The 57,671-nt window shown below is 43.3% G+C and carries 46 protein-coding genes, 1 tRNA gene and 1 pseudogene (1 of these 48 running past the window's edge); 20 read left to right on the plus strand and 28 right to left on the minus strand.

Annotated elements, in window-relative coordinates:
* Positions 1-103: 103 nt before the first annotated feature.
* The 4 genes from LKO28_RS14110 to LKO28_RS14125 form a co-directional block, all read right to left on the minus strand.
* Positions 104-568, minus strand: a complete 465-nt coding sequence (locus LKO28_RS14110) for a hypothetical protein (protein WP_227695651.1) — start codon at positions 566-568, stop codon at positions 104-106.
* A gap of 3 nt (positions 569-571) precedes the next feature.
* The gene (locus LKO28_RS14115; protein WP_227695652.1) at positions 572-1,255 is read right to left on the minus strand and encodes a macro domain-containing protein; all 684 of its coding nucleotides are present in this window, start codon (positions 1,253-1,255) and stop codon (positions 572-574) included.
* Positions 1,256-1,449: 194 nt separating this feature from the next.
* Positions 1,450-2,139, minus strand: coding sequence for a GNAT family protein (locus LKO28_RS14120; protein WP_227695654.1), 690 nt, complete (start codon positions 2,137-2,139; stop codon positions 1,450-1,452).
* A gap of 163 nt (positions 2,140-2,302) precedes the next feature.
* Positions 2,303-3,595 (minus strand): ATP-binding protein, encoded by a 1,293-nt coding sequence (locus LKO28_RS14125; protein ID WP_227695655.1) that lies wholly within the window; start codon positions 3,593-3,595, stop codon positions 2,303-2,305.
* Positions 3,596-3,801: 206 nt separating this feature from the next.
* Between LKO28_RS14125 and LKO28_RS14130 the strand changes: the two are divergent.
* Positions 3,802-4,071, plus strand: a pseudogene (locus tag LKO28_RS14130) (IS66 family transposase); the annotation flags it as partial.
* A 166-nt stretch (positions 4,072-4,237) separates the two neighbouring features.
* Here LKO28_RS14130 and LKO28_RS14135 read toward each other — a convergent pair.
* Together LKO28_RS14135 and prmC are read right to left on the minus strand one after the other, a co-directional pair.
* A tRNA-Lys gene (locus LKO28_RS14135) sits at positions 4,238-4,310 on the minus strand.
* A gap of 219 nt (positions 4,311-4,529) precedes the next feature.
* A complete protein-coding gene (prmC, locus tag LKO28_RS14140) occupies positions 4,530-5,402 on the minus strand; it encodes a peptide chain release factor N(5)-glutamine methyltransferase (RefSeq protein WP_227695657.1) in 873 nt (290 codons plus the stop codon).
* 75 nt (positions 5,403-5,477) lie between these two features.
* On the opposite strand from prmC, the gene ribD reads away from it, so the two are divergent.
* Entirely contained in the window at positions 5,478-6,539 is a 1,062-nt protein-coding gene (gene ribD / locus LKO28_RS14145) for a bifunctional diaminohydroxyphosphoribosylaminopyrimidine deaminase/5-amino-6-(5-phosphoribosylamino)uracil reductase RibD (protein WP_227695658.1), read from the plus strand.
* Here the strand turns inward: ribD and LKO28_RS14150 are convergent.
* The 4 genes from LKO28_RS14150 to LKO28_RS14165 all read right to left on the minus strand — a co-directional run bounded on the left by LKO28_RS14150 (position 6,536) and on the right by LKO28_RS14165 (position 12,459).
* The gene (locus LKO28_RS14150; RefSeq protein ID WP_227695659.1) at positions 6,536-6,916 is read right to left on the minus strand and encodes a hypothetical protein; all 381 of its coding nucleotides are present in this window, start codon (positions 6,914-6,916) and stop codon (positions 6,536-6,538) included. The two genes, ribD and LKO28_RS14150, sit on opposite strands and share 4 nt — an antisense overlap.
* A 107-nt stretch (positions 6,917-7,023) precedes the next feature.
* Entirely contained in the window at positions 7,024-7,677 is a 654-nt protein-coding gene (locus tag LKO28_RS14155) for an ankyrin repeat domain-containing protein (RefSeq protein WP_227695660.1), read from the minus strand.
* Positions 7,678-8,013: 336 nt separating this feature from the next.
* Entirely contained in the window at positions 8,014-10,617 is a 2,604-nt protein-coding gene (locus LKO28_RS14160; RefSeq protein WP_227695661.1) for a DUF5686 and carboxypeptidase-like regulatory domain-containing protein, read from the minus strand.
* A 156-nt stretch (positions 10,618-10,773) separates the two neighbouring features.
* The gene (locus LKO28_RS14165; RefSeq protein WP_227695662.1) at positions 10,774-12,459 is read right to left on the minus strand and encodes an RluA family pseudouridine synthase; all 1,686 of its coding nucleotides are present in this window, start codon (positions 12,457-12,459) and stop codon (positions 10,774-10,776) included.
* Positions 12,460-12,569: 110 nt separating this feature from the next.
* Here LKO28_RS14165 and LKO28_RS14170 point away from each other — a divergent pair, with 110 nt between their 5' ends.
* Together LKO28_RS14170 and LKO28_RS14175 are read left to right on the plus strand one after the other, a co-directional pair.
* On the plus strand, positions 12,570-13,043 hold the full coding sequence (locus LKO28_RS14170; protein WP_227695664.1) for a Dps family protein: 474 nt from the start codon (positions 12,570-12,572) through the stop codon (positions 13,041-13,043).
* A gap of 111 nt (positions 13,044-13,154) precedes the next feature.
* Positions 13,155-13,574 (plus strand): DoxX family protein, encoded by a 420-nt coding sequence (locus tag LKO28_RS14175; protein ID WP_227695665.1) that lies wholly within the window; start codon positions 13,155-13,157, stop codon positions 13,572-13,574.
* A gap of 10 nt (positions 13,575-13,584) precedes the next feature.
* On the opposite strand, the gene LKO28_RS14180 is transcribed toward LKO28_RS14175, so the two are convergent.
* The 3 genes from LKO28_RS14180 to LKO28_RS14190 form a co-directional block, all read right to left on the minus strand.
* On the minus strand, positions 13,585-14,805 hold the full coding sequence (locus tag LKO28_RS14180; protein WP_227695666.1) for a DEAD/DEAH box helicase: 1,221 nt from the start codon (positions 14,803-14,805) through the stop codon (positions 13,585-13,587).
* A 354-nt stretch (positions 14,806-15,159) separates the two neighbouring features.
* A complete protein-coding gene (locus tag LKO28_RS14185) occupies positions 15,160-15,495 on the minus strand; it encodes a hypothetical protein (RefSeq protein ID WP_227695667.1) in 336 nt (111 codons plus the stop codon).
* A gap of 24 nt (positions 15,496-15,519) precedes the next feature.
* Positions 15,520-16,638, minus strand: a complete 1,119-nt coding sequence (locus LKO28_RS14190; protein WP_227695668.1) for a Gfo/Idh/MocA family protein — start codon at positions 16,636-16,638, stop codon at positions 15,520-15,522.
* A 232-nt stretch (positions 16,639-16,870) separates the two neighbouring features.
* On the opposite strand from LKO28_RS14190, the gene LKO28_RS14195 reads away from it, so the two are divergent.
* The gene (locus LKO28_RS14195; RefSeq protein WP_227695669.1) at positions 16,871-18,601 is read left to right on the plus strand and encodes a hypothetical protein; all 1,731 of its coding nucleotides are present in this window, start codon (positions 16,871-16,873) and stop codon (positions 18,599-18,601) included.
* 174 nt (positions 18,602-18,775) lie between these two features.
* Here the strand turns inward: LKO28_RS14195 and LKO28_RS14200 are convergent, their stop codons facing one another.
* The 5 genes from LKO28_RS14200 to LKO28_RS14220 all read right to left on the minus strand — a co-directional run bounded on the left by LKO28_RS14200 (position 18,776) and on the right by LKO28_RS14220 (position 21,737).
* Positions 18,776-19,345 (minus strand): VOC family protein, encoded by a 570-nt coding sequence (locus LKO28_RS14200; RefSeq protein ID WP_227695670.1) that lies wholly within the window; start codon positions 19,343-19,345, stop codon positions 18,776-18,778.
* A 66-nt stretch (positions 19,346-19,411) separates the two neighbouring features.
* Positions 19,412-20,554: a glutathionylspermidine synthase family protein gene (locus LKO28_RS14205; protein ID WP_227695671.1), complete on the minus strand. Its 1,143-nt coding sequence runs from the start codon at positions 20,552-20,554 to the stop codon at positions 19,412-19,414.
* A complete protein-coding gene (locus LKO28_RS14210) occupies positions 20,554-20,925 on the minus strand; it encodes a hypothetical protein (protein WP_227695672.1) in 372 nt (123 codons plus the stop codon). Before LKO28_RS14210 ends, LKO28_RS14205 begins: the two co-directional genes overlap by 1 nt.
* Positions 20,926-20,927: 2 nt before the next feature.
* Positions 20,928-21,221 carry a hypothetical protein gene (locus LKO28_RS14215; protein ID WP_227695673.1) on the minus strand — a complete coding sequence of 98 codons (294 nt, stop codon included), beginning with the start codon at positions 21,219-21,221 and terminating at the stop codon, positions 20,928-20,930.
* Positions 21,222-21,278: 57 nt separating this feature from the next.
* On the minus strand, positions 21,279-21,737 hold the full coding sequence (locus LKO28_RS14220; protein ID WP_227695674.1) for an Lrp/AsnC family transcriptional regulator: 459 nt from the start codon (positions 21,735-21,737) through the stop codon (positions 21,279-21,281).
* Between the two features lie 203 nt (positions 21,738-21,940).
* Here LKO28_RS14220 and LKO28_RS14225 point away from each other — a divergent pair, with 203 nt between their 5' ends.
* The 4 genes from LKO28_RS14225 (at position 21,941) to LKO28_RS14240 (ending at position 26,205) form a co-directional block, all read left to right on the plus strand.
* Complete coding sequence (locus LKO28_RS14225) at positions 21,941-22,954, plus strand: NAD-dependent epimerase/dehydratase family protein (protein WP_227695675.1); 1,014 nt, start codon at positions 21,941-21,943, stop codon at positions 22,952-22,954.
* A 53-nt stretch (positions 22,955-23,007) separates the two neighbouring features.
* Complete coding sequence (locus LKO28_RS14230) at positions 23,008-23,997, plus strand: cobalamin-independent methionine synthase II family protein (RefSeq protein ID WP_227695676.1); 990 nt, start codon at positions 23,008-23,010, stop codon at positions 23,995-23,997.
* Between the two features lie 146 nt (positions 23,998-24,143).
* A complete protein-coding gene (locus LKO28_RS14235; RefSeq protein WP_227695763.1) occupies positions 24,144-25,046 on the plus strand; it encodes a pirin family protein in 903 nt (300 codons plus the stop codon).
* Between the two features lie 7 nt (positions 25,047-25,053).
* Positions 25,054-26,205: a metallophosphoesterase gene (locus LKO28_RS14240; protein ID WP_227695678.1), complete on the plus strand. Its 1,152-nt coding sequence runs from the start codon at positions 25,054-25,056 to the stop codon at positions 26,203-26,205.
* A gap of 130 nt (positions 26,206-26,335) precedes the next feature.
* Here the strand turns inward: LKO28_RS14240 and LKO28_RS14245 are convergent, their stop codons facing one another.
* Positions 26,336-26,890, minus strand: a complete 555-nt coding sequence (locus LKO28_RS14245) for an NADPH-dependent FMN reductase (RefSeq protein WP_227695680.1) — start codon at positions 26,888-26,890, stop codon at positions 26,336-26,338.
* Positions 26,891-27,063: 173 nt separating this feature from the next.
* Here LKO28_RS14245 and LKO28_RS14250 point away from each other — a divergent pair, with 173 nt between their 5' ends.
* Genes LKO28_RS14250 through LKO28_RS14265 form a run of 4 tightly spaced genes read left to right on the plus strand, consistent with a single transcriptional unit; the run spans position 27,064 to position 34,003 of the window.
* On the plus strand, positions 27,064-28,233 hold the full coding sequence (locus LKO28_RS14250; RefSeq protein WP_227695681.1) for a Pycsar system effector family protein: 1,170 nt from the start codon (positions 27,064-27,066) through the stop codon (positions 28,231-28,233).
* Positions 28,234-28,246: 13 nt separating this feature from the next.
* Positions 28,247-29,089, plus strand: a complete 843-nt coding sequence (locus tag LKO28_RS14255; protein ID WP_227695682.1) for an SdiA-regulated domain-containing protein — start codon at positions 28,247-28,249, stop codon at positions 29,087-29,089.
* A 16-nt stretch (positions 29,090-29,105) separates the two neighbouring features.
* Positions 29,106-31,421, plus strand: coding sequence for a hypothetical protein (locus LKO28_RS14260; protein ID WP_227695683.1), 2,316 nt, complete (start codon positions 29,106-29,108; stop codon positions 31,419-31,421).
* Between the two features lie 23 nt (positions 31,422-31,444).
* A complete protein-coding gene (locus LKO28_RS14265) occupies positions 31,445-34,003 on the plus strand; it encodes a BamA/TamA family outer membrane protein (protein WP_227695684.1) in 2,559 nt (852 codons plus the stop codon).
* Between the two features lie 11 nt (positions 34,004-34,014).
* On the opposite strand, the gene LKO28_RS14270 is transcribed toward LKO28_RS14265, so the two are convergent.
* On the minus strand, positions 34,015-35,289 hold the full coding sequence (locus LKO28_RS14270) for a DEAD/DEAH box helicase (protein WP_227695685.1): 1,275 nt from the start codon (positions 35,287-35,289) through the stop codon (positions 34,015-34,017).
* Positions 35,290-35,381: 92 nt separating this feature from the next.
* Between LKO28_RS14270 and pepF the strand changes: the two genes are divergently transcribed.
* The gene (gene pepF / locus LKO28_RS14275) at positions 35,382-37,256 is read left to right on the plus strand and encodes an oligoendopeptidase F (protein WP_227695686.1); all 1,875 of its coding nucleotides are present in this window, start codon (positions 35,382-35,384) and stop codon (positions 37,254-37,256) included.
* A 7-nt stretch (positions 37,257-37,263) separates the two neighbouring features.
* Here the strand turns inward: pepF and LKO28_RS14280 are convergent, their stop codons facing one another.
* The gene (locus tag LKO28_RS14280; RefSeq protein WP_227695687.1) at positions 37,264-38,307 is read right to left on the minus strand and encodes a Gfo/Idh/MocA family oxidoreductase; all 1,044 of its coding nucleotides are present in this window, start codon (positions 38,305-38,307) and stop codon (positions 37,264-37,266) included.
* 195 nt (positions 38,308-38,502) lie between these two features.
* Between LKO28_RS14280 and LKO28_RS14285 the strand changes: the two genes are divergently transcribed.
* The gene (locus tag LKO28_RS14285; RefSeq protein ID WP_227695689.1) at positions 38,503-40,629 is read left to right on the plus strand and encodes a catalase; all 2,127 of its coding nucleotides are present in this window, start codon (positions 38,503-38,505) and stop codon (positions 40,627-40,629) included.
* A 148-nt stretch (positions 40,630-40,777) separates the two neighbouring features.
* Positions 40,778-41,956, plus strand: coding sequence for a sialidase family protein (locus LKO28_RS14290; RefSeq protein ID WP_227695691.1), 1,179 nt, complete (start codon positions 40,778-40,780; stop codon positions 41,954-41,956).
* Positions 41,957-42,119: 163 nt separating this feature from the next.
* On the opposite strand, the gene LKO28_RS14295 is transcribed toward LKO28_RS14290, so the two are convergent.
* The 7 genes from LKO28_RS14295 to LKO28_RS14325 all read right to left on the minus strand — a co-directional run bounded on the left by LKO28_RS14295 (position 42,120) and on the right by LKO28_RS14325 (position 51,022).
* The gene (locus LKO28_RS14295; protein ID WP_227695692.1) at positions 42,120-43,283 is read right to left on the minus strand and encodes an iron-containing alcohol dehydrogenase; all 1,164 of its coding nucleotides are present in this window, start codon (positions 43,281-43,283) and stop codon (positions 42,120-42,122) included.
* Positions 43,284-43,361: 78 nt separating this feature from the next.
* The gene (gene egtB, locus LKO28_RS14300) at positions 43,362-44,540 is read right to left on the minus strand and encodes an ergothioneine biosynthesis protein EgtB (RefSeq protein WP_227695693.1); all 1,179 of its coding nucleotides are present in this window, start codon (positions 44,538-44,540) and stop codon (positions 43,362-43,364) included.
* Positions 44,528-45,532 (minus strand): L-histidine N(alpha)-methyltransferase, encoded by a 1,005-nt coding sequence (gene egtD / locus LKO28_RS14305; RefSeq protein WP_227695694.1) that lies wholly within the window; start codon positions 45,530-45,532, stop codon positions 44,528-44,530. The genes egtB and egtD overlap by 13 nt, the downstream gene beginning before the upstream one ends.
* 31 nt (positions 45,533-45,563) lie before the next feature.
* Positions 45,564-45,962 carry a cupin domain-containing protein gene (locus tag LKO28_RS14310; protein ID WP_227695695.1) on the minus strand — a complete coding sequence of 133 codons (399 nt, stop codon included), beginning with the start codon at positions 45,960-45,962 and terminating at the stop codon, positions 45,564-45,566.
* A 139-nt stretch (positions 45,963-46,101) separates the two neighbouring features.
* Positions 46,102-47,364, minus strand: coding sequence for a DUF819 domain-containing protein (locus tag LKO28_RS14315; RefSeq protein ID WP_227695696.1), 1,263 nt, complete (start codon positions 47,362-47,364; stop codon positions 46,102-46,104).
* Positions 47,365-47,453: 89 nt separating this feature from the next.
* Positions 47,454-48,077 carry a 7-carboxy-7-deazaguanine synthase QueE gene (locus tag LKO28_RS14320; RefSeq protein WP_227695697.1) on the minus strand — a complete coding sequence of 208 codons (624 nt, stop codon included), beginning with the start codon at positions 48,075-48,077 and terminating at the stop codon, positions 47,454-47,456.
* A 68-nt stretch (positions 48,078-48,145) separates the two neighbouring features.
* Positions 48,146-51,022, minus strand: a complete 2,877-nt coding sequence (locus LKO28_RS14325) for a triple tyrosine motif-containing protein (protein ID WP_227695699.1) — start codon at positions 51,020-51,022, stop codon at positions 48,146-48,148.
* Positions 51,023-51,199: 177 nt separating this feature from the next.
* On the opposite strand from LKO28_RS14325, the gene LKO28_RS14330 reads away from it, so the two are divergent.
* The 4 genes in view from LKO28_RS14330 to LKO28_RS14345 are tightly spaced (at most 46 nt apart) and all read left to right on the plus strand, a layout consistent with a single transcriptional unit that may run on beyond the window.
* Positions 51,200-52,039, plus strand: a complete 840-nt coding sequence (locus LKO28_RS14330) for a PKD domain-containing protein (RefSeq protein ID WP_227695700.1) — start codon at positions 51,200-51,202, stop codon at positions 52,037-52,039.
* A gap of 46 nt (positions 52,040-52,085) precedes the next feature.
* On the plus strand, positions 52,086-55,148 hold the full coding sequence (locus LKO28_RS14335; protein WP_227695701.1) for a SusC/RagA family TonB-linked outer membrane protein: 3,063 nt from the start codon (positions 52,086-52,088) through the stop codon (positions 55,146-55,148).
* A 28-nt stretch (positions 55,149-55,176) separates the two neighbouring features.
* Complete coding sequence (locus LKO28_RS14340) at positions 55,177-56,865, plus strand: RagB/SusD family nutrient uptake outer membrane protein (protein ID WP_227695702.1); 1,689 nt, start codon at positions 55,177-55,179, stop codon at positions 56,863-56,865.
* A 12-nt stretch (positions 56,866-56,877) separates the two neighbouring features.
* On the plus strand, positions 56,878-57,671 hold the 5' portion of the coding sequence (locus LKO28_RS14345; protein WP_227695703.1) for a glycoside hydrolase family 2 TIM barrel-domain containing protein. It continues 511 nt past the right edge of the window; the window shows 794 of its 1,305 coding nt (coding positions 1-794); it begins with the start codon at positions 56,878-56,880; its stop codon lies off the right edge, out of view.

Below are 57,671 nucleotides of genomic sequence, written 5' to 3' on the forward strand. Positions count from 1 at the left end.
ATTCCTTAAGGATCTTACTGATCTGCTCTGGTTTGAATCGTTTTCCTTTCATAATACACTGTTAAAGTTATTAATCATTTTTCTATTCTCTAACAGTCTTTTTTTAGGGGAAGCTTACAGAAGTTAAAGTCCCATTTTCATAACGTTTGTGTTTGGTTGAATAAAAAATAGCAGCTTCAGTTTCGGTGTCGTCTATTTGAATGCCGTGATTTTTTTGAAAATAATCTCTTAAAAAGTCCCACATACCGTCCCAAGCAACATTTTGTTGGACACCCATTGTTGTCATTATAGCGTGTTGTTCTGTGTATTGTCCCGGAAAAAGCTCCATTGCTGCTTCTGTGAATGCTGATGTAATTGGAATGAAGTCTTGTGTTGAGTTCAATGCTCCTAAAAACATTTCCTCAATAGTTTTTCCTTGGCGCATTTTTTCTTTTTGGTTTTTAAGAACAAAAAGACAAGTGTTATTAATCACTTCTGCTTCTAAATCTGCAACAGTAAGGCTTCCTCTTCTTTGTTGAAGGTTTGAAATTGATTGTATTAAATGTTGTTTTGCTTGGTTTTTGTTCATAACTCAAAAAAGATTTAATTGAATGTTTAGCGTGTCTGAACGCATAGCGTAGTTAAAGCATTTTTCAAGTGTTGTTTCTCCAATACCTTTGTGACTTGCTATTTGTCCCATATTTTTAATTTCTGTTGAATTTACTATTTCAAGTAACTGACTAATTTTATTTTCCTTTAGTCCCGTTAATTTTTTCAATGTGTTTGTGTCTGTTGAAAGAAAGGCGGTTTTAAAATTTTCGTAAAGGTCGTCAGGTGCTTTTGGGTCGAACTGATATACTTCAAACGGAATATCAATCCCTTTGAGGTGCTTTTCAATTAGTTCGAGAGATTGTTCCTTAGATAAACCACCATTATGTGCACCAAGCAAAGGAAAAGCGATTGAACTTATCCCTTTCGCTTTGTATGTTTCAAGAAACTTTTTTAGTCCTTTTTCTAAATACTCTGGTTTGGTTTCATATTTCCAATGAAATTTTGTTGGAAAGTTTAAAATCCATTTTTGGTGCGTCTTATATAGATACAATTTTCCAATATCTAATTGCTTTTTGTCGCACATTTCTTTGTAACGAACGAACATATCAGGATAACGGTATTTACATTCTAAAGCAAGTCCTGCACCCATAATACCGAAACAGTTTACAGTATTTACTATGGTCTGCATTTCTGTCCTAAATATATTTCCTGTTATTACTTTCATTTGTTCAATTTACTCTTGTTTGGTGGGTGTCCCCCTAAAATGGCTGCTAACGTTTCGGGGCTTGGCGAAGTGGCGGATTTCGGAGCACAAAACTGTCAATACACCACAAAAGTTGATGCGGGGTAGGATGTTCAATTAACCACGTCACCTGCTATTGAGCCAAACGCCTGTTATCGCTTCGGTGTTCTTTTTTGTCATACTGTTGCATTTTTACTTTCCCACCAAACATCTTCAAGTCGCCAGGTGTGTTTTTTTATCTCGTCAATGAGTTCTTTTAGTTCTTCTGCATAGTCTGCATCACCGAGTTTCATTTCTATTTCGGATTGAATAACCCATAAAGAACGTCCCAAAAAATTAATTTCTTTTTTAAGTTCAGTTAGTCTTTCTTCTGTTAATTGAGTGTTTTGTCCGTAAATGTAATTTTCTGTTTTATACTTCTCTTTTGTCAAGATGTAGTCGTGATTGTCGGCTTTAATAAAACCAAGATTTAGTGCAACGTTTTGTGATGCTATAAAATTTATTTCACCTATTTGATTTTTGTCAATTGTTATTCGTTGTTCTTCTCTTTCTTGAAATAAATGAAATAAAATCGTTTCTTTCATTGCCTTGGTTAAATGTCCTTTCTGTCTTTGTTTTTTGTCAACGAACCAATGCAAGTCTCTCCACATATCTAAAACTGTCGCAACATATAAGCCGTCCAAATTTTTAATAAAGTAAAAATTATATGGTCCATCTGGTGATGAAATATTGTCCGTTGGCTTAGGTTTTTCAGTCCAAACTTTCGCAAAGTCAACGGTAGCAGAAAGTGGTCTTAATTGAATAAGTCCGCCTGTCTTATTTTTGTTGAGTTTGTCAATTAATGTTTTTAAATATTTTTCAGTCATTTCGTTCTTGTCGTCTTTTACACTTGCAGGTAACGGTTCGCGGCTTGGCGAAGTGGCGGATTTCGGAGCACAAAGTTTCAATTTATTACTAAAGTTCAATAGAACTACAAAGCTCAAAGTTTGCACGTCTGCTCGCCTGACGCAAAACCCGTGTTACCAGCAGTTATTCTTCTAATCCTTCTGGTACAGCTAAGTTTTCTACGGATTCTTTTCTATCGCAATTCTTTATGAAAAAATAGAATGTAGAGTCAATTATTTTGATAGAACTCGTACTATTATCATAATCAAAGATTGGCGGTGAAATGCCTTTTGAAACTTGACTCGCCACGAGATTCTTAAGGAAGTATCCCATATCTGATGGTCTTACATCGTCTGGTCGGTGGTGAATTGCTTTAATTTTTTCTTGTAGGGGCTTTCTCTTCAAGCCTTTAATAATATCATCAATTGTTTCTTCAAATAGCACCTTAATAAAGTAGTATGGAATATACAATGGTACTTCCTGTGAAGAACGTGCTTTTTGTTCTATAAAACTCTCTAAACATCTTGTATGCCTACTTGAATAGTCCTCAAGTTTCCTAGTAATAGCTGCATCAACATTATTCTTAGTAATTTCAACAAGGTTAGAACTTGTTTCATTAATACCTGCAGCATAGCATGATTCCTTACAGATTTCTTGAAAAACACCGACACTATCAAAACAACTATCAATGATATAGTCTACAATATTTTCAAATGTAGCATTCAATAATGGTAGTCCTTCTACAACAATTCTTTTTAAGTCTTCTCGTTCCCACGGTTCTACCGGAACTTCAATCACTCGGTCTAATAAGTCGCCATTGAACTGAGCTAATCGATTCTTTTCACGCCAGATTCCTAAAACTATAAACAAGATATTGTAATCTTCAAAAATCCTTAAATCAATAGCCAATTGTTTTTGTACATCCTCACTTAGGTAATGGAAATTCTCCAGAATTATTCTTTTGTTGAAGTTTATGCTTCTTAGTAATTCTGAAAGGTCTTGAGCTAAAGCCAAATTAAAGTCAATTACCCTAAAAGATTTTCCATTTCCTTTTCCAGTGGTAGCTGTGGCTTCTGTTTCCGCATCAGCACCGCCAAAAAAAGGGATTCTAACTTTTGCTTTAAGTCCAACCTTTGCTTCGCCTCCTACGTTTGTTGTAACCTCGTGAGATTCCAATATTTCAATATCTAATTGTCTTGCGATTGAATTGTAAATGTCTAATGTGGAAGAAGTAGGAGAACAATTGACTTTAACAAATTCTTTTTCGGTCAAATGCTTATTTGTCAATGATGTTTTCCCTTGCTTTGATGCACCATAAATGATAATATGCTTGTTTTTCTGTAGTCCTTTTGTAAATGTTTCATCAACTAATGGTCTTTCAATATATGTATCGATTAAGTCGTTTGAAACTCCGTAAACTTGGTTTGTTTGTCTCATATTGATGATTGTCTTTATAATTGCTGGTAACGGGCCGCGGCTTGCCGAAGTGCGGGCTTGAATTGAGCGAAAGTTCAATTCAGACCGAAACGTAGCCAAAGCTGTGAGCCTTTTTGTAAATTTAATAAAAAACAAAAGCAAATAGCTTTTGGCGGATAAAAAGGCGAAAGTTCAATTTTGCACTTAACCCGCCATTGCGCCAAGTCGGAAACCTACAGATCGATAATAACCTTGCAGAGAATGCCATCCGTCCAATTGCGCTGGGACGAAAAAACTATCTCTTCGCGGGAAGTCATGAGGCAGCACAAAGATCGGCAATGATCTATTCGTTATTTGCCATTTGCAAAAAGCATGATGTGAACCCGTACCAATGGCTGAAATACACCTTGGAGAATATCATGTCAATCAACCACAAAAACTTAAAAGATCTCTACCCGCAGAACTTTAAGAATAATCTTCAGGAATCAAACATGTAGTTCGTCGGGCGGATACCTTGTCCCAAGAGGTGATCCCGCTGGGAGTGGTTCAGTCCCACATGGCCCAAACTCATGCCTGAACCTTCTAGAATCGAACCCATCCCAACCCTTCGTTCGAATCCGGCGGGCACAAAAAAAGCCCAATCTTTCGATTGAGCTTTGTTTGTGATCCCGCTGGGATTCGAACCCAGGACCCATACATTAAAAGTGTATTGCTCTACCAGCTGAGCTACGGAATCTTACTTCGTTTGTTTGAAGTGTTGCAAAGGTAGAAAAAATGTTCACTTCTGCCAAATAGATCGCTGGTTATTTTTCACCTAAGTCTTTAACCAATTGTTTTTCATCGAAATATAATTGCATTTTTATGGTGATGAAACCATCAAATTTATGCATCCCCCTATGAGTTTGAGTAAATCTTGTTGGTTTCTTGCTATTAATTGTGCCTTCATGCAGGCTTTTTAGTCTCCGTGCGGGTTAAAACTTGCTTTTATCATGCGGTCCGCTTGATTTAAATCCTGTCGTAAGGTGATTGCTGTATAGCCTTTTTTTGATAAGAGGTCACAAGTCTCTGCGCCTAAGTACTGGTTAATTTCAAAATAAAGGTTTCCGCTAGGCGATAAATGCTGTTTTCCCATTTCTGCGATCACATCATAAAATAGGAGAGGAGCCTGATCTTCTACAAAAAGTGCGCTGTGTGGTTCGTAAAGCAATACGTTTTGGTGCATGTCTTTTTGTTCAGCTGGTGTAATATAGGGAGGATTGCTCACGATAATATCGTATTGTTGGTTCGGTTGCATAAAGCTATCCCACTCTAAGATATCGGCTGCTATAAAGTTTACGGAAAGATGCAGTTTTGCCGCGTTTGAACGAGCGATCGTTAGGGCTTCGTTTTGCACATCGATGGCATCCACGGTGGCATGTGGCAAATGTTTCTGGAGCGCCAGCGCGATGCAGCCCGATCCCGTTCCGATATCGAGGATGGATAAGGTTTCGCGATTTTGATGTTCTTGAATGATCCATGCGACCAATTCTTCTGTTTCTGGGCGGGGGATCAAGGTGTGCTCATTGACCGATAGCTGCAGCCCGTAAAAATCGGCTGTCTGGAGAATATGCTGTATGGGACGCCCGGTTTTTAGCTCATCCAATACTTGGATAAATTCCTGGACGCGTGTTTCGGTAATTTCTTGGGTGCTATTTAAGGTATAATGTACGCTGTTTTGGTTCGTCACAAATGCATAGGTCATTAAAAATAGCTGTTTGATTTCCGCTGGGGGATATAGTGTGGATAAAGCTTCCTGATAATGGTTTGCTAGATCTTTGTAATTTTTCATGTGACAAAAATACGGACAAACTTACAAAAGCAGATTGCTCTTTCTATATTCTTTGGTAAGTACTAAGTTTGTAACATGGTACCAGACGAGAGATACATGCAACGTTGCCTAGATTTAGCCATACTGGGAGCGGGAACGGTGAGCCCTAATCCTATGGTGGGGGCGGTCATTTTGCACGAGGGTTTTATCATTGGAGAAGGTTATACGTCTCCCTATGGTGGGTCACATGCGGAAGTAAATGCGGTGCAGGATGCCTATAGCCGGTGGGGAGAGGCGGAAGCTAAGCAACGTTTTCGTACGGCTACCATGTATGTGAGTCTTGAACCTTGTGCACACTATGGAAAAACGCCGCCTTGCGCTGATATGCTGGCCGAATTGCAGTTTGAATGTGTAGTGATTGGCTGCCTCGACCCTTTTGCAAAAGTTAACGGACAGGGCTTAGAAAGGCTTAAGCAAGCGGGGATCACGACTAGGGTAGGTGTGTTGGAGGAGCAGTGTAGGGCGATCAACAAACGATTCTTTACGCGTACCCTGCAGCAGCGACCGTACGTGATTTTAAAATGGGCGCAAACCGCGGATGGATTTTTCTCTCCGGAGGAAGCTGCACAACGGTGGATCAGTAATAGAGCTAGCAAGCAGCTCGTCCATAAATGGCGATCGGAGGAGGATGCAATTTTAGTGGGTACGGCGACGGCGATGATCGACGATCCTGCCTTGACGACCCGTTTATGGACGGGTAAAAACCCCAAACGCATTTTAATCGATAAAGATCTTCGGGTGCCTGCGGATGCGAAAATTTTTAATGAGGAGGCCGAAACGATTGTGTTTAATGCGCACGACACCGATTGGCAGAAAAATCGGAAGTTGATCGCCTTAGAGAATTTTGATCTTTATCTTCCGCAACAACTGATGTATCAACTTTACCTGATGGATGTATCGTCTGTCCTGATTGAGGGGGGAGCAAAAACCTTACAATCTTTTATCGACGCAGGTATGTGGGATGAGGCACGGGTGTTTGTTTCTCCAAATCGGCAGGGACAGGGTAAACCTGCACCGAATTTGACAGCGGCAGTAGATGCGATCCAAAAAGTTGGTGACGATTTTTTACAGACGTATTTTCGTAAGTCTGAAGCTTAATGTATTTTCGGCGTGTCTAGCAGGTCGGTGACATATCCGAGTACTTCTTGTTCGGTATGGCCGTCTTCTAGCATCGAGAAGGTGAGGTAAGCGGCATATATCTCTGCGCTAAACACAACGTGTTTATCGGAGACGATTTTATCAATGACCTCTTCGTGAACTTCGATGCCGATATGATGTAATTCATTGTGTAGATTGGTAGAGATGCTGCAGTGTTCTTCCCCCGAAGCGAAAGCGGCAATGATATGTAATATCAATTTATCCAAAATTTCGGGACTGATTGTTTTTGCTTTTTCACCATAATCGTTGATATCTATTCTTCCCTTCGCACTGTTGACAATTTTATCCCAAATCAGGTATTCCGTTTTAGTGTGCATAGCCGTTGGAGTTTATAATTTATCTTAAAGATAATAAAAAGAAAAGTACTCCGAAAAAATATGCTTCTATTTTTTTAGATTTCGATTGGGCTATCCTTCAGGAGGAACTAAATAACGCGTAATATTTCGGCGATTTCTTTATAGCCTTTTTCCAGTGCCAGATCAGATGCGCTCATGCCTGCTTCAGTTTTAACCGTGATATCGGCTCCGTTTTCTAACAGGATGATAATCATGTCGATATTGCCTTGTTGTGCGGCGATATGTAACGGTGTAATCCGCGCATGTTGGGTGACATTTACGTGTGCGCCTGCTTCAATGAGCATTTTACTGATTTGATCGTAACCGCCGGTAAGTGCCGTATGCAAGGGGTATACGGAATAGCCATTTTGAGAACATATATTGGGATCTGCTCCGTTGGCGAGAAGGGTACGAATGACTTTTTCCTGTCCAAAATGTGTCGCGATGCCCAAAGGGGTGAAACCATGTGTGGAAATCTCGTCTAGGACTTCCGGTTTTTGTTTGAGCATGGATTCGATCTGTTGGGCTAATCCGATGGCGGCAGATTCATGGATCGTGATTGTTGTGAGGTGGTTGAGTATGGTTTTAATAACCTGGTCTTTGTGGTAGTAGCAAGCGAGCAAGAGCGGGGATATATCGTGGCTGGTCTGCTCTCTCAATAATGCCGGTTGTTCCGTCAATAATATTTCCAAATCGTGGTGATTTCCGGTCTCAATATATTCTTCTAACTTATATAAGCTCATTGCATCTCTTTTGAAGTACACGAATTAAGTAAAATTTTGTGAAAAATAGATGAAATGTGAATAAGATACTGGGTGTTTAAAAAATATCGCTCATACGCTAGGGGGTGGGTTGTCGCGTGACGTGTAGTTATATGTCGACATTTTAGAATAAACGCGAAGGATCCGGGAAGGAATGTAGATATAAAATTTACTTTTGTACAAGCCCTCCCAAAGGGCATGTTTTTCATAGGTAGATGTAGGGCCGGATTTCATCATTCGGCCCTTGTTTTTTAGTACCCACCAAACTTTGTTTATTTTAGCGCGTGTGTTTTTCCATAGTGCAGTGTTGTTTGTGCATTAGAAATCAAATTTAACCCGAACGCGTATACCATGTTTGGGTACATCGGGCTGATCCAGGTAATTTAGCCTTTTGACATAGTCTACACGGATAAATTTGAAGATATTGGTTAAACCAACACTTGCTTCTACATAAGGGCTACTCCCGAATCCATAAGTAATCGGCTTACCGTCATCATTTTTTTGAAACTGGAATACTTCGTTGGTGTAAGCGGGATTATTTTCGTTACGCAGACTACCATAAATGGCTTTTACACTGAACACTTCGCGCCATTTTAATTTCTTGATCAGGGGGATCTTGTTCAATATAAACCCATTCATGTAATATTGTACGTTCGCGGACACCGATTGGTCACTCACGAATTCTAAAAAATTCATAAGGTTGTACGACTGTAGTTGATAAGCGTAAGTTTGGTTGGCTCGATGAATATTCAGAAAAGGGAAGGGGATCTGTTCGCCTAAGATATAATTTCCTTCTATGTTAACATCGGCATAGCCTAGCTGGGAGAAATAAAATCGCTTATCGGCGCCCAGGGTAAAGTTATGGTAGTCATATTCTCCGCCCAATACGTCTTTTAGCCCCGCGATGTAATTGAAATAAAAGATAGGGTATTTATTGTATATAGGTGTGCGGTATAACTTACCTTGATAAAATTCTTCGTTCGGGGCATAGCGTAAACTTACGGATAGTTCCGTGGTGTTCAGTTCATGGAACAATCTGTTATTTCCGGATTCGTCCAGCATCTGATAGGTGAGTATGCCGGCTGGTTGTTGACGCCACTTAGACAACCCCAAGAGATAAGAGAAGTTGCTTTCAAACTCCCTTTTGTATTCCAAGCGGTAGATGTCGTTGTAGAGGTAACGTTCGTTTTCACCGCGTTTAAACGACAGTAAAAAGTTGTCTTCCTGTACAAAGTCGAGATTCTGGCCCGGAATTTTGGTGTCTCGCATAACGGATGCCCGCAGGTAATGTTGCGGAAAGGTGTAGACGGACTTGTTATTGAGAGCGTAGGTTCCGCTCAGGAAATATTTCCACTTTTCGTCTTTGAATCCGTATGCGGTATAACCTTCTGCGTAAAACCGCTTACTTAAGCGATCGGTGGTACGGCCGCCTAAACGTAGCCGGAATCCTTCTACCGGATTAAAACTATAAAAGGTATTGACTGGGCCGATTTCGACGGGACCGGCTTGTTTGTAACCGGATAGGATCAATGCGCTGATGTCCATAAAGCGTTGAAAGGATGGAATCAGCTGTAAGGTGTCGATGTTACGGTATATATTTTGTTCATTGGGTTTTAACGCAATGGGACGATGGGTGGCCCAATAGGTTTCATCCATCGTGGTGTCGTTTTCTGCTATCATCTTCACGACGGGAGCACCGGCATATACACTGTCGGGTTGTGCGATGCCTGTCCGAAAGTCATCGAAGGTCACGGTCCGCGTACCCTTAATACCGGTGCCTTTGTCGGTGAGCGAAAAGTCTAATCCTAACGTGCTTGTTTTTAAATAGTAACGCTGAAGGCTGTCTTGTGCGAAGTCGAGCTTCACGTCTAGATCACGGACAAAGTTTAGGTTAATATCGTCGGCTACACTGAGGTTGGCCCGTTTTACGGCATATTTTCCGTCTAGTGTAATGTATAATCTTCCCTGGAAGAGGAGATCGGCTTTATTGCGTGGAAAAAAACTGAGTTCAACTAGGTGGGGGATTTCTGTTTTGATCGTATCGGTAATGTAAAACCGATAAAATGTAGGCGAAGCACCGGCTATGGGGCTTAAAAATTGATTGGTAACCAATTCAATATTGCTTTCATAGATATCGATGTCCTGATAAAGCTTGTTGAAGTATGCGCTTAATCCGTCGTTGTCGACGAATTTAGGGTCGAACTGTGCACGCTGTTCCGCTAAGATAAGTTGCTTCGTTTTGTTTGGTTTTTTACGTGTATACACCTGTGACAGGCGCTCTTCAATAAAAGCAGGTAGGGAATAGCCCTTGCTATTGCCGGTTTCTACGTCTTCTTTCTCAAATAGAAATTGGTAGTTTTTGAATATTTTCCGGTTTTTAAATTTTTCGGATAAATTGCTCAGCCCTAGGGATACTTTTTCGTATTGGCGATATTCGGCGTATTCATAGGATGCGATGCGGTTTTCATCTTTATGCGCGATAACTTTACGGATAAGTTCGACCGCCGGATTGTTTTTATTCGAATACCTCGCTCGTCGCGGGGCGCTAATTTCTACGGTTTCAATGGTATTCTCCTCAGGTACTAAATACACCGTTAGCTCTTGATAAGTTTCATTACCGATACTGATATCCTGTGACTCATATCCGACAAAAGAGATACGGATTTTAGAGAAATTGGGTTCTACTTTTAAGATGAAATTACCTTCGTCATCAGTGGAGGAGGCGGTGGTGGAGCCGACGGCCGCAACGGTCGCATAGCCGATGGGCGCTTTGTTCGTCACATCCATCACTTTTCCTTTTAAGTGCAGCGATTGCCCGAATGACACGTATGAATATAAGAGGAATACTAGGAGCATTCCTAGCTCTTTTTTGTACGCCAACAAACTGTTGGTAGTTAATAATAGCACGCGATAACTTGACATATGTCTAACTTTATTACCCTTTTGACTTTTATACCTTGTTAGTCAGGTTAAAAGGGCGTCGACAAAAGTAATAATACTTTAGTGGATTTTGAAAGACGGATAGGATCCCCTTGTGGAATGTGACGTTTTCTTGATAATAAAGGTCGGACGGTAATTCTAAAAAGGATCTTCTGCGGTGAAGGTAACGTATTCTCCGGTCCGAGGGTGGACAAACGCAAGTTTGCCTGCGTGAAGATGTAGCCGGTCTGCCCGTTGCCCGTATAGATCGTCGCCTAAGATGGGGATGTGAAGGCCGTTATGATGAGCGGCATGCACGCGGAGTTGATGGGTGCGCCCGGTGATGGGAAAAAAATGTATACGGGTACTTCCTTGTTCGTGGCCTATTACGTTGAATTTTGTTTGCGCAGGTTTCCCGTGTTGATAGCAGACTACTTGTCGGGGTCGATCGTCGAGGTCAACCCGTAGCGGTAGGTCAATCAGGCCGGCAGACTCCGTCAATATGCCATCGAGTATGGCGGTATATTGTTTTACGACGGTATGTTCGATGAATTGTTTTTGAATATATTGATGGGCTTCTTTGTGTTTGGCCAATACGAGCAGACCCGAAGTCGACATGTCTAAGCGGTGAATAATGACGGGCCCGGATATCGAGGGGTACTGTGCCAGGATGCGGGTATAAACGGAGTCGGTTATATGAATGCCGGGTACAGAGAGAAACTCTGATGGTTTATTAACCACGATAATATCCTGATCTTCATAAACCACCTCGAAGGTACGCCCTTCTGCCGGATTGACGCGCATGGGATCCGGTGCTACCGCTAATCCCTGGAGCATATGTGATAAAATGGGTTCGCATTTGCTTTTGCAGGCTGGATAGAAGCTTTTGTGTTTTCTAACTTCTGAAGGCGGAGATATGCCCCACCAGAACTCGGCCATGCAGATGGGTTTGAGTTGGTGTTGATAGGCATATTGGAGCAACTTGGGTGCTGCGCATTCTCCGGCACCCGCGGGAGGTAGAAGTTGTTTCCCTTCCGAAAATATCGCTAATACACTTTTGGTTTTTCCATGTGCATTCAGAAATTGGTATTGCTCGAATAGGCGGTGCTGAAGTTGGGTGGATTTTAATTTGCGGCTACGCTTTAATTCTTCTATTTGCTGGTGTTTGTCGCGAATCGAAGTTTGCAAGGATGCGAGCTCCTCTTGCCACTTGCCTTTAAGTAGAGCGTATTCGTGCTGATCCCGATAGCTTTGTTTGATAAGATCCGTTTCTAGCAATTGGTAGTCGGCTTCGGATAGTAGGGGTTTGTTGTTTGTTCGTGTTTTTTTACGCTTGGTTTTTTCCGCTTTCATATGGATGCGATAGGCACTAAGTGCGGCATCTGCATTTTGTTGTGCTTCGGCATGTTGTTGAAGTAGCTGAGCAAGATCGGGCGAGGCTTCGAGTTCGTCTATTTGTCTATTTAAGGTGTTAATCTGTTCTTCTTCCTGAAGGAAGAAGCTGTCTTTTGTCAACATATCGAAAATGGGTGGAACAAAATAGGTGTGCTGGTTGGTGCCCCCCAGTTTTCCGGAGCAGGCGGCTAAGTAGCCTAGTTGTCCTTTTTCTCCTTCTACGACTAATACGCCGAACATTTTGCCAATAGGAACAGTGCCGGTTTCGGTTAAACCAAAGTTGTGGGTGAAATCTTGTTGCTCTTCCAGATAACGCTGTAGTTCTTTTACGGCTATTTTGCTCAGTTCGTCAGGGTCATAACAGAAGGGAAAGGTAAAAACCTCAGGCTTGGTAGCTCCGGTAATATCCGATTGGAAATGATGAAAAAATTTTGGATCGTTGACAGCCATGCAAATCTGAGTTTTATGCTGCGAAAATAGGAAAAAACAACAATTTTTCGTAAATTGTGGTGGTTCGAAAGGGATTCAACTCTCGATAATTTTTAATTTAATTAAACACTATGAAGATCAATATTGGTATAAAAGAAAAAGACACAAAGGCAGTTGCTGTTATTTTAAATAAGCTATTGGCGGATGAGCATGTGGTGTATGTTAAACTTCGCAATGCACATTGGAATGTGGAAGGGCCTGATTTCCATGCGCAGCATCTATTCTTTGAAACGTTATATAACGAATTAGCAGAAACCATTGATGAAATTGCAGAACGCGTGCGTTCTATCGGACATTACGCGGTGGGTACGATGAAGGAATTTTTAGCGCTATCGCAGCTGACCGAAACGGGCTATCAAAAAAATGACGCATTAGGTTACATCAAAGAATTATTAGCGGATTATGAAGCCATCATTGCTTATATCCGTGAGCAGATAGATGTTGTTGCGGACGAGCATAACGATGCGGGAACAGAAGACTTTTTAGTAGGCATCATGGCGGCACATGAAAAGACCGCATGGATGTTACGTGCACATGTACGCTAATCAGTAGATCTTGTCTTTTTAATAAGTAGAGATGCCATCGACCAAAGACTGCTCTGTGGTAGATGGCATCTCTATTTTTTATTATCTTTGCTATCTCAAAAGCTATTTTATATGACCAAGTTTTTTCTGAATGTCCCTAAAGGAACACTATCTTCTAACCTTGCGGCTTTAATTTTGCGGATTGGATTCGGCGCACTGATGATTCCGTACCATGGTTATACCAAGCTGGTAGAGTTTAATGAACGGAAAGACGGATTTATGGATCTGTTGGGGCTGGGCGGTACAGTTTCACTGAGTTTGGCCATATTCGCGGAATTTTTCTGCTCTATTTTATTAATCCTTGGTTTGTTGACCCGCTTGGCCACAATTCCTTTGTTGGTAACCATGCTAGTCGCTTTCTCGGTGCATAACTGGGCCTTATTTGGGCAATATGAACTAGCCACCGCTTTCTTTGTCGGATACTTGGCTATTTTAGCTTTAGGACCTGGGAAATTTAGTTTAGACTACCTGATTTTTAGACGTAAAAGGTAATAGCTTGACGCTATTCCGTTTTACGTTTTTGAAATTTACGAAAAGGCTTTTTACGGTTCGTGTTTTTCGTTTTGGTTCCACTACGGGGTGCGTATGTGGGGCCTTCTGAAAAACCGTCAGGCAAAGGCGTTTTTGGTATTTCTCTTTCAATGAGCTGTTCGATACGGGAAAACCGATTTTGATCCTTTTCGTTAATAAACGTAATGGCGGTTCCTGTCGTTGCGGCTCTTGCTGTCCGACCGATACGGTGCACATAATCTTCGGGATCGGGAGGTACGTCATAATTCACGACCAAGCTGATACCGACAATGTCAATGCCTCGAGAAATGACATCAGTGCCTACCAGCACTCTTATTCTTCTAGCCTTGAAGCGCTGCATGATATCTTCCCGTTGGGCTTGTTCCAAATCGGAATGAAAACCTTCTGCTACGATTCCCTTTTTTATTAACTCTCTGTGGAGTCGTTTAACAATATCTTTTTTAGAGGCAAAAATAATGATGCTTTCATAGTCTGGATTAGCTAAAATATGCTTAATTAGCGCCATTTTTTGTTCATCGTAAACTAAATAAGCTTGCTGGTCGATTCCTTCTGATGGCTTAGAAATTGCTACATTGACCTCCAAGGGCTGAAAGAGTATTTTCTTGGCTAATGTCCGGATTTTTGGCGGCATCGTGGCAGAAAACAGGAGGCTCTGCCTTTTTTTAGGCAGTGCACTGATAATGCGCATGATATCATCGTGAAATCCCATATCCAACATGCGATCGGCCTCATCTAACACCAAGTGCTCTAAATGACTATAATTTACTTTTCCAGAACCCATGTGAGCAAGGAGACGGCCTGGCGTTGCAACAATAATGTTTACGCCCTCTTGGAGAGCTCGTCGTTGCTGTTCATAACCTGCCCCGTCTCCGCCGCCGTATACGCATATAGAGGTTGCACCGGTAAAATAACCGAAGCCCATAATTTGCTGGTCTATTTGTACGGCAAGCTCTCGGGTAGGAACCAGAATAAGACTCGTAATGTTTTCGCGCGGATGTGCGGCTATTTTATTTAAAATCGGTAAAAGGTAAGAAGCGGTTTTACCTGTCCCGGTTTGGGCGCATGCGATAATATCTTTCCCGTCTATAATAGTCGGGATTGTTTTTTCCTGGATGGGTGTAGCTTCTTCAAAACCCATGCTGTCAAGTCCCTCCTCTAGGCTAGGAGAGAAACCAAAGTCAATAAATTTCAATATCTTAATTCATTTTTGATAAAATTAGGGTTATTATTCGGATCCAGCAAATTTTAAATTTCATAAATTAGATAGGGCTCGAAAAGGAGTGTGTATGAGTTCTTGGCAAGAAAATACGGGTTTTTATTGGGGTTGTGTTAAGAATAAGTGTGTTTTTTTGGGAAAATGATAATTTTTTTGTAGGTTTATCGGAATGTTCGATTGGTAAGAAATCGATATTCTTAGGTTATAAAAAACTCGATCCGTCGTTCTGACGGATATAAAATTGTTTCATTTGTTGTTTAGTAATCGAGTGATCGCTCAAAAACCCCGCGAACATCGCGGGGTGGACGGGCGATTCGAAAATGATATTGGTTATTGCAGCTCATCTTTTTCATATCCCCCGCTACAATCCATGCAGGAATTGCCGTATGCATCGTATTCATCATAAGCTGCACCCACCTTGCCAAATAGTGTTATAATACGGTCTAGTCTGATTTTAATTCCGGTGTCCAGCCGGATGAAAAGGCCTGCTGATTTTTCTTCTTCTAATTGTACTACTTTGCCCGATGCTTCATGCACCTGCTTTTCTGGGCTAAAAAAGAAAATTTTTCCGCTGCGCTCTTTTTTTATCTCTTCTTCTGCCACCTCCCGGTACTCCCAAGCGACGGGAAGATAGGCTTCGTTCCAGGTTATCTGCTTCTCATTCATAAGATCTCCGATCTGTTTTATCTATTAAAGGGCTAATGTAACTTTTTCTCCTGTTTTACACGACTTATAAATGGCATCTATAATTTTTAAATCTTTTAAGCCTTCTTCGCCATCGACGGTGATAATTGGATTCGTGTCTTCCAGGATGATGGCCGCCATTTCATCCATTTGTAAGGTTTGGTGGGTGACATGCGGGTGCGTAAGCTTGCCTTTATGTGTTCGGCCTTCTATCGGGCCATAACCGGTAGAAGGTTGCATTTCCGCAAAGCCTTTTTCACCGGTTAGGAAAAATCGATCAAGGTTATTCATGTTATAGGTGGAAAGGCAGGCGGCAAGCGCTCCGCTCGGAAAACCTAATTGAAATAATATCGTTTCATCCACGCCCTCCTTAAACTTTACCAGATCGGTTTTTGTTTCTTGTGCGGTTACCCAAACCGGTTCTTCGCCCAACATATAGCGAGCACCGTTGATGGCGTAAATGCCGATATCCACGAGCGCGCCGCCGCCGGCTAAGTCTTTGTTTAGCCTCCACTGGTTCGGATCTCCGATACGGAAGCCGCATTGTCCTTGAAAAAAATGTACTTTACCGAAATCTCCGTTTCTGCGCATTTGTACGACCTCGAGGGTTTTTGGTTCAAAATGCATACGATATCCCACCAATAATTTGACATTGGCTTCCTTACATTTTCGCACCATGTCTTCTCCCTCTTTTGCATTAATAGCCATTGGTTTTTCGCAGATGACGTGTTTCCCAGCTTTTGCCGCTCTGATGACATGCTCGTAATGCAAGGCGTTTGGTGTGATGACATATATTGCGTCAATATCGGGATTGTCTCGCACTTCGTCAAAATTTTCATAGTTGTAGCAGTTTTTATCGGGTATGTTATATTTAGCCTGCCATTGCTGAACTTTTTTCGGTGTGCCGCTGATTAAACCTGTCAATTTCGCTTTTTTACAAAGTTCCATAGCTTGTGCAACGCGGGTTCCGTATCCACCCAATCCCATAATAGCTACGCGTAAAACAGGCCCGTTATAGGTGTCGTGATTGGAATTAAGAAATGTTAAGGGCTGGGCTGCAGATAGCAAAGGCGCAGCCAAAGCAGTATAAGTAAGCTTCTGTAAAAAATCTCTGCGTGTATGCATAGGAGTAGGATTACGGGTTTGACAACTTAAAGATAACAATAAAAAAAAGAAAAGGTTTAACAGGATTTACGCGTTAAATATAGAGAATCTAAACCTTTTTTGTGGTCTGTATGTTCATGTTAAAAACAGATAGCAGTATGTTACTACCAATAATATTTGCGATTTTATTTATCGCTGTAGGAATCTTTCTTGTATTGAGGAGCAAAAAGAAAAAGGAAACGCGAGATCCGAAATGAGTAAACACGGAAAAGCGAAAAATAGCTATTCGATACCCCGTGTATGGAAATGGGTAGGCGGAATCGTGTTGATGTTGCTTATCCTATTAATAGCGGCGACTGTCGGTATTCGCGCGTGGAAGCCTAGTATCAAAACAAAATTAACGGAGGCTATCCAACAATCTAGCAATGGTTTGTATGGGTTGACCTATGACGATATGGAGTTGCATATTTTGACGGGTACGGTTCGTTTAAAAAATGCGGTACTGACCAGTGACTCGGTGAGGTATCAACGTGCGATCGAATCGGAAACGGCACCGGATAACCGATTTGATATTAAACTGGAGGAGCTCGAAATTCGTGGTGTAAGTATTTGGTCTGCCTTGATACGTAAGCGGCTACTGGTGAACGATGTTTTATTACGTGGGGGAACTTTACGTATACGGAGTGCGTCGCTTGCCCATAATAAAGCTGCCGAAAGACAAGATGCAACTGCTTTATATGATCGTGTAAAAGCCATCTTTCGTGCAATTGAGGTCGGTAAAATTAGTCTCGAGGAGTTTGATATTGCTTATGTAAAATCAGAAGGTGGCACGACGAATGAACTGTATGTGGATAGTGCTCAATTCCGATTGTATGATATTCTTCTGGATGAAAATTCAGCGCAGGATACCACACGGTTATATTATTTTAAGCATATGGATATGGATATTCCGAGGTTTGCTTACGATATTCCTAATAGCCCTTATAAGATAACCTTTGACCGCTTGACCGTAAATAGTCGAGAGAATAATTCGCTACTGATTAACGTGGCGCTCTCGCCGCGGATTCCTAAAGTAGATTATTTCCGGAATGATAAGGAGAATAAGGCTTTGATTTATTTGCAGTTTGACTCCATACGCTTGGAAGAGATGTGTTTTAGGGAGGTGTTTCAGCGACAGCGAATTGCTGCGGTATATGCGCATCTGACGGGAGGCTCGGCTTCTTTCCATAAAGATAAACGTTTTCAAAAGGATAATGTAAATAAATTGGGGGACGCTCCGCATCAAAAAATAATGGCTGTTAACCAATTGTTTGGTTTTGATACGGTGTTCGTAAAAAAAGTGGATATTTCTTATCAGGAGCTTAGCGGACGATATCTTCGCGAGGGTGCTATAACCTTCCAGAACGCAGTGGGACACTTAACGAACGTGACGAATGATACACTATCTTTAAAAAAGGACGAATTCATGCGGGCAGATTTGAAGGCTAGTTTAATGGGGACCGGTGCGCTGCACGCTGTTTTTAGTTTTGATATGTTAAGCGACGTCGGAAGCCATACTTATAAAGGTACTCTAGGGCCGATGCAGCTCCCTGCGTTTAATCGTATACTAACACCGTTGCTGAACATCTCGTTTGCTTCGGGAAATATCCATCGCATACGTTTTGATATGTTGGGTAACGATTACCGAAATTGGGGTACGTTTCATTTTGATTATGATCAACTGAAAGTGGAGCTGTTGCATCCGCCAGACCAAGATCGTAATAAAAGAGGGAAACGAGGTGTACTTTCTTTTTTGGTAAATCAGTTTTTGGTCAATGATAGTAATCCGGATGCTAACGAGGTATATCATATCGGAGAGGTGGATTATAAGCGGGTTCCGGAGTATTCGCATTTTAAAACGCTCTGGAAGAGTTTGCAGGAAGGAATACAACAAACGGTCGGTTTAAGTGAAAGCAATAAATTGAAGTTACAAGAAAGAGAATAGGTTTGTTGAAAAGATAGAAGTATTTGTATTTTTTTAATCGTTTTGCGAGATGGTATCCGGCAATAAGTTTTAAGGGGTATCTGTCCCGCAGAAATCGCCGGGTATTAAAGCATTAGTAGGAAGCCCGCTGGTTTGATCGTTGCTTCCGATAGTAGCAGGCAGATTTTAGCAAAACTAAACCGTTAGTTCGTTCAATAAGCTGGTCAAGTCGATTGGTCGTGTGTACATTTCTAAAGAACCGTCTTCTTTCTGGGGCCAAAGTTCTTTGGGTCGATCCCAATATAGTTCCACGCCATTTCCGTCAGGATCGTCAAGATATATCGCTTCGGAAACACCGTGATCGCTGGCTCCTGTTAAGGGATAATTGGCCTTTCTTAGACGGTCGAAAATCTGGGCAAGGTCTTTTCTAGTGGGGTACACAATAGCGGTGTGATACAAGCCCACTCCCCGTGGAGAAGCAGGAGGCGCATCTTTACTGTGCCAGGTGTTTAGTCCGATATGGTGATGGTAGCCTCCGGCAGATATAAAAGCTGCTTGATCGCCATACATGGTCGTTATCTCGAAGCCTAATAGATCGGTATAAAACGCAAGTGCACGTTCCAAATTTGCTACTTTTAAATGGACATGGCCAATGTGTGTATTTGCAGGAATGGTATAGTCGTTCATGTGCGTGGGGTTTATTTTATATGGATAACAAATCTGTGCTACGAAGCCTTTTGCTAAAGTAATAAATAATTTTTTCAAAGTGCTCGTTTATTTTTTGCTTCGGCACCGGAAAAAAGACATTTTATTGCCCCTATAGACTAAGGGTTAATGTCTGATGATATGTGGAATAAATCGACTTTTATCCGTTGTAATCGGCATGTCAGACTCTCTAAAAGATATCCCGCAAGCTTCTTGTCCGATAATCCAGCTACCGATAATGGAAAAGCCAGTTTCTTCGCGATGCAGGTTAGCCAGTTCTTGGTATATGTAGCCTTCTCCTCCGTATTCACCTTCGGTGTGATAAATAAGCTCGTTATCGTAATACATCGCTATATTGGCGCCTTCGCGTGATAATAGCGGTTTTTTAACAAAATGCTTTAAATGACCGGGCTCTTGAAAATAAGCAGCTAATAACGCAGGATGATTGGGGAATAGCTCCCAAAGAATGGGAAGTATAGCTTTATTAGATAGTAGCATTTTCCAAGATGGTTCAATCCATTGCGCTTCGTTAGGATCGTTTATGATATGTGCGGCAAACGCTTCGTGTGTCATCCATTCCCAAGGGTATAATTTGAAAATAGATAATATAGGTTGGCCTTCGAGATCGACAAAGCCGTTGCCTGTCCAACCGATATCATCCATGTAGATGAGTTTGGTTTCTATTCCTGCCTGTAGGGCAGTATCGCGGAGGTATTCGACATTTGTTAAATCTTCCAAAGTTTCTTTTGCGCAAGAGAAATAGAGAACATCCCCTTTAAGATAAGGTTTTAAAGTAGTCCAGCTCTGGACTAGTTGTTCATGGATACTATTGAACTGGTCGGTTAGTTCGGGGAAATAATGATTTTTCCAATACCATTGCACAATACCTGTTTCAAAAAGTGACGTGGGGGTATCCGCATTGAATTCGAGCAACTTTAATTCTCCGCGCATGGCATCGTAGGCAAAATCAAACCGCCCGTATATCGATGGGTCATCATTTTCCCAGGTACGCTCAATGTGCGGAATCATGAAGGGCGGGATATGAAAATGCTGGTACTGTTTATTTTTGATGATGTACTCCACGGCCTCCAAGCACATCTGCCACAATTCTGTACTGGTTTTATAAATTAAATCGGCATCCCGATTCCGTATCTCGTAATAATAGTCGTCGATCCAATAGGGGATACCATCTAGGGTATGATAGCCATAGCCAATGGAGGTTAAACGAGACTGCCAGTTGGGGTCGATACGTAGTTTTTTAAGCTGCATTACGAACCGTAAGAAGACCGGGGAGAAGAAGCTGCGCTTCGGCCGAAACCGCCTCTTTGGGCTTGATGTGCTGCTGCTTTAGCTGCATTGGTACCGGCTACGGATTGGGGATGCAGGTTGTTGTTGGCGTAGCCCATACCGCCTCCTAAATGCCTAAAAGCCATAAACCACAGTAGGGCTGAGCCCATACCGCCTCCCGAATGTCCTTGCGAATAGTTTTCCGTGACTTCCGTGTAAGGTGCTGTCGTGTCTGCGCGCATAAATACACGCTGCTTATTCTCCGTTGCCTGTTCATCCCTCGGTTGCGCGCAGGAAGCAAGCACCGAAGTGATCAAAACTAATTTTATACTTTTGGACGCTGTTTTTCTCATCTTTACTGTACAGTTACATAAATAGGTACATTGCTCAAAGTGACAGAAGAATCTGCAATACCCCAAGTACCCGGTGCTTTTGCAGTCACGATGGTATCGCTCCCCGAGGTAATTTGCTCTCCGTTGTACCAAATGTGTTGTGTAGTGATATGTAGCACTGAATCACCCTTGGTTACCGTTTTCAAGGTAACTTCCCGTGCCGACCGTTTATCAAGTTGTTCCAGTGATTGTTCGCTTTGTCGGTTAAAACAGGATGTAAATGTGATTAGACAGACTACTAATAATAAATACTTCATAAAACTAATTGTACATGACAAACTTAATTAAAATCGGGGACATTTATAATTATACCTTTAAAAAGTGATGTTGTGTGCATTTTTGATTTCAGCCATAACAAAGGAGCTGTGGGTACTTCCTATGCTTTCGACTGCGCCTAGTTTGTTGAATACAAATTCTTGATAGTGCTGCATATCTTTGGCAAAAACTTTTAAGATAAAATCGTAATCGCCTGAAATGTTGTAGCATTCAACGACCTCGTCGATCTTTAAAATATCTTGTACAAAACGATGTCCGATGCTGCGATCGTGCTGTTTGAGTTTTATATTACAGAATACAATAAACCCTTGGCTGAATTTCTCGGGGTTGAGTAAGGCAATGTACTTTTTAATGTACCCTTCATTTTCAAGTCGTCTTATCCGTTGGAGTACAGGGGTAGGGGATAAATTTACTTGTTTAGCCAACTCTTTTATCGTTTGGTTCGAATTGTTCCCTAATATTTTCAGCAAAAGCAAATCTGTGTTATCAAGATTCATAGCATAAAATTCTTTTTCGATGTCAAATTTACTAAACGAAAAGCGTATTGCGCTACTTTGTAGCCTGAAAGTGGTTATTTCATCTGATTAAATAAAACTTTATGGTTTTTAATATGGAGAAAGTACCTTTGTCTAGCATTATGATAGACATTAGTTGTTCGTGGTGCAGAACTGTTTTAACATTCACACAACAGTAGTAGTTTATGAAATTTTTAGTCACTGGCGGTACAGGATTTATTGGAGCACGTGTTGTAGTTAACTTATGGGAACGTAAGATACCAGTAGTTGTTGCAGATTTGAATTTAAATATAGAATGGACCAAGCAGATAGCACTCTTGAAGTATCGCGAAGATCCTGCTAAGCTTGCGGAAATACAACAACAAATAGATCAAACCTCGTTTATCGAGCTGGATGTATCCAATAGGGAGCAAGTCAACAACGTGTTTCTTGATTTTTCTGATATTACGCACGTGATTCATTTGGCCTATCTCATGAGTGCAGAGGTAGAGGCAGATCAACATCGTGGAGCTGCTGTCAATATACAGGGGATGATCAATATGTTTGATATGACAGTTGATCATAAGCTGACGCGTTTGGTCTTCGCAAGCAGCGAAACCATTTACGGTGCCAATCATAATGCTTATGGCGATGAGAACTATGCGGTGAAAGAAGATGATTTTTGCTCCCTGAATGATCATTTTTACACGTATGGTGTAATGAAGATGCTCAATGAGTTTACCGCACAAAAATATATCCGTAACAAAGGTGTGAGTATAGCTTCTATGCGTCCGCCGGTAGTTTATGGTGACGGTAGGATGCGGGGATCGGTTCTTTGGGCTTGTGAATTTGCAACCAATCCGGCACTTGGCAAACCCGTAAAATTGCCGTTTTCTAAAGAAGCACGGGATTGCTGGATTTATGTGGATGATGTGGCTGAGCAGTTTGTACGTTTATCGCTAAAACCCAAACTTAAACATTTCGCTTATAACAACGGTGGCCATTCGGTGACGGCGGAGGAGCTTATGCAGACCGTCCAGCGTATTGTGCCGGAGGCACAGTATGAATTTGACGAAAGCGTGCGGCGTACCTCGTTGATAGATCGCTGTGATAGTGTGCGGCTGGAGGAAGAGATCGGTTTCATTCCCCGCTCATTGGAAGAAGGGGTGCGGGCGCAAATTGAAGAGGCTCGGTGCCGCCAACTAGAGATCAGTTATTAAAAAACGGCTATATTTGTCGACAAATTAAAGAAGTTATAAAATAAAGTATATATATGTCAGGATTTCGCAATACGGTCGTCGGTAGTTATCCTCGTCCGGAAAAGTTAGAGGATACGATGAAACGTCCGGTAATGGGTCGGGAAGAAGTGGATAGTTATATTAAGTGGGCTGCCAAGGATCAAGCGAGTTTAGGATTAGATACCATTACGGATGGCGAGGGCTACCGCGAAAATATGTATTATTTTTACCAGAAGCGTATCGATGGGATTACGTTTGAAGATATGCCTAAGGTTTCTTTTGGTACGGCTGGCTTTGGAATTGAATGTCCGCGAGTAATTGGCGAATTGAAAAACTCGCGTTTTGATATTGCCCGTAACTGGAAGATTGCCCGTGACGCGGCTCCTGCGGGTGTGGATGTAAAACTCACTGTAACGGGTCCCCATGTATTGTACCGTTTTAGTGTGAATGAACGCCCGGATCTATACCCTGATGCACAGGCTTTGTGTCGTGCTTGGGCAAATGTTTTGCGGGATGAAATTGCGGAAGCGATAGCCTTGGGGTGTAATCATATACAATTTGATGAGCCGATGTGGACGGAGTCTCCCGAGGAAAGTCTGTGGGCTGCGGAGATCTTAGCTGAACTGATTGAATCATTGCCTAAGAAAGTTCGTATTGGTCTGCATGTATGTGGAGGAAATCCGAGAAGAAAACGTGTTTATTTCACCAAGTACACGGATATAGTGGATGCCTTTAAAGCGGTTCCGGTAGATGAGCTGTTGCTGGAGCATTGCACGCTAAGCTATAATATGCTGGAATTATTTGACGAGTGGGATTTTAAAGGTGATCTTGCTATAGGTGTAATCGACCAGCGTAGTGATGAGTTAGAATCCGTAGCGGATATACGGGAACGCTTAAAACCGGCATTAGATTATTTCCCCGCTGATCGTTTGATCTTGACGAGTGAGTGTGGGTTTGGTCATGTACCTATCGAGGTGACGCATGCTAAATTGAAACGGTTAGTAGAAGCATCGAAAGTGTTATAAGCAAGATTTTTGCTAAAAATGAATAAAAGGCCGTATCGCGTATGTCGATGCGGCTTTTTTATTTATTGTCGGAAAGCGTCGAGAAATGTTTATCTTTAGATAGCGATTATATATAGAATATTAACCCTGTAAAGCATATTATTATGATGTCAAATATTGGGCTGATCATCGAAGAGCGAGCAGCAGATATCGGAAACTTTTTGGTAGGCAGATTACTTCCTTTTCGTCAAAAGAGGGCAGTGGGTCCGTTTGTCTTTATCGATCATATGGGGCCTGCGGCTCTAAAGGATTATCAGAATCTGGATGTACCGCCTCACCCACATATTGGACTTTCTACGTTAACTTACCTTTTTGAAGGTGCTATTTTCCATCGCGACAGTATAGGAAGTGCCGTGGAGATCGAACCTGGTGCCGTAAACTGGATGACCGCAGGGAAGGGCGTTGTCCACTCGGAGAGAACACCGGAGTATTTGAGAGCGACCGACAAAAACCTCCATGGTTTTCAGATATGGGTGGCGCTACCAAAGGACAAAGAACAGAGCGAGCCGAGCTTCCATCATATAGAGGCGGAGGAGATACCGGCGTGGACGGATGGAGACACCCAGTTTAAGTTGATTGCTGGGGAAGCATTTGGAAAGAAATCACCTGTGCCGGTACATAGTAAGTTGTTTTTTATTGAAATTAAAACTAAAACAGCAAAGAAATTGAATATTGGGCGTGCTTTGTATGGAGAAGCCGGACTGTATGTGTTAGATGGGACGGCTACAATCGAGGGCAACCCTTATGGATCAAAGCAACTATTAATTGCGAAAGAGGCGCAACTCTGTGAATTCGAAATGAGCGAAAATGCGACAGTCTATATTTTCGGTGGCGAACCTTTTGACGAAGAACGCTTTATATTTTGGAATTTTGTCCATTCCGATAAGGCGGTAATTGAGCAAGCAAAAACGAATTGGAAAAATCAAAATAGCGATGCTTTTCCTTTAGTGCCAGGGGATGATCAAGAATATGTTCCACTTCCGGATATGCGTTTGAATGTGAAAAAGTAGTGCGTGCATGAAAACGAAGCTGTATAATAGTGACTTGAGTTGGATGCCGAAAGTCCTACAGATTGTTTTTATTTCGCTGTTTACGCTTCCAGTATTTTCCCAAGATGCAGTGGTACACCGCGTTATATTTATTGGGGATGCGGGCGAAATAAATTTTAAACAGGAGACTATCATTCCACTTGCGGCAGATTTGGTTTTAGCAGATAAAACGACGGTGATGTTTTTGGGTGATAATATCTATCCGCGTGGGATGGGCTTACCCGGAAGCACGGAAGAGATGGAAACAGCAGCTGTTTTACGGTCACAGTTTGAACCTATGCGTGCTAAAGGTGCACCGGTATACTTTCTCCCCGGGAATCATGATTGGGATAAGTCAGGAAAGCAGGGGTTAGCGAAGATAAGGGCGCAGGGTGACTTTCTGGCTGGGCAAAATGATCCTCTTTTAAGATTAATTCCCGCAAACGGCTGCCCAGATCCGGTCGAAGTGCCATTGTCGGATGAGACGATCATCATCGCTTACGATAGCGAGTGGTGGTTATTCCCTTACGCTAAAGGTAATCCTAATGTGGATTGCGATTGTAATACGGAGGAAGAAGTCATAGAGCGGATGGAAGAGTTGTTTTATAAAAATCGTGATAAGACGATTCTAATGGCATCCCATCACCCGTTCCAAACATACGGTTTGCACGGGGGGCATTATTCGATACAGGATCATCTTTTTCCTTTAACCCGTTTAAACAAAAGTTTATATATTCCACTGCCTATTGTCGGTTCGATATATCCTTTGTTGAGAACCACCGTTTTTCGGAATCCAGAAGACGTGCCTCATCCTAAATATAACGATTTAAAAACGAAGGTGTCCGATGTCTTTGAGGACCATTCTAACCTTATTTACGTAGCGGGGCATGATCATGGACTACAATTCATTAAAAACGCGAATCAATATCAAATTGTTAGCGGTTCTGGTTCTAAAAGTTCTTATATAAAAAGCAGTAAAAACTTGCTTTATAAAAATTCGATGCAGGGTTTTGTGACAGTTGATATGATGAACGACCGAAGTATGCAAATTACTTATTATACCTATGCAAATCAAGGAATAAAAGCAGATTTCACATATCGCATACCCTATCAGGAAAAGTCCTTCACAACGACGCGTTAGGATGTTATCGATACCTATCGTGTTGGTATATAGTTGATTGCCGGCTATCGGAAGGAAGTAGGTGTTCCTGTTTTTCCTTAGGTTTCGATTGCTAGCCGGCAATGTGTTGTTCGTCAGCGACGTATCGGGATTATACTGCTATCTGCTTATTAGAAGTTTGAGCCTGTTGTAAAGTGCCAATGACATCGTTAAATTTCCCCTTTACTTCTTCGTTCAAAATCCCGGTTTCTTCCGAAAAATTATCATAGAAGTTCGGTAAAGAAAATGTCCCTGCTATTGTTGCTCCATGAAAAGGAAATCTTTCTTTAGCAGTTTGAAGAACCGTTAAACCGCCGCGGGGTCCGGGAGATGTAGAAAGAAGCAAAAGCTCTTTTCCTTCGAAAAAATTCATTTTTACACGGGAAGCCCAATCGAAAAGATTTTTAAATGCGGTAGCATAGCTTCCATTGTATTCTGCCAGAGAAATAACAATCAAATCCGCTTGTTCTAATTTGGCTAAGAAGTGGGTTACTTCTTCGGGGTGGCCTATTTCAGTCTCTACATCGGTTGTGTAAAGTGGTAACCAGTAATTGCGAAGATCCAAAATTTCTATATCCGCACCCGCGAATTGTTTTGCTGCGTATGTTGCAAATTTTTGATTGATAGAGTCGTTACTATATGACGCTCCGAAAGCAATTAATTTCATCTTTATTTTTTGATTAACGTTTTTGTGCTTTAACTTTTTCTTAGATACAAAGGTAAGGGCTTGGTTTTTCTCTTTTCTTGACCTAGGTTAAGAAAAGTCTGTATTCTTGTATACACACAGAAAATTTTTAAATTGGTTCACTTTTGCCTGATTTTTATTAGATTGCTTACATTATGGAAGGCATAAATTATGGATACTTATTAGAAAAGGCAGAAAATTATGCGCTGAATTTTATACAAGAAAATAAAACCGCAAATTACTGTTTTCACGATGCGACGCATATGGACGATGTGGTCTTAGCGACGCAGGAAATGGCTGCTTATTATAAACTCCCTGAACAGGATCGGTTTGCTTTGGTTTTTGCAGCATATTTCCATGATTTAGGTTATTGTGTAGGGGGAGCAGACGGACACGAACAGCGTAGCGTCGATCTAGCGATGGATTTTCTGCAACGGGAGGGCAGTCCCGACGAACTGCGGGATAAGGTGAAAGGCTGTATTTTGGCCACCCGGACGCCGCAATCGCCTAAAAATCTGCTGGAAGAGATTATTTGTGACGCGGACCTCTTCCATTTGGGGGGCGATAGATTTGAAACGCGTAACCGATTAATGCATCAGGAAGCTGAACAAGTGGTGGGAACTAAAATTCCTAAAAATCAATGGCGGCAGCAGACGATAAAATTATTGAGAAATCACAGTTATTATACAGCCTATGCGCAGCGTAAGCTTGCGGAAGGGAAGCGGCAACATATAGCAAGATTGGAAGCACAGCAAGCAAAATACCTGTCTAAAAACGCGGTAGATAGCAAGACAAAGAAGCCCGAAAGAGGTATTGAAACCATGTTTAGGGTATCACTTACCAATAGCCAACGACTCAGCGATATGGCGGATAATAAAGCAAATATATTGCTGACGGTGAATTCGATTATTTTATCCGTAGTGGTGGCCATGCTGGTGCAGCGATTAGATACCAATCAACATCTGATTTTTCCCACGATGTTGCTGTTAGGAAGTGTTGTCGTGACGATGGTTTTGGCTATTCTTTCTACGATCCCTAAGGTGAAAGATGGACGCTTCCACCCGGAGCAAGTTGCGAATAAAAGTGTCAACTTGTTGTTTTTCGGCAACTTTCATCAAATGCCGTTTGACAAATACGATGAAGCCATGAAAAAGGCGATGGGCGACTACGATTTTTTATACAGTATGTTAACGCAAGACGTGTATTCCCAAGGGGTGGTATTGGGCAGAAAATACAAATTATTGCGGTATGCTTATGGAGTATTTATGTTTGGTTTAATCATATCGGTCATTGCTTTTTTTGCAGCCATACTTTTGGTAAGATAGAAAAACGAAGATTATGAAATATCATTTTATGATTTGTATTTGCCTGATATCGGTTACATTGGGTAGTTGCCAGTCGCACGATACTGCTTCGTTTCCCTACGTGTTACAGGCCGACGCTAGTTATGTAATGCCGACAGAACTTGCCGAGATATCCGGAATAACCTTTGTGAAAGGCAAAACCACTTCGATTTATGCCATACAAGACGAAGAAGGTTTGCTTTTTGAGTATGATTTGACGAATGAAAGGGTTCTCGAGATAACCTCGTTCGGCAAGAAAGGTGATTACGAAGAGTTAACGACAGATGGAAAATTTTTCTATGTTTTAAAGAGTAACGGTGATATATATAGTTTTTTGAAGAGCGGATTGTCCGCAGATCTTAAGGTATTTGCTAATAAGGGACTAGTGCCGGAGGAAGAATATGAGGCGATGGCATTTGATCCGGCTTCCGGAAGCCTTTTTCTCCTATGTAAGGCATGTAAAGCAGATAAAAAGCGCAACATCGTTTCGGGGTACATGTTAGCTAGGGATGGCGACGGACAATTATCCTATGCCGACCAGTTTACCTTTCAGGTAGGTGCGCTTTCTGCTTTGGATAAGCGCATTAAAAAGACATTTAAGCCTTCGGCAATGGCAAAACGCTCGCAGAGCGGTGAGTGGTACCTCCTCTCATCAATAGACCGGGCATTGGTCGTTACGGATGCGGACTTTAATCCGAAACACATCGTACATCTGCCACGCAAGAATTTTGAACAACCGGAGGGGATTGCTTTTGATGAGGAGGGTAATCTTTATATCAGTAGTGAAGCCGGACGAAAAGAACAAGGCATGATTTATAGATTTAATTTGATCAAGTAGTGTAATCTAACATACCATGCTATTAAAGGATATTGAAATTGAACATCTCAAAGAATGTGCGTTAGGTAAGGGTACGTTGTCGTTGACTCCTTTGGTCGCCTACCTACAAAAGATACTGGATAAGGAGGGAGGCAGACGGCATTTGTTACCTTGGTTTGGTTTAGAAATAATAGAGGGGGTGAGCCGATCGCATGGTGCATTAAATAGCAGCAATATGAACGCTTATGAAGGTGTTTTCGAGATGGTTCATGCGTTGCAAGAAGGTCTTCATTTGGAAGAAGATGGCTTATGGGCCTTGGGGTATCCTATACCGCATCACGCGTTTTATGGTACGAGTGCATTTTATGCGTTTGTTGCCTCCGATGCTAGACAGGTGACCGTAAAGGATACGAAACCACTATTGGCGCCTACGGAGCAGTTGCTCTATGGCGTTTTGCTCGAACGTTTCTACGGGATGCCCAATAGTAATGATAAACTTCTTTACAGAATAAATCGAGACGGAATCGATCAGTACTACGAGCTTAGGGTAGACTTCTCTTTCGTAAATATTGAAAAAAAAGGAGAGTTGTACCCGATTGATCTTACCAACTTACACGATAAGTCGGAATATTGTTTGGCGGATCTGGAGCCACTTTTCCGGCTGCTCAATTTCAATAATTTTACTTTTGAGGGTTTTACCATCCTCACATTTAAGGAGACGACAACGACGTATGTTTCTGAGCGGATACATACTTTGATGGCCAGCCTATCGGATTACAAGCAGGAACGGCTTTTCGAAGAATTAAATCAAATTATGTCGACCATTGCCGGGTCCCGAACCATTTTTACGTCGCTTGTGCCGGTGCTCGAACTCAATGGCTACCCGATTTTATCAGCCGATTTCGCTCGTAATAGTGTGTTCTTCGGGGAGTTAAAAAAGCGGAAGGCTAACGGAGAGATTGATCCGATCTTGACCAAATATCTCGAGGAACCTTACTCGGTCGTGTATGGGGTTGATCCATCAATGGATACAAATGTTCCTTTTTTTCTCGAATGGATCAAAAGGAAGGGTGTGGCGTCGTATATCAGTATTCCACTTAAACAACGAGAAAGTCTAGTGGGATTTATCGAGCTTTATAGTTATGAGCCGGAGCAACTGGGCAAAGAGAGTATAATGAAGTGGCGGATATTTATCCCCCTTTTAACGCAATTGGCGACCGAACTTACTGGGCTGTTTAAAAAGATGCTGGAACGCATTATTATGAATAATTATACGGCGCTTAATCCGGCAGTGGAATGGCGTTTTAATGAAGTGGCGGCGCGTCAGGTGGCGGCATACATGCGGGATGATGAAGAGTTGCCCATAGAAAGTGTGCGGTTTGAAAATGTGTATCCCATATATGGTGCTATCGATGTTAAGGGGTCTACCCAACTGCGGAACAGTATTTATAAGAAGGATTACCTATCCAAGATAAATCATCTCCGTGAATTCTTAGAAACACTTTTTGCCACCGCTGACAATAGTTTAAGCTCGGCCTTAGCCGACCGCGTGGAGCAGATCCGAAAGAAATTGGAAGCGACAAACTATGAACCCCACATGCTGGATGTTTTTTTGTTTCTTTATGAAGAGATGTTCCATGCACTGGAGCAAATTAAGAAGGCACAGCCGACTTATGAATCTGCCATCGATAACTTTGTCGTGGAAGCTAAAGCGGCGAGAAGTAAGCGCAGTGATATTTTTGAAGCTTCGCTCCAGCAGCTGAACAAGGTAGTAAAGGATGAAGTGCAACATTTTAATACGGCCGTTCAAGATGTTTTTCCTTCTTATTTTGAATTGTTTCGTACGGATGGCGTGGAATACGATATGTACGTGGGGCAGTCGATTACACCGACAAAAGTATTTGAGCCATCTTTATTAAGAACGATCCGAAAATTGCAGATTATTTCGATGGCTCATATCGGGAAGCGTGCGGCTAAGTTAGGTCCGACTTTGCCGGTACCGATGCAGGTTACTTTATTGATTTTCGTACATACCTCGACTATTGATATCAGCTTCCGGCCCGACGAACGGCGATTTGACGTGGAGGGCGGTTATAATATCCGTTACCAAATGGTCAAAAAACGTATCGATAAAGTACGATTAAAAGGGAGCAAAGAACGATTGGTACGTCCTCATACCTTGGCAATAGTGTTTCAGGGGGAATCATGGAGGAAGGAGATTATGGGCTTATTGGAAGAAGTTGCAGCAATGGGTATGCTGAAACCAGATTTTGAATTTTGTACCTTGGAGGAGGTGCAGGGTGTAAGTGAACTGGAGGCTATCCGGGCCGATATCATTTTGGACGAAGGTTAAACGATACGATTAAGCAGGAATCAATGAAAAGATTTTGGTGGTTGATAACATGGATAATAGGAGGGGCTCTTGGGGGATATGCTCAAATGCCGGATAGCGTTTGGAATGCTATTTCACCCGAATATGATCAAGTTGGCCTGCTACACCGTTTTTGGTTAGGCGATAGCTACCGACAGTTATATAATACCCCCGTTAAAATGCGCGTGACCGATCTTAGTCGTGAAAGAGGCGGACTACAGGTAGTGAAACTTGGTGGGGGCATGCAAACCCAATCGCTGCGTTTGGTGGATACGACGGGTAGGGAATGGGTATTGCGTTCCATCCAAAAATATCCGGAGCGGAGTTTACCGGAAAGTTTGCGAGAAACCATAGCTAGAGATATTGTTCGGGATCAGATCGCGATTGCACATCCCTTTGGGGCATTGACGGTGCCTCCTTTTAATGAGGCTTTGCACATTCCCCATGCGGTACCCGAGCTGCTTTATGTTGGTGATGATCCGAGATTAGGTGAGCACCGTGATATGTTTAAAAACCGGGCTTATATGTTTGAGCCCCGTATGCCTTTTGAAGATAGCAAGACTGATAATACCCTGAAGGTGATTCGCCAAGTGTTGGAAGATAACGATAAATGGGTAGATCAGAAACTAACACTTCGTGCACGTTTACTGGATTTTGTATTAGGCGATTGGGACCGGCATGAAGATAACTGGCGTTGGAATCCGGAAAACGAAGACGGCAAACGGATATATACGCCGGTGCCCCGGGACAGAGATAAAGTATACTATAAAACTTCTGGCGTTTTTCCGGTTCTACTATCTTATCAATGGTTGAAGGCAAATGTACAACCTTTCGGGCCTAAAATACGGAATGTTGCCCACTGGAACTTCAATACACGGCATTTTGACCGGTTTTTTCTCAACCGTCTAGATAAAGGTGATTGGCAGGAAGAGGTGGGGATATTGCAGACGGTTTTAACCGATTCTTTGATAGATGTGGCGATGCAGCAAATGCCCGACACAATTATTGCGCTTAGCGCGGATGAGTTAACCAGAAATATACGGGCTAGGAGAGACGGATTGGCGGAAACAGCGATGATATATTATCGTTCGTTAGCAGGGGTCGTTGATATACCGTTATCCGGTAAAAACGAATTTGTAGATGTGCGTTATCGAAAAGATGGTCGGATAACATTGGATGTACATAATAAGAAAAAAGACGGAACGGAAGGCCGCCGCCTCCTAAAGCGGACCTTCCTGCCCGAAGAGACCGATGAATTGCGGATATACGGCATCGATGGTCAAGATGTTTATAAACTTCGTGGAAGTGGTCGATCATCGATTAATCTTCGGATTATCGGTGGTCCCGGATACGATCAATTTACCCGTACAGATCGTGTTCCAAAGGGAAATAAAATATGGCTGTACGAAAGTAAAGACACCGCTCTCAATTCGCTGTATAACATGGGCGCTGTCCGCATGCGATTAGGTCAAGACAGTGCGGTGCACGCGTATGCGTATGATAGTTTTGTGTATGACCGGAAGGGTTTTCTTTTTAACTTAAACTATGGTATGGATCGCGGACTGATTCTTGGACTGGGCTACCTTATAGAGAATCAGGGGTTTCGAAAAAAGCCTTATGCTTACCGACACGAAATCTTAGCGAATTACCTTACCGAACGGGAGTCGTTTACGCTGAGCTATTCCGGAATTTTTAAAGAACTGGTCGGTAAACATGACTTGACGGTAGGTTTATCTTCTTTAGGTCCTCGAAATGTAAGCAATTTTTTTGGCTATGGAAATAATACGGTCTATGATAAATCCCGCAACGGGATATCCTATTATCGCAATCGTTATGACGTGGTGGATTCGGATGTTTTCTTAGAACAACCAATAGGTCGTTCCTGGAAGGTATATTATGGACTATCCGCGCAATTGTATAGTAGTAAAGAACATAACAATCAAGGACGCTTTTTTGAGGAATGGCATACACAGAATCCGGACGAGCCATTATACCGTGATGCCTTTTTTAGTGGATTAACGACAGGGTTTCAGTATGATAGCCGCGATAATATGGTCCAACCTAAGAAAGGTGTATTTTGGTCGGCCCGCACAGGCTGGAAATCGGAGATCGGTGGTCAGGACAAACATCACCTGACTTTGAAAACTTCAATCAGCATGTTCAAATCAGTTTCCGATGACCGGCTGACGTTGGCCAACCGGACAGGCTTCGAAACAGTATGGGGTGATCCATACTTCTTTCAGCATATACAAATTGGAGGCGAGGAAAGTCTGCGCGGGTTTAACTCACGAAGATTTACGGGCAAAACTGCCTTATACAATAACTTCGAAAGTAGGGTAAAGCTTTTTAGCTTTGCATCTTACTTGCTTCCGGGGACGCTCGGGGCTATCGGCTTTTACGACGTCGGCCGGGTGTGGATGACTGCAGAATCTTCATCGACTTGGCATATGGGGTATGGGGGTGGATTTTATTTTATGCCTGGTGATTTACTGCTTATCCAAGGGGTGTTGGGCTTCAGTAAAGAAGCGATATTGCCCTATCTTCGTGTAGGTTTATCGTTTTAAAACCTCTTTGCTTATCGTTTCTTATTTCTTTTCGTCATCTTGGCCTTCACGCCGCTGCCATAATTGTGGGTTTTACTATTACTTTCTTTCTTCGCATGAAATGCGCCTCCGCGTGAATCGTCTACTTCGTTTTTTTGTTTAGCATTATCGGACGGTCTGTAAATTATAAGATCATCCGGCAGTGGGATACTAGGTATTTTCTTTCCTAATAACTGTTCTATCTTTTTAAGTTCTGGTAGTTCGATGTCTGTCGCAAAGGTGATCGCCATGGCTTCGTCATCTGAAGTCTTTAGCACATGTTGCGCGAAGACATCCGTCTTTTCCGGTATCTCAAAATGGAATATAAACGGGATCCCACTTAGATCGATAGGTCCGCCTCCTTCGTTTGCTACGACGAGTATTCTACATTCGGGCGTTTGTTTAAACTCTTGTATATTATCAAAGCCTAAGTCATCATGAAAAAATGGATGCAATAGTGCAGCTTCTCCTTTTTGAACATGCAATCTTTGTATCAGATTGTGGGCCGTTAGCCGACTATTCACAAATAGAACTACTTTGTCAAATACGTCGGCGTCACGCATCAACAGATTCAGCAAATTAATTTTTGTGGTAAAATTAGGAACTTCGTATAAGGCTAATTCCTGTGTTTGCATCGTTTCTTCTCCTAGCTCTTCTACCTCGATTACGGGAGCAAAAGGCATAAAGCCATCGATCATTACATGTAGTTTTTCATGCTCCACCGTACTAAAGGCCAAGTATTGAACTTTACCGCAGCTTTGAGCGAGTTCTCGTACGGTTGTTTGCATCCCCTGCTTCACGATCTCCTCGGCATCATCGATGATAAATGTCTGGATGCGGTTCAGATTGAGGCCTAATTTTAAATACACTGCCCGAGCTCGGGTTGGTGTGGCGACCACGATATCTACACCTCGTACTAGGTCTTCGATTTCCTCTTCCATACCACCGCTCGTTTTAAGTCCCATGATATGTAGATTCTTGTTTTTGCTAATGGTATGAAAGCGATCAATTATTTCGGTGATCTTATCTTCATTGGGTGCCAAAATTAAGACTTTGGGAGCCTCGTCTTGTGTGTATTTTAATCGCATCAATACGCCAAGTACATAGGTTGTGGTTTTGCCCGCTCCTTCTGGAGCAATGCCAATGATACTATGACCGCCGACGATACGGGTAAGGGATTTTAATTGGAATTCCTTTGCGGTGAAATAGCCTAGATCGTTCATCGACGCATGAAGGCGTTTGCTAAGCTTTAATTTATCTAAAGACACTGCTAAATAATTAAATGAATACGAAGAGGCAAAGTTAACTAAAATATAATTGGTGTTTTTCGTAATTTAGCACTATTGATACGATTACACATATGCTGAGAAAAACACAAATGATAGCTGCCGCCATGTTATTTTCGACGACGGTGGCCGTAAGCCAGATGAAAGTTCGGGAAGAATTACCTGAAAAATATACTTGGAACCTCGCAGACCTCTATGCTACAGATGCGGTCTGGAAGGAAAAAAAAGACCAACTACAACAGCAAATGCAGGAGATCGCTTCCTACAAAGGACGACTTACGCAGTCGGCTTCTGTACTATTGGAAGCATTGGAACTCCATAACACACTGGTTAAAGAAATGGTGCGGCTTTCTTCTTATGCATCCATGAAGTCGGATCAAGATACCCGTGTGACAAAATACGCTGGTATGAAACAGGAAGTACAGCAGCTTTTTTCAGAATATGGTGCATTGACATCGTTCCTCGAACCCGAACTATTAACCTTGAAGGAAGAGCAGCTTCGCGCTATGTACGCACAAAGCAAAGGGCTGGCAACGTACCAGTTCTACCTGGACGATTTACTCCGGAAGCGTGCTCACCGTGGTTCGGAAGAGGTCGAAAAGGTGTTGGCTTATTCATCTCTGATGTCTGGAAATGCAGAGAATATTTTTAGCACTTTTTCGAATGCGGAGTTTCCTTATCCCGAAATTGATATAAAAGGCGAGCGCGTAAAGCTAAATATGGCCAATTTTGCTTTGTATAGAGCTAGCGAAGACCGGGAAGTTAGACGGCAAGTTTTTAATAGCTTTTTTGGAGAACTAAATGCGTTTCAGCAGACTTTCGGAGCACAGCTATACGGAAATATCAATGCTGCGTTATTTTTAACCAAATCCAGAAATTACGAAAGTACGTTGGCGCGCGCCTTGGATAGCGACCATATCCCTACCGGTGTGTTTCATAATCTGATCAGAAATGTAAATGGGAATCTAGAAACTTTTCACCGATACCTGAATTTAAGGAAGCGTATGATGGGGGTAGATACCTTACACTATTACGACTTATACGCACCACTCGTGGAAGAAGTCGATTTAGCCTACACCGTAGAAGAGGCTGTGGAAAATATTTTACAATCGCTGCGCCCATTAGGAACGGATTATATGGCGGTGTCAGCGCGGGCGTTTAATGAAAGATGGATTGATATGTATCCTAACGAAGGCAAAAGGTCCGGCGCATACTCCAATGGGTCGGCCTATGACGTGCATCCGTATATACTGATGAATTACAACGGTAAGTATAATGATATGTCTACTTTGACTCACGAGTTGGGTCACACAATGCACAGCTACCTGACCAATGAAAAGCAGCACTTTGTCAATGCTAATTATTCGATTTTCGTAGCCGAAGTTGCCTCTACTTTAAACGAAGAGTTGCTGAACGATTATATGTTACAGCAAATTAAAGACGATAAGGTTCGATTAGCGATTCTAGGGAACTATCTGGAAGGGGCCAAAGGAACTTTATTTCGCCAGACGCAGTTTGCAGAGTTCGAATCGATAATCCATGAAAAAGTTGCTCAAGGGGAAGCGCTAACAGGGGAAGATTTTGATAAGTTGTATTTGGACTTAACCAGACGTTATTACGGGCACGATAATAATATTTGTATAGTGGATGATCATGTTAAATCCGAATGGTCCTATATTCCACATTTTTATTATAATTTCTATGTATACCAGTATGCTACCTCGTTCACAGCCTCTACTGCACTTTCCGAAAAAGTGCTTAAAGGCAGTGAAGAGGATCGCAAAAATTATCTTAATTTCCTCGCTTCGGGAAGTACTAAATACCCGGTGGATTTACTGATAGATGCTGGTGTTGATATGAACACCTCTGCCCCCTTTGATCTCACGATGGATAAAATCAATGCCGTAATCACTGAGATGGAAAACATCCTTACCAGAATGGGGAAATAATGGCGCGTTAGAGTTCGATAATGCTGGCATCTGGCGCCTGTAAAGACGTGATCTGCCATTTTATGTGATCCAGTGTTATTGGATATGCGGCACCGTTGCGCAAACTATTATATACTGCTTCGAATAGCAGATTATAGTCGCCTTTTTGTGCAGGAAGTGTGGTGGTATTTTTCTCGCCGTTACTTCCCACGGTGGTGAGTTTGGCTTCACTTCCTTCGGGTTCGATTCCATACTCTGGTGCGGTAGGCAGCATGCCACCGATGAGCTGACGCTCTTGTACGTCCGCCATAGGCTTTACGAAAGAGCCTTCAGATCCGTGAACAACAAAGGCGGGCAGAGGATCGGGTACAAGGAGACTTCCGGTCAAAAATACTTGTAGATTATCGGGATAAATTAAATGAAAATTAAAGTAATCAGGCACCTGGGATTTGGGTCTATTGATGGCTGTTGTTTTGATGATTTTATGGGGCTTTCCGAAAAGTGCAAACGCTTGATCTAATAAGTGCGGACCAAGATCATAGGCAACACCGCTTGAAATATATTGGCTGTTTTCTTTGAACTCTTTAGGCCCTAAAGTCGTATTATAACGATCAAAACGGAAGTGTGCCTCGATAATTTTTCCGAGTTGGCCACTTTCGACAATCGCTTTCATTTGCATATAGTGACTGTCATAACGTCTATTTTGGTAGAAAAATATCTGTTTACCGGTCTTGTCGCTTAGTTCGGCCAAAGCCTGTAATTGATCTAGATTATCTACGGCAGGTTTTTCGACCAGCACATGTTTACCGCTTTCCAGTGCGGCTTTCGCATAGTCGAAATGGGTATAATTTGGCGTATTCACAATAACTAGCTCTATATTATCGTCGGCTAGCAAATCGTCCACACGGTCATAACTTTTTACGTCTGCATAAATATCCTTTGCCGCTTTCTTCGTTCTTTCTACGACTGCTGTGAATTCAAAATGGTCATTGGTATGGATAAAAGGTGCGTGAAAAACACGTCCTGACATGCCGAAGCTTAAGATGCCTGTATTAATTTTTTGTTTTTCCATTCTATGTTAATGTTTAATAGCGTGCGGTTCGTCACATTGTGGACTTCCGTCGAATAAACATATTAAATTTCGTCGTCTTTACCAAGGTTTTGTCGCTAATCCGACGATTTAACTTTCGGAAAACTTTTGTGGGTGTCAGGCGTTCTTTTGTAGGGATAACCGATTGGATTAGAGGAATAACTAAAATAATTTACCATGACACACGGAGAGAACAACAAAACTAACGATCTACTGAAGAATACAGTGACCAGTGGCGGTAAATCGATGACCACTGATCAAGGACTGCATATCAATGACGACGCCAACACGTTAAAAGCAGGGGAACGCGGAGCTTCTTTATTAGAAGATTTTATTCTACGGGAGAAAATTACACATTTCGATCATGAGCGTATTCCTGAACGTATTGTACACGCGCGTGGTTCGGGTGCCCACGGTTATTTTGAATTGTATGAAGATATGAGCGCATACACGCGTGCAAAGATTTTTACAGATACAGCAAACCGCACGCCCGTGTTTGTGCGATTTTCAACAGTGGCGGGGAATAAAGGTTCAGGGGATTTAGCGCGAGATATTCGAGGCTTCGCTGTCAAGTTTTATACCCAAGAAGGGATTTTTGATTTGGTGGGGAACAATACCCCCGTGTTTTTTATTCAGGATGCGATGAAATTCCCGGATATCGTACATGCAGTAAAACCCGAACCCGATTGGGAGATTCCGCAAGCAGCGTCCGCTCACGACACATTTTATGATTTTATTTCCTTAGCAACAGAGGCATTGCATAATCATATGTGGGCTATGAGTGATAGAGGGATTCCTCGGAGTTACCGTATGATGGAAGGTTTTGGCATCCATACTTTTCGTTTAGTCAACGAGCAGGGCGGATCGCATTTCGTTAAATTTCATTGGAAGCCCAAATTGGGTGTTCATTCGGTGACTTGGGACGAAGCTGTAAAAATCAATGGAGCTGACCCCGATTTCCATCGCCGCGATCTATGGGAAGCAATCGAAGCTGGGCATTTTCCGGAATGGGAGCTGGGCGTACAGATCATTCCGGCCGAAGATGAGCACAAATATGAGTTTGATCTTTTGGATGCGACGAAGTTTGTGCCGGAAGAGCTGGTGCCGGTAAAAATTATCGGGAAGATGACATTAAACCGTAATCCGGACAATTTTTTTGCCGAAACCGAACAGGTTGCTTTTCATCCGGGGCATATAGTGCCGGGTATTGATTTTACGAATGACCCTTTACTACAAGGTCGTCTTTTCTCTTATACAGATACGCAACTATCTCGTTTAGGCGGTCCGAATTTTCCAGAAATCCCAATCAACCGCCCGGTTAATGACGTGCGGAATAATCATCGGGATGCCTTGATGCGCATGACGATCAACAAAGGTAAAACAAATTACTTCCCGAATACGTTAGGGGGTGGTTGCCCGTATTTATCAAAGATGGCGGAGGGAGGGTTTACCTCTTTCGAGGAACGCATAGATGGCAGGAAGATACGCGATCGCAGTGCTAGTTTTAGTGATCATTTCTCGCAACCTGCCTTATTTTTTAGAAGTTTAACAGAATGGGAGCAACGGCACATGATTGATGCGTATGCGTTTGAACTTGGGAAATGTATACATGATACTATTAAGCAACGGATGCTGTGGCTTATGTCCCAAATAGATGATCGTCTGGCCATGGCGGTGGCGAGTAAACTTGGGTTGGCTATACCCACCGATATCGAACGGCCTATAAACCAAAATATCGGCGCCGATGCGGATCTGGATAAATATGAACCATCGGTAGCTAAACGTTATCTGGAAAAATCAGAAGCGCTCAGTCAACAACGACTTCCTGCTACTACTATAGCAGGTAGAAAAATTGCGGTGTTAGTGGCGGATGGATTCGATGGGGTAGCGCTACAGAAAATGAAGATGTATCTCGAAGAGTTAAAACATGTCCAATTTCAGCTTATCGCACCGCATGGTGGTACGGTACGTTGTGCCGATAATATCGAACATTTGGTAGATGCCGCCCTAATGACAACGGAGAGTGTGCTTTTCGACGCATTGTATATCCCAGGAGGTGTCAACAGTATAGCTGCGTTGACGCGAGAAGGAAAAGTGTTTAAGTTCATAAACGAAGCACTAAAACATTGTAAGGTAATAGCTTTTGATGGTGAAGCGGAGGAACTTTTTCAGCTTTCTGCGGCGAAAGACTTTGTCGGTGATGAGGCGATTCTATTGAACGAATCTCCGGAACAGTTTGCCGGTGCGTTGGCAAAACATCGGAATTGGCTAAGGGAACCCAATACCCTGCACATTGCGGTGTGACAGTGGTTTTTTAAAGGATTGATTTTTCGCCGAGACGCGACAGTATGCAAAGATTTTATGGATATACGTAAATTTTCTATCAAAAACCGATTGTTATAATCGGTATGTTTGTTAGGATTATAAATCTTGATCAGAAAATTTTTAATGTATGACGCAAAATAAATTTACAACGCTGCAGCGTTTTCGCCTCATGGCTATTGGGCTGCTCTTTTTTAATGGACTATTAAGTGCGCAGACCCAATCCGAAAAGGAAACTAAGCATAGAGCCGGTATTGTTTTAGAGGAATTTTTGTTTACCAAAGCGGAGTTTCCGTCTTGCCATTCCGCGACCATTGTGGAACTGCCTAACAAGGAATTACTTTGCACCTATTTTGGCGGGACATACGAGCGGCATCCGGACGTTGAAATTCGTTTGCAACGTAAGAAACTAGATGGTACATGGACTCCTCCTGTATCGGTGGCGCATGGCATACAGCCTGATGGGGAGAGGTTCCCCACATGGAATCCAGTGTTATTTCAACCTAGGGGCGGAGACCTTATGTTATATTATAAAGTAGGCCCTAGTCCAAAAGAATGGTGGGGCGAATTTATTACATCAAAAGATAATGGACATACTTGGAGTCAACCCCAGCGTTTAGAAGGAAATCTTCTCGGCCCTATCAAAAACAAGCCCATCCAGTTGTCGAATGGTACCCTGCTGTCGGGGTCGAGTGACGAAAACGGTGGGTGGAAAGCACATGTGGAGCGCAGTACGGATGGGGGTAAGAGCTGGTCATTTATCGGTCCACTAAATGACGGTAAGAAAATGGCCGCCATCCAGCCGACCCTGCTTACACATGCAGATGGCAGCATTCAGATGCTTAGCCGTACAAACACGAGCGGTGAGGAAAGGATCACCGAAACTTGGTCGCGTGATGGCGGTTTAACTTGGTCGGCGATGAGGTGGACGACTTTGCCTAATAACAATTCGGGCTTAGATGCTGTAACGCTCCAAGACGGACGGCACTTATTGATTTATAATCACGCTACACGCGAGCAGGAAGGCATGGGACATAAAGGTAGAGGAGTACTCAATCTAGCAGTAAGTAAGGACGGTAAAACATGGGAAGCAGCACTTATGTTGGATTATATTGATGAACCGGAAAAGCAATATTCGTATCCTTCTATTATTCAAACAACGGATGGTTTATTACACCTTGTGTACACCTGGCATCGCGAACGTATTAAGCATGTTGTTGTGGATCCCAACCAGTTGGAAACTTTTCCTATTGTGGATGGTGAATGGCCGTATGAGCATATTCCTTTGGTGCTTAGTACAGAACAATAAACGTCTTTGATAAACGATTTTATTAAGTGGTGAAAATAAAAAATCCTGAAGCGGGGAGCTTCAGGATTTTAACTAACTAACCAATTATAAACCTAATTATGAATACACAAATATAATAAAATTTTAGCTGTGGCAATCCCGCATAGTGTAGTTTTAACACATCTTAACAACTACGTAACACGATCTCATAAGCGTCTTGCGGAGTAATGCGCTTGTATTCGCCGATCCCCATCCAGTTTCGATTGATAAACGCATTTTTAACCCGTGTAGCAGTGTCCTGATAATCCGCTACGTAGTCGGATAATTTCGTATCTATACCTAGACTATGAAAAAACTGCTCCATTTTTATTATGCCCTTATTTGCTTTTTCCTCTTGTGTTCCTTCGGCGATTCCCCATACGCGCTCGGCATATTGGGCCAGCTTTTCTTTTTTAGTTTCCAGGTTGTAACGGTAGTGGGCCGGTGCAATAATAGCCAATGTACGGGCATGATCAATTCCGTAATATGCCGTCAGTTCGTGTCCCATAGCATGTACAGCCCAATCGGTCACAACACCCTTCTGGATGAGTCCGTTAAGCGCCATGGTACAACACCACATAAAATTCGCAGCAGCCCCGTAATCAAATTCGGGTTCCATTAATTTCGTTGCATGTTGTTGTAAGCTGATGAGGATATTCTCGGCAAAACGTTCCTGTAGGTCTGCCGAAGAAGGCTCGGTCATGTATTGTTCTAGCACGTGAGTGTAGGCATCTACAATTCCATTGGCAATTTGCCTTTTGGGTATAGAACGCACTACTTCAGGATCCAATACGGAGAACTGGGGGAATAAGCCCGGACCGCCAGCGCCCAGCTTCTCGTTGGTTTCCTTTCTTGATATCACATAGCCCGAATTCATTTCGGATCCGGTAGCTGGTAGGGTAAGTACAGTGCCGAATGGTATACCTTCGCCTTCTTGCGGTCGAACAGGCTTTTTCACGACATCCCAGGGGTCGCCCTCATAACCGGCGGCAGCTGAGAGAAATTTTACGCCATCAATAACAGAACCGCCACCTACTGCGAGCAAATATGTCACATCTTTTTCCTTAATAACCGCTATAGCGTTACGTAAAGTTTCATATTCAGGATTGGCGGTTACACCAGCAAATTCATATACGGTATGTGCTTTTAAAGCTTCCTGGATCTGGTCGTAAACACCATTTTGCTTGATGCTACCGCCGCCATATACCAGCAAGATGCGAGCATCCTGCGGTATCTCGCGCGAAATTTTTGCGATTTCACCCTTTCCGAAAATTATTTTTGTTGGGTTTTTAAATTCGAAATTAATCATGATGTTCTCTTTAGTGTTTGACAACAAAAATACAGGTTAAAGACTCCACCACTGTCGTTTTAATGTTAAATCTGTTACTCAGCGAGCTAACCGTATCCCGGTAAATTGCCAACGAGTGTGTGCGTGGAAGAAATTACGGTAAGTGTTCCGGCTATGACCGTAGGGCGTCGCTACAGATGCTCCGCGTAATACGAGCTGGTTCACCATGAATTTACCGTTATACTCACCAACCGCTCCTGCTTCTTTTTTAAATCCCGGATAGGGCAAATAGGCACTGCCGGTCCATTCCCAACGCTTACCCCAAGAAAACTGCTCGGAAGCGACTTCCCATTCTGCTTCGGTGGGTAGCCGCATACCTTTCCATGCAGCATATGCCGCAGCTTCGTAAAAGCTAACATGGCAAACCGGGGTTTCAGAATCCACATCCTGCAGTCCGGCTAACGTATAGTTCATCCATTTGCCGTCTAGAAAATGCCAATAGAGCGGTGCTTCGATTTCTTGTTGTTTTACCCAATCCCAGCCTTCGGCGTGCCAGTATCGAAAATCTCTATATCCGCCGTCCGCGATAAATTCTATAAATTCTCTATTGGTTACGTTTTGAGAAGCAATTTCAAAATTTTCTAGATATTCTCGGTGTCTTCCCTTTTCGTTATCAAAACAAAATCCATCACCATGGAAACCGATTTCATAAATGCCTTCGGAAATGGCTACCATCTCGGTAGTTGGGTTCCGCTGTCCATATTCTAATTCTGTATGATAAGGTGGAAATAAGGGGTTATGGCCGAGAATATATTTGATGTCACTATAGAGGAGTTCCTGATGTTGCTGCTCATGATTTAACCCAAGTTCCAATAGTTTGCAAGTTTCTTCTGATGGGGTGGCTGCTTGGAAAAAAGCCAGCATTTTATTATCGACATATTCTCGATACCTATATACATCGGCTACAGAAGGTCTGCTTAAATTTCCGCGGTCCGTACGGACCACGCGAGATCCAACGGTTTCGTAGTAACTATTGAATACAAAGTTGTAGTCTTCATCAAATACTTCATAGCCGGATACATGAGGAATCAAAATAAAAGTTTCAAAGAACCAGGTTGTATGGCCCAAGTGCCATTTAGGCGGGCTGACGTCTGCAATGGGTTGTACTACATAGTCTTCGATTTCTAGCGGTTTGCAGATCTGTACCGAATACCTGCGGATTTCCTCATACCGACGTTTTAAATCTGTCCCCCATGGTTCGTGCGCTATTTTTTCCACTTTGCCTCCATTTTATTGTCTACTTGCCAGATAACGTCTACGAACCACCCTTTCGTATCATTCAGTACCGCCAATGGCTGAAAGCCCGCACGGGAAGCTAGTAGCTGTATGTCTTGTGTTGTAAATTTCTGTGATACTTCTACCTGAATATATTCATGTTCTGCGAAGGAAAAAGTGGTTTCGTCTAGCTTCACTTGCTGATTAGTCAAGCTGATTAAAAAGCTTCTGCATGCACCAGTTACAGGATCATAAGTTTGATAATGTTCGAACTTTGCCAGATTGAAATTTGCTCCTAATTCATTATTGATCCGCGAGAGGATGTTCAGGTTAAATTTGGCGGTAATTCCAGGAGGGTCATTGTACGCTTTTAAAATTGTGTGGGGATTTTTTTTGAGGTCAAAGCCCATTAGCACGATATCTCCCTTGGAGAGTTTGCGCCGTAATTGGATGCAAAACTGTTCTGCTTCGTCGAGCTCCATATTACCAATATTGCTGCCTAGAAAGAGGACTACTTTGCGGTTTGTCGAAAGGGCGTAGGCCTTTTCTAACATATCAAAATATTCACCGGCTAATGGGATGATACTCCCTTCGGGTAGTTCCTTTTTGAGATTGTTTGCCAATATCTGAAGGATATTCTCGGAAATATCGATCGGCATATAGGTGAAGTCTGCTGTTTGTGCTGCGAGGTGTCTTAGCAAAAAGGTTGATTTCCGGGCATCCCCGGCTCCGAGCTCAATTAGGTCGAATGGCGTTTCACTTTGTTGTATCATAGCCGCCATATCGGCCGTTTGGTTTTTAAAGATATCCAGTTCGCAATCGGTGAGATAATATTCCGGCATGTCCATTATTTGCTGAAAGTAAGCGTCGCCGGTTTTATCATAAAAATATTTAGCATCCAGTTTTTTGGGGTTACTCTTCAGTCCGTTGAGTACATCCTGCCGAAATCGATCGGCATAAACATTTTCTCGATTAATAGCATAGGCCACATTCATAGGCAAGTATATTAATGCTTTTTAAGGTCAACTAAATACGGTCAGGCACCAAAGTGAGCAAAAAGAAACTTTCTGTCGTTGCTACCACACTGTGTGTTATATTAGGTTGTAAGGCGATCATTTGGCCTTTCTCTATTTCCGCCCTTTCATACTCTGTGGCGAATGTAATTTTCCCTTCCAGCACCTGCACGCTGATTGTGCCATTGGCTTTATGGGGTTTCAGTTCGGCTTGCGCGTGTAATCCAATAAGGACGATCGTCATCGCATCGGATTTAAAAATGGTAATAGAATTCCGTTCGCTCTCTTGCCATGTAGGTTCTTCTTTTACTTTTTGGATAAAGTCGACTACATTCATCTCCACAAGCGGGGCATTTAAAGTGCGGTCGCCTTCAGGGCGCTGCGGCGTGGCTTCGTTTGATTTGTTTTCCATGTCTTTGAATCTTTTTAGTGGATCAGCGTTTACACTTAGAAAACAGTTGTGGCATTAAAATGTTTACGATACTTTGCACAAACATCCGGTGTTTGAGTTTCCGGATTGAGTATCAAGCAGACGATAGTCCGCTTTTTTTCTAAGACGAAACCAACTGCATTAATATAGCCGTTAACCACCCCGCGTAGGTGCCTATTGCATAGCTAAAAACGGATAGAATAACGCCTACCGAAACAAGTGAGGGATGAAAAGCTGCGGAGGTAACTGTAGCGGAAGCTACGCCGCCCACATTTGCCATGCTACCAATAGCATAGTAGAAAAAGGGCACTTTTATCAGTTTGCCGACGACTAATAGCAGTAAGGCATGTATACTAATCCAGATGATGCCGACGATAAATAAGCCAGGGTTTTGTAAGATGGCGGTAATATCCGTCTGCATACCGATAGTGACGATCAACATATATAATAATACTGTGGCCATTTTGGAGGCTCCGGCATTTTCCAGTTTGCGTGCCGGCGTGAAAGAAAGGACAATTCCAATCAGCGTCGAAAATAATATCAGCCAAAAGAAGCTGTTGGTTAAGGAGAACTTTTCAAGTTCGGGAAAATGGAGCGTCATGTACGAAGTAACCCGGTTCGCCAAAAGCGAAGCCAAGCCAGTTCCGCCCAAAGCAAGCGACAACATAAAGATCAGATCTTTCGTCTCGGGGATACGGACGCTTGTTTTCTGTTGGTGATCCATACGGCTGGTCAATGCCTCCAACTCCGCAGTGTCGGCTTTAAAAAAGCGATTGAATTCCACCTGTTTGGAGGCGCCATAGAGGAGGAAGGCCATCCAGAAATAAGCGACAAATACATCGACGGTAATTGTTGCAGAAAATAGTTCCGGTGATGGCTGGAGTATCTCCCGGAGAGCTGCTTGGTTCGCACTCCCGCCGATCCACGAGCCAGCAAGTGTTCCTAACCCGCGCCATACCTCGTCGGGGCCGGCACCGCCCACTACGCCGGGTGCCACAAAGGAGGTAAGCCACACAGCTAGCGGCCCGCCGATAATAATACCAAGCATGCCCGTGAAAAACATCAATCCTACGCCCTTGCGTAAATTCCACATCTCGCGAAGGTTGAGGTTCAAGGTGAAAAGAATAAGGCAGGCGGGTAGAAAAAAGCGACTGCCGATACTCGTAAGCGGTGAGTTTTCGCCGTCGATGATACCGGCCGAGTTGAGCAGGCCCGGGATAAAATAACAGAGCAATAAAGGGGGAATAACCGAATAAAACTTAACGAGATAATTGTTTTTATGGTTAGAGGTGTAGAATACCAAGCCTAAGACGGCCATCAATAAGCCTAGTACCGCAGCATTGTCGTTTATTAAAGGGGTGACTTCTCTGATCGTATTTTGCATATGTCCCGGTTTACTGCAGTGTTTGCCGTTGCAATATACTTATTTTCGGGTTTAAATCCGGTAGCATAGCGACGGACGCGCGCAGTGTATTACGGGATGTTTAAATACTTATGCGTCTGTAACGAAATCTCCCATTGGGGATGTTTTTTTACATATTCAATGATAAGGGGAGTCATTTCGCTGCTTTTCGACCATTCGGGCTGCAGATAGAGCTTGCAGTTTTTGCCAACAAACCGCGCATGTTCTTCGGCCCATTGAAAATCGCTCTTATTGAAAACAATAACCTTTAATTCGCCGGCTGCATTCAGTACATCCGGACGCGGACCTTTGAACTTTTTAGGAGATAAACATATCCAATCCCAATAACCGGATAAGGGATAGGCGCCAGATGTTTCTATGAAGGTTTGTATGCCGGCTTGTTTTAACCCTTTGGTAAGGTAATCTAAATTGTAGAGCAGGGGTTCACCCCCGGTGATAACGACCGTGTTGGCAGGGTATTGCTTAGCATTTTCAATAATGGTATCGGCTGATGTCAGCGGATGTAGTTCCGCATCCCAGCTTTCTTTCACGTCACACCAATGGCATCCGACATCACAGCCTCCCAAACGAATGAAATATGCCGCTTTGCCGGTATGGTATCCTTCGCCTTGTATGGTGTAAAACTCTTCCATCAGTGGAAGTAGGGTGCCGTCTTCGGGAACTTGATTTGACATTGCTTTTCCTTTTGAGAGCACAAAGATACGAAAAAAAACGAAGCCGGGATGCCATGCCTCCGACCGGATTACAGGCCGCTGAAAAATTCAAAGAGGTTCGTATGGCTGGGCAGGTTCAGTTTTTTGCGCAGGCGGTAACGTCCAACTTCTACCCCCCGGGGTGATATTTTCATAAGAGAGGCTATCTCTTTGGTAGAAAGATTCATTTTAAGATAGGCAGAAAGGCGTAGCTCGGTATTGGTGATGCGCGGATAAGTCTCTTGAAGCCGTTTGAGGAAGTTGACGTGTACAGCGTCGAAGTGCACGGAAAACTGTTCCCAACTGGCATCGGATTTTTCCTCCGTATCCAGAAGCCGGATAATCCTATTGAAATCCGTTACCTGCATATCGTCCTTGAGTTCTTTCTTCAGTTTGAACAACTCGCTTTTAATATTCGACATCAGCTCGGCTTTTTGTACCAGATGCATCGCATTCGAAGCTAGTTCTGAATTCTTTGTTTCGATTTCGATTTCGAGCTTCTCGTTCTTAAGTTTGATAATCTCTTTTTCGGACTTGTCCATTTCGAGCTGATGCATGTATTTGATATGCTCCTGTTCTTTCTGAAAGTTGATACGTTCTTCCATAAGTTTCCGCTGATGCCGTTTGTAGAGCAGGTAACACAGACTTATAAACAGGAGTATATAGACCATATATGCCCAGATGCTTTCGTACCAGGGAGGTAGGATCGTGAAATGATACGCGGCAATTTCTGACTCATTGCCCAGATTATCTTGTGTTTTCACCATAAAAACATACCCGCCCGCGGGCAGATTGGTATAGACTCGCTCTGTTTTTTTGTCTGGTGTCGACCAATCGTCCTCAAACCCTTTTAAATAACAGGAGAAATAGACGTGTTCGTTGTTTTTGTTGGAAGTCGATGAAAACTCAAAATGGAAAGAGTTCAGACCGTGTTTTATACGGAGAGGCTCCCCTTGCTTATTGTCGGCATTTACTTCACCGAAATAGCCGCCGAACAGTACACTATCTACCTTTCCGAAAGCTTTGACCAGACTGATGTGTGCGTGTTGTTTACGCGGCTTGGTCAGGTATTTTTCCAGATTGAGGTGATAGAAGCCTTTCTGTGAACCGACGAGGATATTGTTCTTATCGATACAATGGATATGCTCGAAGCCGCCGAGCGTTTTACCATCAAGCTCGGGAATATACAACAGGGTATAGGAGTTGCCGTTGTATAGGGCTACACCGAGCTTTTTTTCTTCTATAAACCATATGTTGCCCTGGGTATCTTCCTTCAGGTATCTGATATATTTTTTATCGAATATAGGTTGGAAAAAAGACGATAACACAAAAGTATCGGTTGTTGCGTCGTATTCGTAAATTCCTTTTTCCGTACCGGCCACGATACGGCCCTTGATGGAATAAATATGGTTGTTATAGGTTGAAGGTAGGCCTTCTTGATGGGTGTACAGCTTGGTCTCCTTTGTGTGCATATCGGCCGTCGGCACGATTTTATAAATTCCCTTATAAGGATGAGAAATCCAGATGTTTTGTTTATCGGTCTCGATAAAACGTGCGGATTCGTGAAAGTTGGGGATACTACCTTTCGGCCGGAACTGGCCGTTTTGATGCTGGAAAATCGAGATACCATAATAATTTCCTGCCAATACCAAGTTGTTATCACCCGAGTTAGAAGACCAATTTAAAAAATTCCAGTATCCTTTGCCGTCGGCGATCGGCACGGTGTGGTTCCCATTTATTTCAACGACGCCTTCATGCCGACCCAGGAGGAGCTTTCCTTGGACAACATTCATTCCCCAGGCTTGTCCCCACACGCTACGAAGAGGTGTGAAATGTGTTTGGGCCGTGCTGATATCGGAATTGGTAACGATTGGGAGTCTGAAAACACCGCTGGCGAGGCCTACATAGAGGGAGTTGTCAAATATTGCGGATGTGTGTCCGCTAGCGTTGTCGAAAATATCGGGGTTGATATGCTTGAGACCGTTGTTATGTGCTATAAAACTAATGCCGTCTGCCAGTCCCAGCCAGATATTTCCATTGTTGTCAATGTGTGTACTGAGTACAGTATTATTTTGCAGGCCGTTATTTTTTGAAATATGATTTAAGGGTTTGCCGTGTTGATCGGTTAGGAAGCAGCCGTTGTTTAACGTGGAAACGACGTGCATATGTGGATCGACTTGCCTGATGTGGGTAACGTGTTTTATACTGCTGCTGGAGGATACGTGGTGTAACTTGTTGTGATCTAGATGGTATAGCCCGTGTGACGAAGAGCTGACCAATAAACGAGGTTCGGCAAGTTGGGTGACGGAATTGATGACAAAATGCTCGGGTAAAGGGTTCTGGACTACAGGTGTCCAGGTTTTTCCGGTAAGTTTAAGCAACCCCTTCGATTTGTCTTGTGCGATAAGATGATGATCCACCTTGCCCATAAATAACCATTCGGACGGGGAAGAAAATACATCGATGGTGTCGTTATGCCATTGAAAGATATGGTTTTCGGTACGAAAGTAAATTGCTTTACCGACGGATTCTATGTTCCAGATGTCGGCAAATGAACGGTATTTTTCGGGTACTTTTTCTTTCAAACTTTTAAAAATGAGCTGGCCCTGTTCGTTGGGGGAGAAATAGCCGAATTCGCCTTGTCCACCGGCATAGAGTTTATGGTCGTTTCCGATTTCTATCGACCGTACGATGGTTTTATTAGGTAGCTGGTATATTTTCCAGTAACTCCCATCGAAAGTAAGCACCCCTTCGTCATTAGCAAAATACAAAATGCCATTACGATCTTGTTCTATATCCCAGTTGTGTGTGCCGCCTCCATATTGTACGTTGCCGTAGTTGACGATATCCGGCATACCTATCGGGTTTTGTGAAAAACCCATAAGGTGAAGGACGGTTAGCAGGATGATGGATAGTTGGCGCTTCATTGTGAAATAAAAATAGAGAAAATATCGGCTTATTCAAATGTTGGGGTATAAAACTGCGTTTTTGGGTGTTTTAAGCGGTTCTGTTGTAGTTTTGTTGGGGTAGTAAATTTGGAAAAATATATACATAGGCGGTAGATTTGCTTTTGAATTACAAATCTGACACCAAATATAAATACTATGAACTGCGAACTTTTTATAAGACATTACAGTCTTTTTTCTCTGGCGGCATTTTTTTGCCTTTTAAACTTTAGTTGTGAAGAGGAAGACTATGCTGCTAAATTAGGAAACCCTGCCGAGGCATCTTTTACGATCTCGGAGGTGCCTGGAAAAGTGAATACTTATTTGTTAGAAAGCACTTCCGGAAATGCTTACCGTTATCAATGGGATTTGGGACTTGGCGAAGGGCTCAAACCTGGAGATGCGTCTGTCGAAGCACATTTTCTTGCCAAGGGTACTTACAACGTTAAATTGTATGCGTATGGTCCAGGCGGTTATGACATCGCTACACAGGCCATCGTCGTCGAACACGATGATTTTACGCCGACCTTGGAGAACCCCACGTTCCAGTTGCTGACCGCAAATACATGGAAACTGGATGGTAATTCTCCCACACCAGTTATCGTCGGTACGGAAGGCAATCCTGCTGAGTACTTTGGTGGAGGCGCGTTAGTCGATTGTCAGCTGGATGACGAATACCGCTTTGCTTTCATTGATAATGGATTCAAACTTATTTACACCGCAAACGGTGCGACTTTCAACGCAGGTAATCTGGAGCCCCAATATACCTGTGGCGCGGATCGGTCTTATGAATCGGCTTTTACTTTTACTAACACGGTGGACGGGGCTGGCATTGCTTCCATCACGCTCCCGGGTGGCAATCCGCCGGATCGATTTATTGGTGTAACCGATGTGTCGTCCAATAATTACCGCATTATTTCGATTTCAGAAACGGAATTGGTGCTGCGTTCGGGGACCAAAAGTGAAACTGTACACCAAATGCGTTTCGTTGCAAAATAGCACAACGTTGAAGATTGTTAAACACAAAGACCAATATATATAAACTATGACAAAATTTCGATTATTGATCGTACTGCTGATTTGTTTTCTGACCGGACAGCAGGTTTTTGCGCAAAGCATTACGATATCCGGCATGGTCAGGGATAAGACGGGGACTGCGCTTCCCGGTGTGTCTGTAACAGTTAAAGGAACGTCGCTCGGTACGGCTACCCAAGCAGATGGGAGCTATACGATAGCTGTTCCAAGAGTAGGCAGCACCTTGGTGTTCGCCTATATCGGCGGGGTTACGCAGGAATTTTTGATAACCGATGCTGAGCCCGTTGATGTTACTATGAATGAAAATACCAACTCCATTGATGACGTGGTTGTGGTGGGTTATGGTACGCAAAAACGGAGCGACGTGACGGGTTCCGTGGCGACCGTGAATAATAAGCAGTTGGTACAGACGCCGGTCGCGGATATGAGTAATGCGCTGACAGGACGTACGCCCGGGGTAATCACTAAACAGCCATCTGGCGAACCCGGAGCGGATGGTGCCCAGATCTACATCAGGGGTAATTCGACGTTTGGGGCCGGAAGTATGGAGCCGCTGTTTGTAATCGATGGTATCGTGCGGACGGCCCGCGACTTCGGACAGATGGACGCTAACGAGATTGAGAGTGTGAGTGTGCTGAAAGATGCATCGTCGGCGGCTATTTTCGGGGTAAAGGGGGCGAATGGTGTAGTGCTTGTAACAACAAAACGCGGGAAGGCTGGACAGCTTACGGCAAATTACGCCTTTAATTATGGCTTCTCACAGGTGACGCGTTTACCGGATGCGCTGGGCTCTTTCGAATATGCGACCCTGTACAATGAAGCCAAATTGAACGACAACCCGAATGCGGAACCGGAGTTTTCTTTAGATCGTTTGGAAGCATTCCGGAATGGTACGGATCTCGACGCGAACCCGAATACGGACTGGATGGGGCTCGTTTTAGGCGGGCATGCGCCAAGAATGCAGCATAATCTTTCCTTGTCTGGCGGTGGCGAGAAGACGCGCTATTTCACCTCGCTAGGTTATCTCAACGAGGATGGCCTTTATAGCACTTTGAACTATAAGCGTTATAATGTTCGGAGTAATGTGGATATACAGGCGACGTCCTCGACAACGATCGCAATTGACCTGTCCGCGCGGATGGAAAATAAACAGTCGCCTCCGGCTAGTATTGATAATATTTTTGAGCACACGATGCGTAATCCGCCGGTATTCCCCGCACAGTTTTCTAACGGTTTATTGGCTTCTCCGGGGGTATATCCAAATCCGCTAGCGCTGATCAGTCCCGAAAGTGGCTACAACCGAAATTCGTCAAATTATGTATTGACGAATTTCCAGATTACACAAAGGATCCCAGGGGTAGAGGGATTGTCGGTAAAGGGGATATTGGCGTTTGATAGGAATTTCAATAATAGCAAAGTTTGGAATCAATGGGTTCCGCTATATATCCGAAATGCCGATGATACGTATACGGTCAGTGCGCAGTCAAAGTCTTCTTTGAATAAGAGTTATGGAGAAGGACAGAGTACGGAGCTACAGGCGCATATTAATTACGACAGAAGGTTTGGTAAGCATGGTATTTCGGCGTTAGCGCTGGTGTTGCAAAAGCAGAATCAAGGTACGGGCATCTATGGTGCGCGCAATTCTTATGAAAGTTCGGCGCTGCAGATCTTAAACTTCGGTCCGGAGTTAAATCAGGTGCTGAGTGATAGCGAAGATAAGACGGCCCTGAGGAGCGCGGCTGTACGTTTTAACTACGATTACGACGGGAAATATTTAGTACAGGCGAGCTTGCGGAGAGATGAATCGGAAAATTTCGCGCCGAATGAAAGAACGGGGTACTTTCCGGCAGTATCTGCTGGATGGATTTTGACGAGGGAAGACTTTATGGATAGCGCGCCCTTTGTCAATTTTCTAAAACTGAAAGGCTCCTATGGACAACTGGGAAGCGACCGTATTCCTAGCCGCTTTGGCTACTACAACCGGTATAATCTGGTGCCTAACGCTTATGCTTTTGGAGGCGCTTTGCAAACGGGCTTGACACCGGGCGCTATTGCCAACGAAAGCGTGACGTGGGAGACCTCGACGAAGATGGATTTTGGTTTCGAGACCAGATTATTAAATAACCAACTGGATATCGATTTTACGGTGTTTAAGGAACGGCGGGAAGATATCTTGGCAACAAGGTCTTTATCGGTGCCGCTTAGTTTCGGGGCTACCTTGCCAAGCGAGAATATCGGCATAGTGGAAAATAAAGGTTTTGAACTAATCTTAAATCATAACAAGCAGTTGTCTGCCGATTGGTCATATCGTATCGGCGGGAACCTGACGTATGCGCGTAACAAAATTATAGAAGCAGCGGAAGCTTCCAATGTTGCTGAGGGGAGACGGATTACAGGCAGACCGAACGGAGGGTACTATGGTTATAAATCGCTTGGTATCTTCCGCGATGCAGCGGATTACGAGGCTTCTCCTAAACATGAGGCTTACTTGAATACGACCGGGCCGGGAGATATTAAATACCAGGACATCAGCGGTCCGGACGGCGTACCGGACGGTATCATAGATGATCATGATATTACTTACTTGGGCAATGGCACTTTGCCGCAGGTACTGTACGGCATTACCGGGGGCGTTAACTACAAAGGTATCGAACTGAACTTTCTTCTCCAAGGTGCGGCACAGTCGCAGCAGCATTTGGCACAGAATGCGGCTTGGGCATTTCATAACGGCGGCCGCGTGAATGCGGAATGGCTAGACAGATGGACACCGGCAAATCCGGACGCTCCACTGCCCCGACTGTCTTTAAATACCAACGGTAATAACTATCTGCTAAGCGACTTTTGGGTAAAAAACTCAAGCTATTTACGCTTAAAAAATGTGGAACTGGCGTATACCTTGAAACATGACGTATTATCGCGAATTGGGGCCAGCAATGTGCGGATATATGCACAGGGGCAGAATCTGTTTACAATAACCGATCTACTCAACCTGGATCCGGAAAATACGAATGCTATCGGCCGGTATTATCCGCAACAGACAACCTACACTTTCGGGATAAACGTGCAGTTTTAGTTTGATCATGAATTTTAATAAGGAAAAAATGAATACGAAAAGATATATAGGGTTAATGAGCGCACTGTTGGTTGCGCTGACGCCGATTTCTTGCCAAAAAGATCTATTGGATATCAAACCGATCGACTTTGTATCCGACGCGGCGGTCTTTCAGGATATAACGTTAACCAGCCAATTTGTAAACGATATCTATGGTACATTATTAAGCGGTTTCGAGCGGCGCGATTTCGGATTTGATCAGGATTGGGCCGCCGGATTTGCTTTGCTGGACATGATGACGGATGATCTGGAGGGCCATAATGATTTGCCGATGAATACGGTACAGGCGGGTGACCTCACCTCTCATTTCTCTATGGGAACACAAATGTGGGCGGCCAACTACACGTTGATCCGGAAAGCCAATACGTTGATTGCGCGTATCGACGGCGTCCCTACAACGGATACTGATCTCCGGGACCGTCTAAAAGCGGAAGCCCGTTTCTTGAGAGCGTTTGCTTATGCGGAGTTAATCAAAGCCTTTGGTGGTGTGCCACTTATTTTGACCGAGCAAAGCATCGACGATGATTTGGAGGTGCCACGGGATAGCTACGAACGGTGTGTAGAGTTTATTGTGCAGGAATGTGATGAAGCGGCCCCTGTGTTGCCGCCTACTTATGATAATGCGGACCTAGGAAGAGCGACGAAGGGTGCGGCCTTGGCGCTGAAGGCAAGAACCTTGTTGTTCTATGCGAGCCCGTTGAATAATCCGGCCAACGAGGCTTCACGGTGGGATGCTGCTGCGAAGGCGGCGCAGGAGGTAATAGAAATGGCTCCTGGTGTTTACAAATTGCACGACGATTATTATCGCCTATTCATGGATAAGACGGGGAATCAGGAGGTCATCTTTGTTAAGAAATTCGCACGTCCGTCCCGTACACACCAAACGGCTTGGATGCTGCATATGAGTATCGCGCCAAACCCGTGGGGCGCTTGGGGGGCATGCCATCCAACGCAGAACTTGGTAGACTGTTTCGAGATGACGAATGGTCTTCTGCCGGACGAATCTGGTTCGGGCTATGATGCACAGAACCCTTATGCGAACCGGGACAGTAGATTAGATAAAGCCATATTGCATAACGGCTCGCAGTTCAAGGGGATAACAGTTGAAACCTTTCAAAGTGCCGATTTGGCTGCGTATCCTGATGGTAATGCGAATGGGCGCACGAATGGCGACCGTACCAAGACGGGTTATGGTTTAAGAAAATTTATTGATGATCGTTATCTTACTTCAGACGCGGTTTATCAAGGTGGAGACAACGACTGGGTGTATATGCGCTATGCGGAAGTCTTACTTAACTATGCGGAAGCAAGAAATGAATTTAGTGGCCCGGATGCGTCGGTCTACGACGCATTAGACGAAGTCCGTGAAAGGGCAGGCCAACCGGCGCTACCTCGAAATTTCACAAAGGAGACGCTACGGGAGAAGATACGTAATGAACGAAGGGTGGAGCTGTGTTTTGAAGAGCACCGCGTATATGATGTACGCCGTTGGAAGACGGGAATGACTTATTTTAACGGGCCGGTGTATAGGATGAATATCGTTAAGAATGCGGATGGAACGTTGACGTATAATAGAAGAGCGGTGTTGGAGCAACGGGTGTACAAGGAAAGCTACAACTTGTTCCCTATACCGCAGATGGAGATAGAGCGAAACAGAAAATTGGATCCAAACGATTAATATAAGCAATTTATGCAGAAAATATTTTATGGTACGCTCGTCCTATGGATATGCATTCAAGCCAATTTATTTGGTGTCGAACTTTTGTCCAATGATAGGCCGTGGACACCAATAAAAGCCGAAATCTTAAAAACAGATAAAGGTTTTGAGCTTCTACGGAATGGTAAGCCGTACTTTATCAAAGGTGCGGGTGCAATTTCCCATTACCATCGCATCAGTGCTTATGGAGGCAATTCCATCCGGACGTGGAGTACGGACAATGCAAAAAGTATACTCGACTCGGCGCAACAGCATGGTTTGACAGTTATGTTGGGGCTGCCAGTGGCTGCCGAACGCCACGGCTTCGACTATAGTGATGAGAAGGCGGTAAAAAAGCAGTTCGAAAAAATCAAGGCGGAGGTGATCAAGTTCAAGGGGCACCCTGCCTTACTAGCATGGGGGATCGGCAACGAGCTCAATCTTTCTTACCAGAACCCGAAGGTGTGGGATGCGATCAATGATATCGCGCTGATGATCAAAGAGGTCGATCCTTTTCATTTGAAAACGACGGTGCTTGCAGGTGTCAACCAAAAGGAAATCGATCACATTAAGGAAAAGGTGCCGGCTATCGATCTACTAGCTGTAAATACGTATGGTGGTTTAGCTGAGCTTCCCGAGAAGCTGAAAGCTTGCGGATGGAATGGGCCGTATATCGTGACGGAATGGGGTCCTACGGGCCACTGGGAAGGACTGACTACCGAATGGGGCGCTCCCGTGGAAGAGACAAGCAGTGAAAAAGCGGCGGTGTATAAAAATAGGTACCGTTA

This window comes from Sphingobacterium sp. FBM7-1, assembly GCF_020687765.1.
GTDB lineage: Bacteria > Bacteroidota > Bacteroidia > Sphingobacteriales > Sphingobacteriaceae > Sphingobacterium.

Excerpts from the sequence above, each read along its gene's own strand:
- LKO28_RS14110 (WP_227695651.1), bottom strand. The coding sequence starts at position 568 with ATGAACAAAAACCAAGCAAAACAACATTTAATACAATCAATTTCAAAC.
- LKO28_RS14115 (WP_227695652.1), bottom strand. The coding sequence starts at position 1,255 with ATGAAAGTAATAACAGGAAATATATTTAGGACAGAAATGCAGACCATA.
- LKO28_RS14120 (WP_227695654.1), bottom strand. The coding sequence starts at position 2,139 with ATGACTGAAAAATATTTAAAAACATTAATTGACAAACTCAACAAAAAT.
- LKO28_RS14125 (WP_227695655.1), bottom strand. The coding sequence starts at position 3,595 with ATGAGACAAACAAACCAAGTTTACGGAGTTTCAAACGACTTAATCGAT.
- prmC (WP_227695657.1), bottom strand. The coding sequence starts at position 5,402 with ATGAAAAATTACAAAGATCTAGCAAACCATTATCAGGAAGCTTTATCC.
- ribD (WP_227695658.1), top strand. The coding sequence starts at position 5,478 with ATGGTACCAGACGAGAGATACATGCAACGTTGCCTAGATTTAGCCATA.
- LKO28_RS14150 (WP_227695659.1), bottom strand. The coding sequence starts at position 6,916 with ATGCACACTAAAACGGAATACCTGATTTGGGATAAAATTGTCAACAGT.
- LKO28_RS14155 (WP_227695660.1), bottom strand. The coding sequence starts at position 7,677 with ATGAGCTTATATAAGTTAGAAGAATATATTGAGACCGGAAATCACCAC.
- LKO28_RS14160 (WP_227695661.1), bottom strand. The coding sequence starts at position 10,617 with ATGTCAAGTTATCGCGTGCTATTATTAACTACCAACAGTTTGTTGGCG.
- LKO28_RS14165 (WP_227695662.1), bottom strand. The coding sequence starts at position 12,459 with ATGGCTGTCAACGATCCAAAATTTTTTCATCATTTCCAATCGGATATT.
- LKO28_RS14170 (WP_227695664.1), top strand. The coding sequence starts at position 12,570 with ATGAAGATCAATATTGGTATAAAAGAAAAAGACACAAAGGCAGTTGCT.
- LKO28_RS14175 (WP_227695665.1), top strand. The coding sequence starts at position 13,155 with ATGACCAAGTTTTTTCTGAATGTCCCTAAAGGAACACTATCTTCTAAC.
- LKO28_RS14185 (WP_227695667.1), bottom strand. The coding sequence starts at position 15,495 with ATGAATGAGAAGCAGATAACCTGGAACGAAGCCTATCTTCCCGTCGCT.
- LKO28_RS14190 (WP_227695668.1), bottom strand. The coding sequence starts at position 16,638 with ATGCATACACGCAGAGATTTTTTACAGAAGCTTACTTATACTGCTTTG.
- LKO28_RS14195 (WP_227695669.1), top strand. The coding sequence starts at position 16,871 with ATGAGTAAACACGGAAAAGCGAAAAATAGCTATTCGATACCCCGTGTA.
- LKO28_RS14205 (WP_227695671.1), bottom strand. The coding sequence starts at position 20,554 with ATGCAGCTTAAAAAACTACGTATCGACCCCAACTGGCAGTCTCGTTTA.
- LKO28_RS14210 (WP_227695672.1), bottom strand. The coding sequence starts at position 20,925 with ATGAGAAAAACAGCGTCCAAAAGTATAAAATTAGTTTTGATCACTTCG.
- LKO28_RS14215 (WP_227695673.1), bottom strand. The coding sequence starts at position 21,221 with ATGAAGTATTTATTATTAGTAGTCTGTCTAATCACATTTACATCCTGT.
- LKO28_RS14220 (WP_227695674.1), bottom strand. The coding sequence starts at position 21,737 with ATGAATCTTGATAACACAGATTTGCTTTTGCTGAAAATATTAGGGAAC.
- LKO28_RS14225 (WP_227695675.1), top strand. The coding sequence starts at position 21,941 with ATGAAATTTTTAGTCACTGGCGGTACAGGATTTATTGGAGCACGTGTT.
- LKO28_RS14230 (WP_227695676.1), top strand. The coding sequence starts at position 23,008 with ATGTCAGGATTTCGCAATACGGTCGTCGGTAGTTATCCTCGTCCGGAA.
- LKO28_RS14235 (WP_227695763.1), top strand. The coding sequence starts at position 24,144 with ATGTCAAATATTGGGCTGATCATCGAAGAGCGAGCAGCAGATATCGGA.
- LKO28_RS14240 (WP_227695678.1), top strand. The coding sequence starts at position 25,054 with ATGAAAACGAAGCTGTATAATAGTGACTTGAGTTGGATGCCGAAAGTC.
- LKO28_RS14245 (WP_227695680.1), bottom strand. The coding sequence starts at position 26,890 with ATGAAATTAATTGCTTTCGGAGCGTCATATAGTAACGACTCTATCAAT.
- LKO28_RS14250 (WP_227695681.1), top strand. The coding sequence starts at position 27,064 with ATGGAAGGCATAAATTATGGATACTTATTAGAAAAGGCAGAAAATTAT.
- LKO28_RS14255 (WP_227695682.1), top strand. The coding sequence starts at position 28,247 with ATGAAATATCATTTTATGATTTGTATTTGCCTGATATCGGTTACATTG.
- LKO28_RS14260 (WP_227695683.1), top strand. The coding sequence starts at position 29,106 with ATGCTATTAAAGGATATTGAAATTGAACATCTCAAAGAATGTGCGTTA.
- LKO28_RS14265 (WP_227695684.1), top strand. The coding sequence starts at position 31,445 with ATGAAAAGATTTTGGTGGTTGATAACATGGATAATAGGAGGGGCTCTT.
- pepF (WP_227695686.1), top strand. The coding sequence starts at position 35,382 with ATGCTGAGAAAAACACAAATGATAGCTGCCGCCATGTTATTTTCGACG.
- LKO28_RS14280 (WP_227695687.1), bottom strand. The coding sequence starts at position 38,307 with ATGGAAAAACAAAAAATTAATACAGGCATCTTAAGCTTCGGCATGTCA.
- LKO28_RS14285 (WP_227695689.1), top strand. The coding sequence starts at position 38,503 with ATGACACACGGAGAGAACAACAAAACTAACGATCTACTGAAGAATACA.
- LKO28_RS14290 (WP_227695691.1), top strand. The coding sequence starts at position 40,778 with ATGACGCAAAATAAATTTACAACGCTGCAGCGTTTTCGCCTCATGGCT.
- LKO28_RS14295 (WP_227695692.1), bottom strand. The coding sequence starts at position 43,283 with ATGATTAATTTCGAATTTAAAAACCCAACAAAAATAATTTTCGGAAAG.
- egtD (WP_227695694.1), bottom strand. The coding sequence starts at position 45,532 with ATGAATGTGGCCTATGCTATTAATCGAGAAAATGTTTATGCCGATCGA.
- LKO28_RS14310 (WP_227695695.1), bottom strand. The coding sequence starts at position 45,962 with ATGGAAAACAAATCAAACGAAGCCACGCCGCAGCGCCCTGAAGGCGAC.
- LKO28_RS14315 (WP_227695696.1), bottom strand. The coding sequence starts at position 47,364 with ATGCAAAATACGATCAGAGAAGTCACCCCTTTAATAAACGACAATGCT.
- LKO28_RS14320 (WP_227695697.1), bottom strand. The coding sequence starts at position 48,077 with ATGTCAAATCAAGTTCCCGAAGACGGCACCCTACTTCCACTGATGGAA.
- LKO28_RS14325 (WP_227695699.1), bottom strand. The coding sequence starts at position 51,022 with ATGAAGCGCCAACTATCCATCATCCTGCTAACCGTCCTTCACCTTATG.
- LKO28_RS14330 (WP_227695700.1), top strand. The coding sequence starts at position 51,200 with ATGAACTGCGAACTTTTTATAAGACATTACAGTCTTTTTTCTCTGGCG.
- LKO28_RS14335 (WP_227695701.1), top strand. The coding sequence starts at position 52,086 with ATGACAAAATTTCGATTATTGATCGTACTGCTGATTTGTTTTCTGACC.
- LKO28_RS14340 (WP_227695702.1), top strand. The coding sequence starts at position 55,177 with ATGAATACGAAAAGATATATAGGGTTAATGAGCGCACTGTTGGTTGCG.